The following is a 49,454-nucleotide window of genomic DNA, read 5'->3' on the forward strand; positions in this document are numbered from 1 at the left end:
TCCGCTGCCGCCGCTTCCTCGCGGCTGCGTTCCCGCTCAGCCGCTAGCTGCCGCTCCAGCTCCGCCTGCTGCGCCTCCGCTGCGCGCGCCTGCTCCGCAAGCATCGCCTCCGCTGCGGCTGCTTGCTCCCGAAGCTCGCGTTCCTTCGCTTCGCTCAGCTCCTGCAGCTCGTTATAAAGCGCCACCTGCAGCTCAATCTCCTGCTGCTGACCGGAGAGCTGCTCCTGCAGCCCGTCGAGCTGGTCGCTCAGCTCGGCGTACTGCTGTTCCCGCTCCGCGAGCCGCTTCGCCGTCTCGCCGCGCGTCTGCTCGGTCGCCTGCAGCCGCTGCTCCAGCTCGCTTGCGCGCTTCTCCTGCGCCGTCAGCCGCTCTTGCGTCTGACGCTCCGCTTCCGCCTGCTTGCTCAGCTGTGCTTCCTGCGAAGCGATCTTCGCCCGCAGGCCATCCCGCTCCTTAGCCTGCTCGGCCGATCGGCGCTCAAGCTCCTGCTTCGCTTGCTCCAGCTCACGAATCCGCTGCCCGCGGCGCTCCGCCTCCTGCGCTTCGGCTGCGCAGCGCCCCTCGAACTCGCGTGCCCGTTCCAGCGTCTCGGCCAGCTTGCGTTCCAACTCGCCGCTCAGCTCTAGCTGGCCGTTCAACCGTTCCCGGCTTTCGGCAAGCTCGCTATCGAGCGTGGACAAACGGTCGCGAAGCGGTTCCAGCTCGGCCCGCAGCGCTGCCGCTTCCGACTCGGCGCGTTCCCGCGAAGCCTGCTGCTCTCCGCGCTCTGCTTCGAGCTTAGCCAGCCGTTCACGCTCCGTCTCCATCTCCTGCTGAAGCTGCGCATGGCGCTCGCTTAACCGTTCCAGCTCTTCGCTCGCCTGCTCGAGCTGCCGCTGACGTTCCAATACCGATTCAAAATCCTGACGCATCCGGCTCCATTCGTCCGCCATATTGACGGCCGCGAGCACTGCGATTTTAGGCAAATCAAGCCGCGGGCTGCTCTCCGCGATCTTGTGCATTTGATCGTTCACCAGAGCGGCCACTTGCTTTATATAGGAAGGGCTGGATTTTGAAACCAGCTTGTACTGGGTACCATAAATATCGACGGTCATCCGGACTTTGTCTTCACCGCTCATGCGCCTTGCTCCCCTTTCCGAAACACAAAAAAAAGATTCTCCGTATCCTATAGACTTCGATACGGAGAATCGCTTTTCCTGCTGTCGTTTTCAGACTTTTGCCGGACAAATCACAAGGGAATTATTTCCTGAGCTCGGCGCCGAACCCTTCCTCTAGGGCCGCTACGACACGGCCGTGCAGCTCGCTGACCTCTTCGTCCGTCAACGTCCGCTCCAGCGTGCGGTAGACCAGCGAGATGGCCACGCTCTTCTTATCCGCGCCAAGCCGCTCGCCGGTGTAAATGTCGAACACCTGGATCGATTCGAGCAGGCTGCCCGCGGTTTCCCGCGCCTTGGCGAGCAGATCGCCGACAGGAACGCTGCGGTCCACGACGAGCGCCATATCCCGGCCGATTGCCGGGAATCGAGGCAGCGGACGGTAGGCAAAGCTTTCGTTTGCCAATTGCGCGAGTGTATCCAGCTCGACTTCGAGGACATACGTATCCGCAAGGTCCTTTTGCTGCTGAAGCGCCGGGTGAAGCTGGCCGATCGTTCCGATGGCCCGGCTGCCGCTCGGTGTTTCGACAACGATCTGCGCCGTCCGTCCCGGATGGAAGCCTTCCGGCTGGGCGGCCTCGTACCGAACGCCGTCGATTCCGAGATAGGACACTACCCCTTCGAAAATACCCTTCAAATCATAAAAGTCGACATCGGCCGGCTTGCCGGTCCAATGCAGCTCGCTTCGTTTGCCGGTCATGAGGATGGCAAGCTGCAGCTTTTCTTCCGGTAGATGGCTCAACTGCGCATCTCCGGTAACGAATACGCGGCCGATTTCGAACACGGCGACATCGTCCTGATTCCGGTTCCGGTTATATACCGCCACGTCGAGCAAATGCGGGATCAGGCTCGTACGCAGCACGCTGCGGTCCTCGCTCATCGGCATTGCCAGAGCAATCGGCTTCGCGTCCGGGTAAGCGCCCGCATATTGGCGGATTTGCTCCGGATGCGTGAACGTGTACGTAATCGCCTCGTGCAGGCCGCTGCCCGTCAGCAGCGTCCGAGTCAAGCGGCGGATCGCCTGCTCCCGGGTAAGCGCGCCCGGCGTCGTTACCACGTTCATCAGCGTGGTCGGAATGTTGTCGTAGCCGTGCAGACGGGCCACTTCCTCGATCAGATCGACGGCGCGGGTAATATCGCCGCGGCGGCTTGGCACATGCACCAGCAGTCCGTCCTGCTCCAATGGCTCGACTGTGAAGTTCAACCGTTCGAAGATCGCTTTTACTTCTTCAACCGACAACTCCGTGCCAAGATACCCGTTGATGCGGCTTACGGTCAACTCGATTTGCACCGGTTTGCGCTCTCCTGCCACCGCTTCAACGATGCCGGACGCTACTTGGCCGCCGGCCAGCTCGGCGATGAGAGCCGCTGCGCGGTTCAGCGCAGGAATAACCGCTTCCGGATTCGCTTCCTTCTCGAAGCGCAGCGACGCTTCCGAACGAAGCCCGAGCTGACGCGACGTTTTGCGGACCGAGGAACCGGCAAAGTTGGCCGACTCCAGCAGGATCCGCGTCGTTCCGTCCGATACTTCGGAGTTCGCTCCGCCCATGACGCCCGCGATCGCGACCGGCTTCACCCCGTCGGTGATCAGCAGCATATGCGGCTCCAAGGTCCGCTCCGCATCGTCCAGCGTCACGAGCTTCTCGCCTTCGCGGGCAAGCCGCACGTCGATATGGCCGTTGTTCAGCTGATCCGCATCGAACGCGTGCAGAGGCTGGCCGTATTCGAACATGACGAAGTTGGTCACATCCACGATATTGTTGATCGGACGCACGCCGGCAGCCATCAGGCGGTTTTGCAGCCAAAGCGGCGACGGCCCGATTTTCACGCCTTCGATCAGACGCGCCGCGTAATGCGAGCATTGCTCTTTCGCCGAAATTTCTACGGAAATCCGGTCCGCCGCTTTGACGGCTGCCGCGCTGTCGCTCAAGCCCGCTTCCGCATCCGGCAGCTTCACCCCGCGGCCCAGAATCGCCCCGATCTCATAGGCTGCGCCCAGCATGCTGAGGCAGTCGGAACGGTTCGGCGTCAGGTCGAAGTCCATCACTTCGTCGTCTAACGCAAGAACGTCAAGGATGCTTGCGCCGACCTGCGTATCCTCCGGCAGCACCAGAATGCCTTCTTGAATTTCCTTCGGTAGCAGCTTGTCGTTCAAGCCAAGCTCCTTGGCGGAGCAGATCATGCCTTGCGACTCGACGCCGCGCAGCTTCGCCCGCTTGATGACGAGGCCGTCCGGCAGCTTCGCGCCGACGATGGCGACGGGCACCTTTTGCCCTGCGGCTACGTTTTTGGCCCCGCACACGATTTGGAGATCCTCGCCTTGACCTACGTCGACAATACAGACGCTCAGTTTATCGGCGTCGGGATGCTTTTCGCGCGATTTGACGAAACCGACAAACACCTGCGTTACGCCTTTGTTACGGCTTTCCACGATATCAACTTCAATGCCGCTGCGGGTCAGCTTTTCCGCCAGCTCGGCGGCCGAATAGCCGCTGACATCCACATACTGCGACAACCATTGGTAAGATACTTTCATGATTTAGCCCACGCTCCTCTCGCTTACAAATGCACGAACTGCTTCAAGAAGCGCAGATCGTTCGTATAGAAATGCCGGATATCTTCAATGTCGTACTTCAGCATAGCCACCCGCTCGACGCCAAGGCCGAACGCAAAGCCGCTGTATACTTCCGGATCGTAGCCCGCCATCTCCAGCACGCGCGGATGCACCATGCCGGAGCCAAGAATTTCAAGCCAGCCGGTATGCTTGCACACCCGACAGCCTTCGCCGCCGCACATCGCGCAGGTGACGTCGACCTCGGCACTCGGCTCCGTGAACGGGAAAAAGCTCGGGCGCATCCGGATTTGCGTCTGCTTCCCGAACAGTTCCTGCACGAATTGCAGCAGCGTCCCCTTCAAATCGCTCATGCGGATGCCCTTGTCGATCACGAGACCTTCGATCTGCGTGAACATGTGGGAATGCGTCGCATCGTCGTCGTCGCGGCGATATACGCGTCCCGGACAAATGATTTTGACCGGCACATGGCCTTTCATTTTCTCCATCGTACGGACCTGCACCGGAGACGTGTGCGTGCGCATCAAGATTTCGTCGGTAATATAGAACGAATCCTGCATGTCGCGGGCCGGGTGGTTTTTCGGCAGGTTGAGCGCTTCGAAGTTGTAGTAATCCTGCTCCACCTCTGGACCTTCGGCTACCGTATAGCCCATGCCGATGAAAATGTCTTCGATCTCCTCGATCACTTTGCTGATCGGATGCACCGCGCCGCGCGCCGCCGGACGACCCGGCAGAGTCACGTCGATCCGCTCCGCCGCAAGCCGGGCATTCGTCTCCGCCTCGTTGTATGCCACCTGCTTCGCCTCGATGACTTCCTCAATCGCGCCGCGAACCTCGTTAGCCACCTGACCGATGACCGGACGCTCCTCCGCGCTCAAAGCTCCCATCCCGCGCAAAATTTCCGTCAGCGGGCCTTTTTTGCCCAAATACTTGATCCGAAGGTCGGCAAGCTGCTGCTGGTTTTCCACTTGAGCCAGCTCACGCAGCGCTTCTTCCTTCAGTGTAAGCAATCGTTCTTTCATGCCTGCATTCCCTCCTTGTATGATTTCCGCCTGCGCCGTGTCCGCGAACGCAAAAAAGGCTTTTCCATCCCGGTAAGGGACGAAAAAGCCGTGGTACCACCCTTGTTTCAGAAGACAGGCTAAGCCGCCTGAAGTCTTCTTCCTTCATTGAACGTAACGGTTCGGGAACTTGCGTTCTGGACCGGTTCCTCCTACTTGCCGACGGATCGAATGGACCGCGCGGTTTCAAAGGACTGCTCGGGAGCGAACTTCGGCAGCCTGGTTCTTTGGACACGCTCTCAATCTCCGGCGTCTCCTCCCTGTCAAGAGGCACTGCTTACTTTTCTCCGTCAACGCATTTGGCAGTATTCAGTATATGAGAAGTATTATATGCAAACCGGCGGCCGAATGCAAGCGCAAACGGCGCAGTTCACAGCATGTTCATGTGAGAAGTAAGATGACGGTGAAGTTATGAACGGTCCTCGATGGCGGAGATTTTTCCGTCTTGAAAAGCAAACCGCGAGCTTCCCCGTAATTTGATCGTCTCACCAGCCTTCGGCCCGCCCGGGCGATCGGTACCGAGCGTGCCTTCGTAGTCGATTTCAACGTCAACCTGGTCCTCGTGAAACCGGAAGGTCAGCACCTTTTGGCAGCGGCTCTCGAATATAGCGGCCGATTGCACGGCCAAATTTCTAAACGCTTCGATTCCCGCCGTCTCCGCGGTCACCTCGCCGTTCGATACGTTGCGAAACCGGACCTCCTCGTGCAAAAGCGACACTATACCGTCAACATCAAAGGAATTGTAATACCGGATGTAGGCGCGGATCATCGCTTCTTTTTGCTCGTTGTTCATAGAATATTCCTCCGATTCGATTATGTGTGAATTCGACCACGCAAAAAAGGCTTTTCCATCCCGGTAAGGGACGAAAAAGCCGTGGTACCACCCTTGTTTCGGAAGACCGGCTATGCCGCCTGGAGTCTTCCTCTTCATTGAACGTAACGGTTCGGGAACTTGCGTTCGGACCGGTTCCCCCTACTTGCCGACGGGTCGGATGGACCGCGCGGTTTCAAAGGACTGCTCGGGAGCGAACTTCGGCAGCCTGGTTCCTCGGACACGCTCTCAATCTCCGGCGTCTCCTCCCTGTGAAGAAGCACTGCTTACTTTTCTCCGTCAACGCATTTGGCGTATGGAATTAAAAGGTATTATAAGTCAAACGGCGGGAAAGCTGCAAGCGGAAAATGATCCGGTCACAAAAAAAATTGCTGCATCGTCTTAGGAGTGTAAGCAAGCAGAAAACAAAACCAAAGGAGCGGATTTCCATGAAAGTAAGAATGAATCATTACGAAGTGAACCCGAAAGCGTATGAAACGATGCTCGGCTTGGAGAAATTTGCCGCAAGCGGGCTGGACCACACGCTCTATGAGTTGATCAAAATCCGGGCGTCGCAGATCAACGGCTGCGCTTTTTGCCTGGATATGCATACGGAGGCGCTGCTGAAAGTGAGCGGCAACGAACGCCGGATTCATCTCATTAGCGTTTGGCGGGAATCGCCGTTTTTCACGGAAGCGGAACGGGCAGCTCTTGAGCTGACGGAAGCCGTGACGCTGATCTCGGACGGCGGAGTGCCGCAAAGCTTGTACGAGCGGGTACGCGAGCATTTCGACGAAAAACAGTATGTCGCGCTGATCATGGCTATCGTAACGATCAACAGCTGGAACCGGCTTGCCATCTCCACCGGCATGTTCCCGGGCTGCCTCGACCCCCAGTCGGGCAAGTAAAATAGAACCGCATCAAGTCCGTCAGCGAAAAATATATTTTGACCGATTAGGCGGACGGCCGGTACGTGTATTGGGAATACGAAGGCTCGCTTGACGATATCGCCAGGCGTCTGGCTGACGCCGGAGTTTTGATTTAAAACAACAAAGACACACAAAAGAGCCGCGGTTGCGGCTCTTTTAATCATTACTTAGTCTTTCTGCACATATTCGTTTACTTCATAGGTTAAGACTTTATCGTAAATGATATAATCCTTCCGGCTTACAAAGGGGCCTCTATTATTGTTATGTTTATCAATAGCATACGAAACTGGGCCTGTACCGGACGCTTTTGCTTCATACCAATTAATAAATGCTTGAACTTCAGCCAAGCTTAGATCAAATTCTTTCTCAAGGCCATTATTCATCGTTACAACAAGCAGCGCCCGTTTTGTCTGAGAAGCTTGTGGTGTTGCCGATGCCTCATTTGAAACTCCGCTTTCTCCAATGCTATTAACGGCATAAACAACATAGTAGTAGGTAGTTCCGTTAATAACGTCTTTATCTAAATAAGTATTATTTCCGCTATACACGTTTGTTGCTACTGTCGTATAGGGACCTCCGGGAGTTAAGGACCTTTTAATAGTATAACTTGACGCTCCTTCAGAACTGGTCCAGTTTAAAGAAACGGAAGCGTCCCCGCCGGTTGCCGTAAGATTCAACGGAGCAGAGGGTGCTTCACCATAAACTTCCACACTTCCAACAGCATTATTGGATGAATTAGTACTGCTTCCACCAACTACATAGATTTTTCCATTATAAGTCACAACGCCCAAACCGCTTCTAACATGATTCAATTTAGCTTGTGGTGTCCATGTATTTGTTTTCGGATCATATGCTTCAACGGTATTTGTTTCATAGCCTTGATTATTTCCGCCAATGGCAAATATTTTTCCTGAGAAAACTACGGCATTACCCGCCCCTCTATATCCAGACATATTCAGTTTTGATGTCCATTTATCAGTAGCCGGATTATATTCTTGAAAGCTGTTTAACGAAACGTTGGTCGAATTGTCTATCAATCTTCCGCCTACTAAATAAATTTTATCATTCAATACTACGGCAGCAGAACCATGAATCGCTGTAGGCATATTGGATTTTGAAGTCCAGGTATCGGTGGCCGGGTCATATACATCTACGTTTGTGACTGACCTTATACCTGTAGTCATGCCACCAAAAAGATAAATTTTATTATTGTATACCACAGCAGATCTTAAACCTAGATCTGAAGGCATGCTCGCTTTAGTGGACCAAGTATCCGTCGAAGGATTATACATCTCTACCGTTTTTAACGAAGATCCCCCAGTCCAAGTAAAAAAATTGCCGTTATAACCACCGAATACGTAAATATTACCGTTGTAGACAACCGATGCAGCCGATGAACGGGCGGTCGGCATTTTGGATTTTGTTTCCCAGCTATTCGTGCTTATATCATATACTTGAATGTCTTGATATGAAGCCGATCCGGCTGAGCCTCCGATGGCATAGATTTTCCCATTGACTTCAACAGTCGCTGCTGCAGCTCTCGGATTAGGCATATTCGATTCGATTTTCCATGTTCCTGCGGCATCGGCTAAAGCTATATTGCTGAACAAAAAAATACATGATACCAAAAATAAAAATGAAAAGTATCCTTTTTCAAACTTCATAAGCACTTTCCTCCATATTTTGTATTTGCACTTTCCTCGAATAGGATAATACAAATTTCTACATTTATTGTCTAAACATATATGCCCATATTATTATATTTTTGTATATAATTTTAATTTTGACTTAAATTTGGCTGTTTTTTTGATTAATTACTCTTCAATAACTGAAGTTCGTATACTAAAACTCTTGCTACTTTATCGGGGAAAAGCGATTGCTTCTCCCCTATTCTAAGTCAGCTCGATTGCTGTTATTGCATCTGCAACAGCAGCGTCTTAATCTCGTACGGCTTGATGGCAAAAGCGACCGTGCTCCCATCCTGCCTCTCGCCTGCCGGGCGTTCCATCAGGTCCAGCTCCTGCCAAGCCTCGACCGGCAGATCGCTTGCCAGCTTCACCTCGCCCCGGATTCCGGCGAACTCGTGCAGCCGCACGATGACGGCTTCGCGGTCTTCGGCCTTTTTGACCGCATCGATCATGACATGCCCTGATGCGCCGCCAGACAAGGAAAGCAGCGATAAGGCGCTCCGCTCCGGCTTGCCGTATACGGCGGTCACCGGATTGTTCAGCGACCATGCCTCCTGCACGGTTCGGCCTTGATGCCAGTCTCCTTCGTGCGGCAGCAGCGCGTATGTGAACCGGTGCTCTCCTTGATCGGCACGCGGGTCCGGCACCATCGCCGATTTGATTAGCGACAGGCGCATGACGTTATCCTTAACGTCATAGCCGTATTTGCAGTCGTTCAGCAGGCTGACACCGTAATTGCGCTCGGACAGATCGGCCCACTGATGGCCGACCGTTTCGAAACGCGCATAATCCCAGCTCGTGTTCCAATGCGTCGGACGCTTGACGTTTCCGAATTGAATGTCGTACGTCGCTTCGGTGGCGCGGATCTCAACCGGAAAAGCGACCTTGAGCAGCTTCCGCTGCTCGTGCCAATCGACGTTCGTCACAAAGTCGATCCTGCGGCTGGCTGCATACAAAATCATGTCCTGCGCAACGATCGATTGCCGGTACGTCCATTCGGAATGCACGACCGCCCGGACAGGGCCGGTTTCCGTCACCTCGGCCCGCGTCAGGACGCCGACCGTCTCCATTTTTTCCCGATAAAAAATGTCAATGTCCCAAGCCTCGTGACGTCCCTTCGGCTTATCCTCGAACACTTGCAGCACGTTGCCCGCTTGCCCCTTTGCCAGCACTTCTCGCTCTGCGGCCTTATCGTAAAGACGCGTCAGCTGACCTTGTTCGTTCCATTCGATGTCATAGAACGGCGTGGACAAGCTGCTGGCCCCGATCTGAAAAGGCGAGCTTCCAGTTTCCGGCCCGGCCTCGCCGGCTTCAAACTGCAGGACAGCGTAGCCCATGGACGGCAGACTGTCCGCATTGATGAGCCAATCGCTACCCGATCGCTGAGACGCAAGCGTGCGGCCTTGAACGTTCCGCCAGCAGCCCTGCTCCATGCCGGGACGAGCTGTCAGGCGGACAATATCGACCCGCTCCCAGGACGCTCCGTTAAACAGTGTGGCATGGCAGACGTCCGGCACACCGGATTCATCGGAGACTTGCTTGGCGGATTCCGGGAACGCCGATTCGAAAGACACAGCCGGCGTACCGCTTTCCGCTTCTGCAGGATGTCCGGCCGCCGATGCTCCGTCAGGGATCAATCGTTCGGCCGCCCGTATCCATGCATTGCTGCCGATACCGAACGCTTCGGCGTATTCCTCCCGGCAGTCCTCGTACACTTCGCCAATCGACGAGCCGGGGATGATATCGTGAAACTGGTTGCGCAAAATGATTTTCCAGCCCTCGTATAGACGGTTTTGCGGGTAGCTTGACCAACCTGCCCCGTCCAGCGCGACGAGCACACTCAGCCACTCCGTTTCACGGTACAACAGCTCCAGCTTCCGGTTCGCCCGCTTATTGTAGGCTTGGCTCGTGTAGGTCCCCCGATGAAGCTCCAAGTATAGCTCCCCGTCCCACGTATGGACATACCGATCGGTGGCAGCCATTCGCTCTTGCAGCTGGGCAAAATAGTCGTCTACCCGTCCCGTCGTGACATGCGGCAATCCGGGCATCGACTCCAGCCTGCGGCGCATCTCCAGCATTTCGCGGTTCACGCCGCCTCCGCCATCCCCATAGCCGTAAGACAGCAGCAGGTGCCGATTCAACTCCTTGTCTCGGTAGCCTTCCCAGATCCCCTGCACGGAGTCGGGGGTAACGCTGCCGTTATACGTGTAATAGAAGGCTCCTTCGTCACCACCCGGGTCCGGTGTCGTGATGAAATGGGTCAATACCTCGCTGCCGTCGATCCCCCGCCAACGGAACGTATCGTGCGGCATGCGGTTGTACTGGTTCCAGCTGATTTTCGTCGTCATGAACATGTCGATGCCGGACTTCTTCAATATTTGCGGCAGCGCCCAGCTGTAGCCGAACACGTCCGGCAGCCACAGGTAGCGGCATTCGACACCGAACTGCTCCCGGAAAAAGCGCATGCCGTACAGCAGCTGGCGAACCAGCGACTCGCCCGATGTCAAGTTGCAGTCCGCTTCGAGCCACATCGCGCCGCCCGCTTCCCAGCGCCCTTCGGCGACCCGCTCGCGGATTTGCTCATACAGCGTTGGGTAATCGGTTTGCAAGTACTCGTAAAGCTGCGGCTGCGTTTGCAAAAAGACGTAATCCGGGTACATCTCCATCAAGCGGAGCACGGTGGAGAACGAGCGCGCCGCCTTCTCGCGCGTATGCTTCAGCCTCCACAGCCAGGCGACGTCGATGTGCGTATGCCCGATACAGCGGACCGTAACCGAATGGTGCTTGGGGATATCGTCCAGCTGCTGGCGCAGGAGATTGCGCGCAGCTTCGAGCGAGGCATAGAACGGCTCCGAGCCGGGAGACGACCAGTCGATGAGCAGGAAAGCCCGGTCGAGCGCCGACAGCAGCTCGTGGCGTTCCGGCTGGTGCTCGCCGAGCCGTTCCACAGTTTGAAGCGCCGCACGGGCGGTGTAAAACAAGTCGTCCGCCGCTTCGTCCAGCCAACACAGCTTCGCAAGCCGGAGCCGATTCTCGATCGGAGCGGTCGGTCCGTAGCCGTTCAGTCCGGACCACAGCCGGAAGCGGAAGCACACCGTGGTGCCTGCGGCGTCCGGCGGGAGGAACACTTCGCCGTGGTTCGTATCTACCCCCTGATAAGGCTCCCCGTTCAAAAACAGCAGCGACTCGAAGCCGCTGTTGCCGCCCCCGCCCGTGCGGCCGAAATCGAAGCGGCCGAGTATTTTTTTGCCCGACCAAGCGGCAGGAATCTCCGCTTCGAAGGCAAGCCACATATACAGATCACGCCCCGTCCACCGGTCGCCAATCTGCACAGGCTCCCATTCGCCTTCCTCCGATGGATAGGCGGCGATCCTTCCCTCTGCGTCAAACAGCCGCGACATGGCGGTTACGTCTCTCTCATCGCGGTAGCGGAACAGGTCCAGCTCCCGGATGCGCGCAGCAAGCTTTTCTTCCGTCCATAACATGACGATCATCCCTTCTCAGTGCAAAATGAATGGTTAAAGCATGTTATAACACGTGTTATATTACGACAAAAAAATAATGTATTACAAAGCAGCCGATGCTCTGCGGCCGGCACGGGAGCTACAAGCTTTCCCGCGCCATCAGCTTGGCCGGCAGCCATATGCGGGCTGTATCGGTCCGTTCCCTCCGCTCCTCGATGTATTCGATCAGCCGATTTCCCGCAGCTTCGCCCATTTCCGCATAAGGTACCTCTACGGCGCTTAGCGAGGGCACCAGTCCCGCATTCATCCGTTCCGTATTGTCCGCAGCCATAACGAAAAAATCTTGACCGATGCGCATCCCTGTCTCGAAAGCGGCACGGTACAAAGACACCGCCGCACGCGACCAGTTCGTCAAACAGCAGGGCGCTTCGGGCCCGCCACGCAGCAGCTCCCGCCACCAGCCGCTGTCCTCCGGCCATTCGGCTTGCGGCTTTACCCGAATGCGCGGCTCCATGCCCCGCTCCCGCATCCAATCGGCGTAAGCCTCCGTCCGCTGGCGATCCCCCCAGTTCGGCCGATGCTCGGGACCGTTGTACAGCTCAACATAGGTCAACGGCTTGCCGAGCTTGCTCCACGCATAATCGAGCGCGGTCCGGATGCTTTGGGCATAGTCCATCTGTACGGAAGCTACCTCCGCGGCTTCCGGATACCCCTCCACCGACACGTAGGGAATGCGGTGGCGTTCGACTTGCTGCCGCCATTCGTCGTCCTGAAAACTCGTCGAGTCCTTGGTGACGATACCGTCGATCCGGCGCTGCAGGAACAGCTCCACCAAACCTTGCCGATCCGAGGCAAGCTGGGTGCCGCCGTATAGCAGGACGTGGTACCCTTGCTCGGCGCAAGCCTTTTGCAGCCCTTCCAGCATTTGTGCGAACAGCGGATTGCGCAGATCGCCGCAAGCCGCGATGCAGCGGCTGCGTCCGGTACGCATCCCTTGGGCCTGCGCATCGACGACGTAATTCAGCTCCTCGATCGCCTGCAGCACGGCCCGCCGCTTCTCCTCGCTGACGCCAATCCCCGGCGTACCGTTAAGCACCGCAGAGACGACGCTGCGGGAGACGCCGGCTTTTGCCGCCACGTCAAAGCTTGTTACGCGTTTCAAGATCAATCCCTCCTACGCTTAAAATAACACGTGTTATATTGGTAGTCAATTACATTTTTCAGCTTACCACCTTAGCTCCCCTTTTCAACTTATAGATCTCTGTGCCAAGATACGGCTGTCGCAAATTCGTAACATGAGACGGTTGAAAACAACTGGATTCTGAATTACTGTAAAAAAAGAAACCAATTGGTCTCTTTTTTACCCGTCTAATACAAACGTAAAAAATGCCATAATGTCGGTTAGCGCGGAAAAAGCCGCGTTTTTCAGTAGCCAGTTTCCTGCATCCGGTTGATGCCATGTTGTACCGAAATAGTACCGACTCACCGGACTTTGAAGCAAAAACAAGGGGGATTTAGTAATGATGGACAGTACGCCAGAGGAAGAAAAGAATGATGCCAGAGAGGAGCGGCCAGAAAAGGAAAGTGAATCGATCAGCCGCCGCGAGATGCTCAAGCTGACTGCCATTGCCGGAACCGGCGTTGTGCTGGGCATGAGCGGGATGGCAACCTTAATGTCTCTTAAGCACGCCGATCCGGGCCCGGGCTCCGGCATGTCAGCGACGAAGCCTCAAGAAGGGGCAAGTGACGCGATCCCTTTTTACGGTTCGCAGCAGGCCGGAATCGCCACTCCTCAGCAGCCGTACGTATGCTTCGCCGCATTCGATATTTTACATCAGGATGCCGGGGAATTATTGAAATTATTGCAAGAATGGTCTGCGGCCAGCGCTCTCATGACAGCCGGGAAGCCTTTGAGTGAAGGTGGAAACGTGACGGCACCACCGGCGGATACCGGAGAAACGAAGGGGCTTTCCCCCTCAAATCTGACTCTCACGTTCGGGTTCGGACCTACGTTGTTCCGGAGCGACGGCAAAGACCGCTTCGGCCTCGCCTCCGAGCAGCCGGCCGAGCTATCCGATATTCCGCCCATGCCCGGCGACCAGTTCAACCCGCAATGGTGCGGCGGAGATATCGGGGTGCAAGCATGCGCGGACGATCCGGGCGTCGCTTTCCATGCGATCCGCAACTTGGCCAAAGCCTCCAAGGGAACCGCGGCCATCCGGTGGGTCCAGAACGGCTACATCGGAGCGCCTGACGGGCAGACGCCGAGAAATCTTTTTGGATTCAAGGACGGCACAGCCAACCGCGAGCTTGATTCGGATGCGGCGAGATCGCAGCACGTCTGGGTATCATCGTCCGACGCGCCCGCCTGGATGGCGAACGGCACTTATTTGGTCGCGCGCAAAATTCGCATGTTTCTGGAGCCGTGGGACCGGGCCACGCTGGCCGAGCAGGAGATTACCTTCGGCCGGCTGAAGGAGAGCGGAGCTCCTTTTGGCAAAAAGAACGAATTCGCCCCCGCTCCGCTGAGCCAATTTCCGGCGAGCTCGCATGTGTGGCTGGCCCGCAGCGCGGGAACGAAAATGCTTCGTCGGGCTTATAACTACGTCGAAGGGATCGATGGTGGGACAGGCGAGTGGGATGCCGGCCTCTTTTTTATCAGCTTTCAGCGGAGCGTCAAGCAGCAGTTCATACCTATGCTATCCCTGCTTGCGAAGCTGGATGCGCTCAATAAATTCACTTCGCATGTGTCCAGCGCCGTATTCGCTTGTCCGCCCGGTGCGGGAGAAGGCGGATTTGTCGGCGAGACGCTGTTTCGCTCCGGAAATCGTTAGTTCCGGTTCGAATTCCTCTATCGCAGGAGAAACGCGGCGAGGCCATTTTTATCAGATCGTATTGCGGGTATATAATATACATAACTATACGGGTCGCAGCAAACATCAGCTAGTCCAATTTCCCATGAGAAATAGAGGTGAAGTTTCGTGCTTGTTCAAGCGGTTTTATTGGGGCTGACCCTGCTTCTCGCCCCGGTCGTATCCTACCTGCAACCGGGTTCCTCTTCACAGCCCGTATCCATTGACACGCTGGATAAAGAAGGTACCGGAACGTTATCGCCGGACGAGGCGCGGAAGGTCATTGCCAAGCAAGCAGAATCCGTCATTACAGCACTCAAGCATCAAGATATGAAGCAACTGCAGCGGTACATCCATCCGGAAAAAGGCGTCCGTTTCTCTCCCTATGCTACGATCGATGTGGAGCACGACCTGGTTTTTAAGAGCGAGCAGCTTCCGGGGCTCCCTCAAGACAAAACCGTGTATACCTGGGGAACGTATGACGGCAGCGGCGCTCCGATCCAGCTGACGTTTCAAGATTATTACAAGCGTTTCGTGTACGACCGGGACTATGCGAAGCCGGAAAAAATCGGATACAACGTGCTCGTGAAGCAAGGTAACTCGGTTATTAACATTCGCGAGGCGTATCCGAATTCGATTTTTGTCGAGACCCATTTCAGCCGCGATGCGGACCATAACGAAATGGGCTGGAGCAGCTTGAGGCTCGTTTTCCAACAGCATGCTGAGGCTTGGTATTTGGTCGGCATTGTTCATGATCAATGGACGATTTAGCCATTTTGAAGCAATAATGCCAAAAAGGGCCAATCGACGCATCGTTCGACCGACCGCCGATTAGCCCTCTTTTCACATTCTACTGGCCGTACGCTTCGCAGCATTCCAGCCAGCGTGCCACGATGCCGGGGTTCGAAGCAAAATGCAAATGCGTGTAGCCGGCCACCGTCCGATGGAGCAGGCAGCCGTCTTTTTTCACGCCGCGCAATCCCTTCGTCTCGTAAGCATGAGGCAGTTCCGACTTCGGCTCGTAGACGGAGTAATGGAATTCGTGCCCGCGGGCCGTCTCCCCCGCAGGCAGCAAAAAGTTGCCTTCCGCCCCTGTGACCTCCCGCAGTCCGAGCGCCGCCAGCTTGGTCTGCATCGTCACTTGACCCGGGACGAGGCCCAGCATCGGGTAGCTTCTCCCCTGCGTATCTCCGATCGCTCCGGTCAAATACATAAAGCCGCCGCATTCGGCCAGCGTCGGAAGTCCGCGCTCCACAGCGCTGCGGATCGAGTCTATGACCTGCGCCTGGGCGCTTAGCCGCTCGGCAAACTCCTCGGGGAACCCGCCGCCGATATACAAACCCTGTACGTTTTCTGGCAGCGGTTCGCCCGCCAGTGGCGAGAAATAGACGAGCTCCGCCCCATACAGCTCCAGCAGCTCCAAATTTTCCGGGTAATAAAAATGAAATGCGGCGTCCCGGGCAACCGCCATCCGTACGCGGTAACGGCGGGACGGCTCGGCGAACAAGCGCGGCTCCGGGACGACCGGAGGCTCAGACGCTTGCGCAAGCTCCAGCAGCCGATCCATATCGACCGTCTGATCAATCCGGTCGGCCAGCGCTTCGAACAAGCCGCCGAGCTCCCCGCGCTCGATGGATGGCACCAGCCCCAGATGCCGTTCCGGGACGGAAAGCGAGTCCTCCCGCTTCATGTATCCGATAACGGGAATACCGCATTCCTGCTCGATCGCTTCCTTTACGATCCGGTAATGCCCGTCGCTGCCGACCTTGTTGGCGAATACGGCGGCGATGCGGGCGCGCGGCTCAAGGCACTGGAAGCCTTTCACGATGGCCGCAGCGCTGCGGGCCATGCTCTGGCAGTTGACGACGAGCAGGACGGGACAATCGAGCAGCAGGCTGATTTCCGCCGTACTTCCCGTATTGGACAAAGGGTCTTTGCCATCGTAAAATCCCATCACGCCTTCGATGATCGAAATATCCGCATCCCGGGAAGCCCGGGCGTAAATTTCCTTCACCGTGTCCGGGGTCAGCATCCAGCTGTCCAAATTGCGGGACGGTCTGCCCGTCACCGCCTTATGATAGGTTGGATCGATATAATCCGGGCCGCATTTGAAGCCCTGCACCGTCATTCCCCGGCGGCGGAGCGCCGCCATGAGTCCGAGGGTGACGGTCGTTTTGCCCGCCCCGCTTCCCGTTCCGGCGACGACGAGGCTTCGGTGCGCTCTAGATTCGCTCATGAGGTTCATCGCTCCTTTCCGCTGCAAAGCTGAGATTTCCGTTTTTACTTCTATACAGCAGTCGTGTGCGTGAGCTTACTTCCCAAACGTCAGGAGGCCGACGGAAATCGTTACGTTGCCGCTTTTCTTTTTGGTCAGCACGAGCCGGTCCGAGCCGGTGTACCGTTTGGCCGCGGGCTCGCTGACTCCGTAAGCGCCGGTAAACTTGAACACCGTATCCGACGGCTCTTCCATCGACATCTCGTTCAATTCGCCCGGCGTGTAGCACTCGAGAGGCCATCCGTATTTGGCGCAGACGGCAAGGAGCCCTTCCTCGTCTTTCTTCAGATCGATCGTGCAGACCGCCTTGACGCTGCGGATCGAGAAGCGCAGCTCTTCGAGCGTCTCGCGGATCACCGCTTCGATCTCCTCCGCAGACGTTCCACGGTTGCAGCCGATGCCGAGCGCAATCACCTTCGGCCGGTACAGTACGCCGTTGGCGAGGATCGCATCCTCGTCGGCCTCAAGCAGCCGGTGTGTGACGACCAGCGCCGCCTGCGGCTCGTCCGCCAGTGCGCTCCGCACGTCGCCGTACACCCGGATCGTCTGCGGCAGCGGCGTGTCGTACAGCCACCAGTCCGGCTCGCCGGACTCCTGAACGACCGCGACGCGCTCTTCGTTGACGACGGACGCGCTGACCGGCGTCAGCTTGTCGGCCGACTCCCATGTCCAGCCGAAGCGGCGGCCGAACAGGTCGACGGCGATCGTCTTCTGGACGTCCGACGCGGTCGTCAGCACGGGTCTTGCGCCCAGCGCCGCCGCCACCTCGCGCGTCAGCTCGTTCGCCCCGCCGAGATGGCCGGACAGCACGCTGATGACGTGCTCCCCTTTATCGTCGATGACGACGATGCCTGGGTCTTTCTTTTTGTCCTCCAGCAGCGGCGCGATCATCCGGACTACCGCGCCCAGCGAGATGATGCAAATGATGCCCTTGTACGCCGGGAACAGCGCGGGAAACAGCAGCCGCACGCTGCCCTCGAACAATTGGATGCCTTTGGCCGCCTCGTCGCCTCGCGCGAATTTGGACATGTAATACACGTCCGCATGGGAAAAGGTACTCTGCAAACGGCGCGCCAGCTCCACGCCGTGCTTCGTAATGGCGACGACGGCGTAATCGCCGTTCACGCGGACCGTGGGGATTACGCCTTCTTGCAGAACAATGGGCTGAGCCCCGTCTGCCGCGGCTCCGGGTGCGTTGCTTACCGCTCCTTTCGAAGCTGCGGTCGATACCGTCACCATCCCGTTTCGCTCTCCGTCTCCGCCCTTCGCGCTCATCATTCCTTCACTCCTTTGCGGTAGCCGTGAGTGAACGTTTTATCGTACAGCTTGGAACGGTATTCGTCCTTCTCGTGGATATTCGGGTCAAGCGCCCACCCGGCCAAAATCATCGCATGCGAGCGGATGCCGTTCGTCCGCATATCCTCGTCCAGCTTCTCCAGCGTCGTGCGGACGATCAATTGATCCGGCCACGTCGCCCGCTGCACGACCGCTACCGGCGTATCTAGGCTCCATCCGGCTTCGGTCAGCTCGCGCACGACTTTTTTGGTCAGCGTTGCGCTGAGGAACAGTGCGATCGTACAGTGATGCGACGCCAGCTCCTTCAACTGCTCGCGGTCCGGCACCGGGGTGCGTCCCTCGGCCCGCGTCAAAATTAGCGTCTGCGTTAGATCCGGGATCGTCAGCTCCGCGCCGACCGCGGCTGCGGACGCAAACACCGAGCTGACGCCCGGGATGATCTCGCAGGAGATGCCTTCTTTGGCGAGCAGCGCCTTTTGCTCCATAATCGCCCCGAACACGGCCGGATCGCCGGTATGCACCCGGGCGACGAGCTTGCCCGCTTTGACGCGATCGGTCATGACCGCGACCATGTCCTCCAGGCTCATGCCCGCGCTTTGCAGCACCTCCGCCTCCGGCTTCGCCCGGGCAATCAGCTCTTCATTGACGAGCGAATCCGTATACAGCACGACGTCCGCTTCCTGCAGAATGCGGAGTCCTTTGACGGTGATCAAATCCGGGTCGCCGGGACCCGCTCCAATAATATATATTTTCATCTATTTTCTCACCACCATCAGCGTCAAATATTCCAGCTCCCGTCCGGCCAACTCCTCGATGTTGCGCCAGATCAACTCCTCCGCAGAGGTCACCTTGGTCAAGACGGCCGCCTTTTCGACCAGCCCCAGATCGCGCAGCACGGTCAGCATCAGGTCGATGACCTTCGCTACCTTGATGAACACGACGCAGTCGTGCGTTTCAATCGCCCGGCGCATCGCATCGTAATCGTCGGTCGCCGGCACGACGGCCACCTGCTCGTCTCCGTCCGCGAGCGGCAGACCGAGCCTCGATGCGGCTGCAAGCACGGACGAGATCCCAGGTATGGATACGGCTTCCACCTCGGGATGTCGCTCCTTCATGAGCCGCATCAGGTGAATGTACGTGCTGTACAGCATCGGATCGCCTTCCGTGACGAACGCGACGTTCTTCCCTTGGCTGAGATAGCCCCATACCGTGTCGACCGTCTTGTTCCACTGCTTCTCCAGCGCTTCGCGGTCCTTCGTCATCGGGAAGGTCAGGCCGACCATTTCCTTCTCCCGGGTATCGACGTACAGCTCCGTAATCGCCAAAGCGTAGCTCTTGGCCCCGGATTTTTTGCGGGGGTAGGCGATGACCGGCGACTCCTTCAGCAGACGAAACGCCTTCACCGTAATCAGCTCAGGGTCCCCGGGCCCTACGCCCAATCCGTACAACGTGCCCAGTTTACTCATCCGTTCCGTCCTCTCCTTTTTCCGTACGCTTCCGCGCTGCAATGATGTATACCGGATTCAAGCTTTCAAACCGCGTCATGTCCAAAATCGGCTTGCTGCGGCTCACCTGAGTCAGCGTAATATCCGTCACGAACCCTTCCGCGGCAAAAGCTTGCGCCGCGGCGGACAAATTCTCGATCGTCACCGCGTTCAGCACGATCCGTCCTTCCGGCTTCAGCCGGGCACAGCATACGGAGAGCAGCTCGCGCAGCTCGCCGCCGCTGCCGCCGATAAAGACCGCGTCGGGATCGGGAAACTGCTCCAGCCCTTGCGGCGCTTTGCCGTGCAGAGCGGTAATGTCCGTACGGAATTTGCGGGCGTTCTCATGAAAATTATCCAGGTCGCCCTCGTTCTTCTCGATGGCGTACACCGCGCCTTCACGGCATATTTTCGCCGCTTCGATTGCGACGGAGCCCGTGCAGGTGCCGATATCCCAAACGACGCTGTTCCGCTTCAACTGCAGGGCCGCCAGGCTGAGCACGCGGACTTCCTTTTTCGTGATGAGCCCTTTGTCCGGCTTCCGCTGCGCGAACTCTCCATCCTCGATGCCGAGCGCCCAGCGCGGCGGCTCGGCGTCTTTGCGCATCCGCAGCACGACGACATTGAGCGGCGAAAAGTGCGTCTGCGCCGTATCCGCCAGCTCCTGCAGCCCGAACCAGCCTGTCCGCTCGGCAGGTCCGCCGAGGTTCTCACCGACGAATGCGTCGTATTCGGTCATGCCGTAGTTCAGCAAATAGCGCGCAATCGCCCCCGGCGTATTGTGCTCGTCCGTGAGCAGCGCCACCTTCTTCGCGCCGTCGATCCGCTGCGCCAAGCCTTGCATGCTGCGTCCGTGTGCGCTGACGACTATAGCGTCCTGCCAGCTCTCGCCAATCCGCGCAAAAGCAAGCTGCAGTGAGCTCACTTGCGGGTAAACCTCCACCCGCCCGGGCAGCTTTCCGGCCAAATAGCCTCCGATCCCGTAAAACAACGGATCGCCCGAAGCCAGCACCACCGCGTTCCGGGTTTCCGACCTCAGGCGCTCCGTCAGCTCGGACAGCCCGCTTTTGAGCACAACCTTTTCAGCGCCCGAATCAGCAAAAAAATGAAGCTGCCGCTCCCCGCCGATCAATAGCTCGGCTTGCCGAATCCGGTCGAGATACGCCTGCGGCAAGCCTGCCGCTCCGTCGTCGCCAATCCCGATCACTGCGATTTTCTCTCCCATGCGTGTACCCCTTTCCTTCTCGCCCACCTGCCCGCCGGAGTCCAAGTCCGGCCGATCGTAGTCCTCTATGCAAGCAGACCGTTAAAACTCGTTCGTCATGCTTTTGCGCCCCAACAGCGCGCCCTTCATCGAAATGATCACCGTTTCGACTTCCAGCGGCGTCCGCAGTTTCGCTTCAGGTCCAAGCGCACCCGCTTCCCGCAGCGATTCCCGGCAGCAGTGGCCGGACATCACGTCGAAAAATGCGGTACAGCCCAGCGCCTGCATCTGATCACCGACCTGCGCCGCCGTATTCGCTTCCAAAACTTCCTTGATGACTGCCTCCGGCGCTCCCGCTTCCTCCGCCATGTGCGCCAGAAATCCGAAGTCGACCGAAGCGCTCTTCGAATGAACCATCATGACGCCCTGCGCCACCTTGGAAAACTTACCCATCATACCGACAAGGGTAATTTTGCTGATGCCCTGCCGTGCGCATTGTTGAATCGCAAAGCCGACGAAATCGCCCATTTCGACAAACGCTTCCTCCGGCAGCTCCGGATACAGCTCCATGCCGAACTTCTCGCTGCGCCCGCCGGTCGACAGCACCACGTGGCTGCAGCCGCCCTTGACCGCCACACGGATCGCCTGTGCCACGCTCGCTTTGTACGCGGCTGTCGAGAACGGCACCACAATGCCGCGCGTCCCCAAAATCGAAATGCCGCCGAGGATGCCAAGCCGGGCGTTAAGCGTCTTCTTCGCAATCTCCTCGCCGTCCGGCACGGAGACGACCACGCGCACGCCGCGATGCAGCTCATAGCGGTTCAACACCGCTTCGACGGCTTCGCGGATCATTTTCCGCGGCACCGGATTGATCGCCGCCTGTCCGACCTCGACGGGCAGCCCCGGCTTTGTCACCCGGCCGACTCCGACGCCGCCGTCGATCTCGATCCCCGGCGCTTCGCGCCAGAACACCTCGCTGATGATCCGCGCGCCGTGCGTGGCATCCGGATCGTCGCCGCCGTCTTTGATCACCTCGGCGGACGCCCAATCGGACGCATACGCGCAGGCGACGATTTCGAACGTCACGTCCTGCCCGATCGGCAGGCGAATGGTCGCCTGCGTCTGGGACTCCTGGACAATCAGCGCCTCGAGCGCCGCTTGAGCCGCCGCCGTCGCGCACGCCCCCGTCGTATAGCCATGCCGGAGCGGCTTCGTTTCCTTTTCCCCGCCGTCCGCCATCGCGTTATCCCTGCCGTTCGGCGAGCAGCGACAGCGCGTTAACGGTCGCCACTGCGACCGGGCTGCCGCCCTTCCGCCCGATATTCGTAATAAACGGCACGTCCAGCTTCAGCAGCTCTTCCTTGGACTCGGCCGCCGATACGAAGCCGACCGGTACGCCGACGATCAGTCCCGGACGCGCTTCCCCTTCCTTAACGAGACGGATCAGCTCCAGCAGCGCCGTCGGCGCATTGCCGATCGCATAAATCGCGCCGTCCGCTTCCCGCGCCGCTTTCCGTATGGAAATGATCGCCCGGGTCGTGTTCAGCCGCTTCGCTTCCTCCATCACATCCGCGTCCGAAATGTATACCCGCACGTCGCCGCCGTATTTGGCCAGCCGCGGTTTGCTGATGCCGACCTGCACCATCTGCACGTCCGCCACCACCGGCTTGCCGCTGCGGATCGCTTCGATTCCGGCGCGGATCGCATCGGGATGGAACACCAGGCTGCGTCCGAGCTCGAAATCCGCCGACGCGTGAATGACGCGCTGCACGACCTTGAACTGCTCTTCCGTGTAGTCATGCTCGCCAAGCTCCTCCGTGATCATTTCGAAGCTTTTTTCTTCGATTTCCTGCGGTTGAACGGTAAGCGGTTTAAATTCCGTACGAAAATCCATTAATCGCGCACCTCCTGAAATAATGCGTTTAACGCGTTCGTGACGCCTTCAAAATCCGAATATACTTCGCCATATTCCAGCTGCGGCCGGCCGATAACGATCATATCGATATCCATTTCGAGCGCCGCCGACAGCTTTTCCTCTACCGCGCCGACCTTGCCGCTTTCCTTTGTGACGATGACGTTGACACCGTAATGCTTGTACAGCGCCTGGTTCAGCTCTTTGGAAAAAGGCCCCTGCATCGCGATAATGTTCTTCTGCTCCAGGCCGAGCTGCTCGCATTTCTCCATATTGTCCTTGCGCGGCAGCATGCGTGCCACGAGCGTCGTATCCGGCAGGCCGATCAGCTTCTCGGCAAAAATTTGCAGCGTCTTGCTTCCTGTCGTCAACATGACGACGCCACGCTTCTGCGCCGCCAGTTCGGCCGCTTCTTCGTAGGCGTCGACGAAAAATAGCCGCGGGTGCCCATCGTACGATCCCCGCTCGCGCTCGTAGCGGATGTAAGGCACTCCCGCTTGCTCGGCCGCCGCCATCGCGTTGCGGGACGCTTCCTCCGCGAACGGATGGCTCGCATCGACCACCGCTTGAGCGCTGCGGCTGCGGATCAAATCCGCCAAGCCATGTGCGTCCAACCGGCCCATGCGCACCTCGAGCCCCGCTTCTTCAAGGCTTTTGGCCGCGCTCTCGGTCACGACAGTGGCGACGAGCGGATAGCCCGCCGCACGAATGAGCAGCGCAAGCTCCCGGGCATCGCTCGTTCCGGCCAGTACGACGATCATGATAGCACCTCTTTCGAAGCAGCCGCCTCCGACGATCCCGCGGGCTTCGCGCCGCCGCTTTCCGGCTGATGGTGATCGTGATCGTGTTCGTGCGCGTGATCATGCTGATGATCATGAGAGTGCGCATGATGGTGCTCGTGGTCGTGATGATGATCATGGTCATGATCGTGGTCATGGTCGTGATGATGGTGATGGTGATGATCGTGCCCATGCTCGTGATCGTGGTGGTGATGGTGGTCCATATGCTTCATCGCTTCAAGACGGTACTGGCACATATCGCAGTTCATCCGCGTTTCGCCTTGGAGCGCTTCTTGGGCCCGCTCCAGCAGAATCGTTTGCAGCGTCGGGTGGAAGCCGAAGTATTCCGCCAGTATAAACGACTGGTCCGGATACTTCTCCGCAAAAGCTTCCGTCATTTGCTCCATCCGCTTGATCAGCACGCCGGTGAACAAAAAGTAAGGCAGCAGAACGACCCGCTTCGCCCCGAGCCGGATACAGCGTTCGATACCTTCGTCCACTAGCGGCGCCGTCACGCCGATAAACGCCGTCTCCACCCATTTTACTTTAAGCCGCTCCCAGAGCAGCCGTGAAATTTTGAACAAATCGCTGTTGGCATCCGCATCGCTGCTGCCGCGTCCGATGACCAGAAGCGCCGTATCGTCCGCCCCCACCAAGCCGTCCACGCCCGCTTCCGTCAGCCTGGAGATCAAAATATCCAGCGCCAGTTCGTGTACTCCGATTGGACGTCCATACATAAACTGCACCGACGGATACTTCAGTTTCGCTTCATCGATGGCTGCCGGAATGTGCAGCTTCGCATGACCGGCCGCAAAGAGCGTAATTGGCACCACCGCGATCCTCGTTGCTCCCCTCGCTACGCATGTCGCGATGCCTTTCGAAATCGATGGCGCCTCGAATTCCAGGAAACACGTCTCCACGATCGGCTCCCCTAGACGTCCCTCCACCGAACGGACAAACTCCCGGATCTCCTCATTCCCTTCCGGGTCCCGGCTTCCGTGGCCAACAAACAATACTGCGTTCATGCGCTTCCTCCTCATTTTCATTGTTGCTTATTGCTTTTGAGCAGCTGCTTCAAAAGAGCGCGTTAGCCTTTAATCCCCGCATACCGCGTTCTCGATCTGAAACGCCGGCACCTCCTGATACCGGTAGCCTTCCAGCTCCTTGACGCGCTTATAAAATTTATGAAACCGCTCGTTAGGATGCCCGTCCGCCACATAACGCGCTACAATGCGCTCAATCGTTTCGACCAGACGCTCCGGCTCGATTCCTTCGGCGACCGGCTGCGCCACATGGGCATTGCGTCCGACCGTTTTGCCCCCGAGGAACAAATCGAATTTCTCCCGGCGATACACGATCCCAATATCTTCCTTCACCGCTCCATAGCAGGCCATGCCGCATCCGTTGAAGCCGATTTTGAGCTCCTTCGGTACGCGCATGCCTCCCAAACGACGGTGCAGCTCTTCGGCGTACGGCACCGAATCGGCCTTATCCATATTGCAAAAATCGCAAGCCTTGATCTGCGCGACATCGCCGACTGGAGCGAGCAAAAGTCCTGCAGCTCGAAGCCGCCCAGTTACGCTTTCCGGCTCCGACGTCGCAATGCGCACAAACAACTGATGATGCGGCGTATATTCCATGGTCCCGTGCTCGCCGACGACTTCCGCAAGCAGCATGAGCTGCTGCGCCGTCAGCTTTTTCTCCGCAAGCCCCGGGCTTACGGCAAATTCCAGGATTTGCTCCTGCTTAAACAAGAGGCCGCTCCGCTCGCCTTGAGCCGACTCGGGAACGCCCCGGTGCTCATCGACAAGCCGCAGCGCTTCCAGCGCAAGGGCCAACGGCGACTCACCTTCTGCCCTCGCCCCGTAAGCCGGTCCGCCCAGCGGATCGAGCATCGAATCGACGACATATGGACCTTTCACGGACTCGCCCGACCCGTCTGAACGCGCTTCAGCCGCCAACGCTTTATTTTCCTCGTTCACGCTCTTGGACGCTTCCCCCTGCTGCGCTTCCAGCGACCAAGGCTCCGCTTCCGTCTGCAGCCTTTCGTGCGGCCGGAGCGGCTGCACGTCGGCGTCCAGCGTATACTTGCGCTGGTATCCGCGCGGCGTGATCATCAGCCCGTCGTAAACGACCGTCGTCGAATTGCCAATGATGACCGTCGTCAGCATGCCGATGTCGTGCTCGAGCATTTTGTCAAGCGTCGTTATAACTACGTCTTGGCGCTCGCGGTAGGCGCTTTTTACGATCCCGACCGGCGTGTCCGGCGACCGGTACTGTAGCAGCACGCGCTGTGTCTCGACGATCTGCCGCGTGCGTCTGCCGCTGCGCGGGTTGTACAGCGCAATCACGAAATCAGCAGAAGCCGCCGCTTCCACCCGGCGAATGATGATCTCCCACGGCGTCAAATGGTCGCTCAAGCTGATCGTGCACGCGTCGTGCATGACCGGTGCGCCCAGCAGCGAAGCCACAGAGTTGATCGCCGAGATGCCGGGAATGACCTCCACTTCGACGCCTTCCTCGCGCCGCCAGCCTTTTTCCATCAGCACTTCGTAAATGAGCCCGGCCATCCCGTAAACGCCTGCATCGCCGCTCGAAATGACCGCCACCGCTTTTCCCGCTTCGGCTTGACGTACCGCTTCCTGCGCCCGACTGACCTCCTCCGTCATCCCGGTGCGGACCACCTGCTGCTCATTCAAAAGCCCCCGGATCAGATCCACATACGTGTTGTAGCCGATCACGACGTCGCTTTCCTGGATCGCTTCCCTTGCTCGTTTCGTAATATGATCGAAGCTGCCCGGGCCGAACCCGATGACTGACAATTTTCCCTTCATCATTGCCGCCTCCTGTCAAGTATGCTTCCTCACAGAGTACAAGGCTTCCGAAACCTGTAACTGCTGTACTCCTACCGTCTGTCCATGCGATAAACGTATTCAAAGAACTGGCGACTCATGCCGATTTCTTTTTCCAGAAACTGAGAGAGCAACAAAAAAAGCATCTCCCTTGTCGGAAGATGCTTGTGCGAGCTTAGGTTGCTGAGACGAGTGCAGCCAGCATTGACTTATGCGACGAGCGCCGCTGTGACGCCAGATCGCCAGCCTTGCTGCCTGTCCTGTACCGCTCCCGTACACCTCCCTATCCGCGTAGGTTTTGTGGTGACTTCGTTGCGGCCGTCGTCGAATGAAACAGCCGCAACAGAGCGGGCAGGTCTCCTGACTTGCGTCTCATCGCTTTTTCCGCAGCCTTCCCATCGACTTGGCAACAGTGGCATTCGCGATACGGAAAAAACTCCTCGCTTACAGTGGCGGGACCGTGCCGGACTTTCACCGGCTTCCCTTTTAAGCCGATTCCGTCTTCAACGGATATCGGCACCTGCTCTATATGATATGAAATTATAGAAAACATTTGCTAGGAAACAGTGTAATGATAGCATGTTTCTCACGCGCATGTCTACCTTGCAGTTGAGTTGGGGAAGCGGCTTCGTCATTGTTCTGCCATTGGATAGAAGCAATGTAAAAGCATGTATGTGAGGTGCTATGGGGGGGCTCTTGGTATGGGGCTAGTGGGGAGACGTGATTGGGAATTAGTGATACGGACTTGGACTCATTGTGCAGTCTGGACGAACGCAGTGACGTAAACTTTCAGGAAATCGTCTAAGCAAAAGTACCGTTTAACACCGCTTCGGTTCCACAGTTCGACCTCCTTTTTCTTACAGTTTTCGCCAAACTTGCCTTGATTCTCTCCGAAATCGGCGGTCTGCGCTCAGAGGTCGGTAGCTTACGCTCGGAAATGACCAACATGAAATCCGAGATCCAAAGCATGCGCTCCGAGTTCACTGAAAAATTCCAGAAAGTAGACGACGAATTCCGCAAGGTTCATACCCGCTTCGATCACAATGAACGCATGATCGGTCAATTGATTCATATGGTTGGCGAATAGAACAAAGCAAATAAAGAGATTCGAGCGGAACAAAATACCCTTGAGCATAGCGTCGACATTCTTAATCGCCGCCAGCTTCGTATGGAAGCCGATATTGAATCGTTGAAGAAAAAATAAAGTTCTGTTATAAAATAACCAAGGTACCTCCAACCCGCGTTTTTCCGGTCTGGGGTACCTTTTACCATAGTAAAACAAAAAAATCCCCACCGGCCGAAGCTAGTAGGGATATGTTCCGTCAATTTATTATGCATCCGATTATTGCAAAACCTGCCCGGAAGCTTTCCGAAGCTCATTTGCAAGCCAATGAATATAATCCGCTTGTTCTTGATGAGCGGAAGCCGCATTCGTATCTCCTTGTTGTTCCGCCTCACAGCGTTTTGCCTCCGACTGCTTCCAAGCCGGACTCATCCATGTATCGATAATCGTATTGACCACTCCTGCATCCAGCATCGCTTCAGCCGCCTCCTTATCATACTGTTCAAGCGTATAGCTTGCGATCAAATGGTTTAACTTTTTCGAGTAATCAGGATCGGTGGCATAGCCGCAAACACGCAGCATCTCCGTCTGTTCCTGCGGTGACTGGGCGCTTCGTACACGATCGTACCGACTCCATTGAAAAAGCAAATCTTGATCCCGGAAGCAATCCTCAAGGCAGTCATAGGCTCGCCAATGGGCTTGCACACCGTCTACTCGGACGCCGTCATATACTTCCCACGTCTTGGTGCTAACCGATTTTCCTTTCCAAAACTCATTGGGCCGGCCGCTGCCGACTTTATAACCGACGAGATTGTTCCACTCATGGATTTTGCCGCCGGTTTCGAGCAAAGCCTGAGCGATCCGAACCGAAGGGAAGATCGGAGAACCTCCCCTTCGAAGCTCCACAGCGACAGGTGCAACCGCAGCGATAAATTGCTCTCGTGTCAATGACGTTCCTCCTTCCCTTTAATCGCAGCTATAACGTTGCTCAATGGCCCGAGGGGTACCCCGAGCTTGCCGCCATTCTCAACGATGCTTAGAAACTCAATGACGCTGTACGCGATAACGACGCCGTCGCCAATTACGCCGTTTGAGTTAAGGACCGACAGTTCGATCATGTACACGCAGCCGACAAGAATGATGATATAGGTTTTTCGAAGCAGGCCGTTCGTTCCGGTGCGGCTGCTGAGTTCTTTTCTGACGTATCCCGCCATGAGCCCCGTTGCATAATCTAACAGCATTAATCCCAGCAAAATGGTAAAAGCCAATCCAAGACCGCCGACGACCCATGAGATGAAGCTGCCAATGAAGCCGAAACCCGTTTTGACCATCGCGGATTTTTCCATGTACTCCTCCTTTCAGCCCGAAGAAGGGCATAAAAATAACCCCTAGAGTCGGGGCGATTGAATTTATGAAAACTACGGATCTGCCTCCGTTTTAAAAAAGACGCTCACTTCCAAAAAAGTATGCTACTGCGTGAAGATGGAGTAGGTTTTACTTTCATTGCATTTTTTGCTCCCATAAGTAGTCGAACCATCGCTTGTACTGATCTTTTAGATGACTCCAGTGGCCGTGATATAGCGCTTCGGTACTTCGTTTTTCTCAGCTTGTTTACTGTCTAAAGTGGCAGCTAATGAGGTGGATTCTTGTCACCGTGCTCCGCTTCCTGGCAGGCTGGGAGGAGGCCCATTAGTTTCCGTTGTTGTTAATACGACCTCAACGATAACCTATGGTTATCAAGTAGCAGCGCCTCATTTATGCAACCCCATTGTCTAGTTTTCGGCTAAGAATGAAATGTTATCGAGCGAGACATAGCCGTTACTTCCGATAGCTACGGATACATACCCCATCCAATCTACGTCAACTCGACCGGGTTTGAATTGTCCGCCCTCATCTGTACATGTCGCAATTATTAAGGTGTAGGCAGGCCGGTAACCAGGCGGGAGCCGGAAAACCGCCTTCCCAATGGCACCTGCTCGAATTAGCCCGCGGATATGGACGACGCCTGTGCTGTCCTTATAATAGCCGACTAAACTAAAAGCGTTCTCGTAATTTACCCATCCATTTAGCAACGACGGAGTGATCCAGCGCATTTGTTGACGTAGTGCAAACGCATTTTCAATCGATCCTACACGCGCAGCCATGCCAGAATGCTCTGCCACAAGCGCATCGACCACAGACTTGGCGTTCGCAGGACTATGCGCTGAAGCATGTACAATGCTTGGTGTTAAGGCCCACTTGTCTATCGTCTCGTAAGTGACCGAGTAGACGTTGGCCGGGTCATAAAACAGTGATGGTATGGATGCCCATACTTTTCCATGCGCGTGGTCCGCGTCTAGCTCTTCTCTGATCTGCCAGGATCCGTCTACTAAACCGTTCTTATAGATTTCAAAAAAACGCAACGCGGTCCACCCAAGGCGCGAATCCCCGATGTACGTATTGTTAAAACGATAAACTCCTGGGTCACCGAGCAGTGGTCGGACCCTCTCCCGAGTCAATGCACCCTCTCCGAATAAAATGCGGTTTTGTCCCTCGTGTAATGTTACGCTTCCCTCATAGCGAACTTCTTCATAGGCGGCATTGGCCAACTGGTATATCAGAAGATGCGGACGATATCCCGGTGCTGGTTCGGTTGGTACTGTAAGCTTCGTGTACTCGTTACCGCCAACAGGTGCCCAAGCTGCTCCCGGTGACCATTTTGCATACCAACGCTTATTGTCGTACTTATCAGAACCGTCCCATACGTTGCCCGCCATGTCTCGCAATTGCCAACCGTAAAAATATGCCTTTATCTCTTCCTTAGACGGCTTATATTGGCCGCCCCATCCGCTTATCGAGTCAGCCACGGAAAGGAGAACGGAGTTTCTATTGATGTCGCTTGAATCCAATACAACAAACTGTCCCGCGACGGGCGCTATCCCCTGCTTGCCACGTTCCATTGACCCGCCGTCTGGATCGATCAGATAGCCGGCATCCCTCATCGGGGAGGCGAGGAAATTGTTATCAGTACGTAGCCAGGTGTACCCCGCATATCGTTCCTCGCTTCTCCAGTTCAGATCTCCTGTCAGTGACGTGGTATTGATACGTATATTTTTCCAAAATTTCCCATTTTTGAAATAAAGCGAGTCATATACCGAGCCATCTACGTTAGATGCCAACCTTACACCTCCGAATATGATACGCTCCATCTTATTTTCATCTGTGAATAGAAGCTTCTCGACCCCAACGTTAAGCATTGGGTTCGAGAAAGTAAATTTGCCCGTAACATTGTTCTCCACGCCTACGTTAATTACAATCCGAACAGCGTTCAGCGGCACGGTGAACGTTTTACAAAATATATGGTGCCCATTTGATGGCGCGTACGGCGGCCCATGCAAACTCGGCTGCAATAGCACCCCGTCGATATCATACGGAAGTATTTGATAATACGCACCGACGTTCGGATTACCAGCGATATTCTCGACATCAACATTGACGGAGAATGTGTATACCTCGCCTGGCTTGGTACGAAAACCGAACGATCTGGCTGCGTAACCTGTCACAGGCTTGGTAAACGTAAGTTTGTAGCCATCCGACTGTATGTTACCGACCGTATATCCTACAGAAAGGTTCCATTGCTCGAACGGTGGCAATACGTTCTTGCCGTATTTCTCGACATATGGGCCGTAGAGCGATTTCGCATCATCTACATAAGGCCAGCGGGCAGCAACTTGTTCCGGTGTCATACTGTCGATTTCGTCGAATTCGGCAGAGCTGATTTCGTAAATAGCAATCTCATCCATATATGCCGTCTGCCCCGCTGACGTAGCGCGTGGAGATATTAAGCCTTGTACTCCTGTTACATCAATTGACGGACGAAATTTCTTGTATAGGAAGACCCACTTGCCCTGGATCGACGTTTCCACCCACTGCGCCGTATTTCCATAGTATAACCGTGTATTCGGACAAGTTTCGTTATATACCCACCCTCGCAGTAGATATGACTTGTCTTTTTGTAACTTTATTGCCATGGCGGTCCCCGCCACGGATTCACCTGTTGCATCAGTAGCCGTCACCTTGGCGCTAAAGTATCCAGATATCTTTTTCGTTGAGTCTAACACAACAGTAGCTTTGTACGATGCGATACGCGATGCGACTTCGCAACCGCCATCTCGCCCTAGCAGATTGATCAACATGCGGCCACGAATACGGATATCAGTCAGTGGCGCAATAGTTTTGCTATCGACGATCTGCACACCCGCGTTAAGTACGATTTCCTGTGGCTGAGAACTAGTTAGACATTCTGTGTAAACATCTTTTATTCCCTGCTCAATGCGGTTCAAGTCACTTTCTGTAACAGTCTCATCAAACTGCCAATTCGTTTTTGCATTATAGGCCATCTCTAGGCCTCCTCACTATTTAAGATTCGTTTAACCTGGAGCTTGTCTCTTTTCCGCACTAAGCTATTTAAGTAAACGCTTGTAGATCGAAACTAGCTGTTGATGCTTGTTCTTCATCTTTTCGGTAAAAGTCAGATTTTTTTCTGTAGCTGCAGATTGAATTGAATGGGTACGGACAGAGTTAGGTTCTTCTGAAGTTAGTCCTTCAATCCATAAATTTAACTCTTGTGGCTTTTTGTAAATTCTATTCCTATTCTTACCGCCAATTTCTGGCTTCGATAGTTTGTTATATAGCTCCCATGCATTGAAATCAAATTTAGGCTTATACAATCCTGAAGGAACGGCAATAGCAATAATGTAACCGATTATCTCTGGTGACGATTGTTGTAACTTCTCAGCACTTTCTGTTATCCGATGTGGCTTGAACATAGGAAAAACGCCTATCACGTCATCTGTGACAAGCGTTACATCTGTCAAAAACCCGTCAAGATCAACAACAATTGCTTCTTTCAACTTTCTCCCTCCTTTATTGCTCTGCTAAAAAAGAAATACCATCCAAGGAAATATATTGTTTACAATTAATTGATCCGATTTTTACAGCTCCGTCAGCTTCAATGTGAAGCGAACAAATGCCCGTAGAAGATCCATCAAACGTAAAAATCGCAAGATTAAGTCGGTTTTTGGGGCGATACCGGGCAGGAAGGTAAAATAGAACCGTAAAAGTCGAGGTCACGCCGCTTCGTATCACCCCCGAGAGATGCACAATTCCAAACTGGTCCTTATAGTAACCCGGGTTGGAATAACCACTTCCTTCACTTACCCACCCGTTCAATAACGTCGGTGAAATCCATTGCCCCTGTACTTTTTGGGCTTTCGTATTCTCCAACACGCTAACTCGCGCCAGCAGATCGGCCTGACCGGCTGCCATCGTATCAACGACGGTTTTCACATTACCTGCATATTCACCTTGAATGGCTAGAACATTGCAGGTCAGAGCGTATTGATCAAGAGCAAGATAAGTAACAGTATAAACTGCTAATGGGTCATATCCTCCCTTATCGCCTACGTTCATTAACCAATCTCCGTTTGCTTGTAATCCTGTCATATCGCCCTTCTGAGCAATAATGTAATCATTCGTTATTTTTTCATTTTTATAGAGGGCAAAATATTTCTCTACACGATTTTTTAGCACAGCAGGATAACCCGCCGCATTTATATTGTACTTCCGGCTTCCGCCGTCATAAGCAGGGATCGTTCCCTCGCGAACAATCATCCCGTTACCAACTTCAACTTGATTCAGTCCCTCGTGAAACGTCACCCCACCTTCCACGGCGATTTCTTCGACCACTGGAATGGCAAGTTGGTACTGGAATTTGTAGGACTTGTAACCGTAGTTGCGAGCCATCGTTGTCGGCAAGGTTTGCGATGTATCAATTGACGACCCCGGATTTACCTGTCCTATTTGCACCCAAGCCTTATTTAAATTATCAGACCTGTTGTACGGAATGTTATTTGCTTTTTCCCATTCAAACATACGCCAACCATTAACATATGCCTTTATTTCTTCTTTCGAGGGTTTATACGAATCGCCCCAGCCGCTATCTACATTGGAAACAGATATATAAAAGTTATCAGACTCCCAAGGACGGTAAAGCCACTGGTCCGCTTCAGTTATATTATCGGCTGATGCACCTGTCATAATTTTACCGTCGTATTTTACAGCGACTTTGAAATCGTTAAAGTTATGAGCTGGCACTTTGCAAACGATAAGTTTATATCCAGACACTCCATTTGAAATGTCCCATGTAGACAAATTACCATCTAAATTTATTGTCTTAAGCCTCGCATTCTTCCACATCTTCCCGTCTCTTTGAAATAACGTATCACAGATCGTTCCACCTATATTAGATGCTAATTGGGTGTTGGGGAAGAACAGGTAATCATCTTGGCGAGGCTTGAACGATTTTGATACTGATCCATGGGTAAGCATAGGATATTCTAAGTAACCAGGCTTCGACTTATCATTTGCCTTTATCACATACACTAACTTAGTATGTGGACCAGAGTTGAATGTAAACGAATTATCGGTTGTATACCCACGAATCAAAGTATTGTAGTCTGTTGTGGATATTCCATGATACATATTCATTAGTTTGTCAACCGAAAGGGAATAGTTTGTATTAGGGATACATTGAAACTCACAAGCAGCGAAGTCACCATCGCCACCTGAATAAAAAGTGATTTTATACGAATCAGAAGGCACCGCTTTAGACCCTGCTGTAATTCTAGTCCACTCCGTAAACGGCGGCAGCAGATTTTCCCCATGCTTGATAATATAAGGCGAGTAGATGCTTTTTATATCATCAACGTAAGGCCATCTCGCGGAAATCTGTTCTGACGTCATGCTGTCGATAGCCTTATATTCATCTTCTGTGACCTCGTATAAACGTACCGAATCTACAAATGCCTCCTGTCCCGCAGCGCCTACGATTTGAAGCTCTATTCCAGCGTTCGAAGTGGTAGCTGTAGGCGCGGCTTTAGCATAAACCGTATGGAATCTGTTTTTGTCCGTAACATAAGGAGAAAAAACGGAGGCGGTATTGGCAATCGCTATACGCATACCTCCGGATGAGCTATAGTTTTTTATATCAGCAATTATGATATAAAACTTTCCAGCTACAAATGTTAAACCATATTTGTTTATATTTCCGGTCGTTTGTCCGGTGTTTATCTTTACGGCACATCTGCCGTATCCCGTAGTAGTCGGATAACCGCCTTGCGTCACCGCGGTAACTTGATACTGATTCCACCCTTCAGCATGACTATTCAGGTTTTCAAATCCACCAATTCTCCCCAGCAAATTAACCAGCGTCCGGCCCTTGATGGTGACATTCTCCAACGGCGCGGTTCGCTTCGCATCAACAACTTGCAAGCCGTACCCGAGATGTACCTGCTCGGGCGGTGGACTTGTCATACTATTTTCGTAAGTGTCCTTAAGCCCCTGTTCGACCCGGTTCATGTCCTGCTCGGTCACCGTATCGTCAAGCTGCCAATTCGTTTTGGCCTCGTATGCCATCCCAACCCCTCCTTCAATGCTTAGCCCACAGACGGCCAGGTCAAAAGCTTCATTCACATTAGACTTTGTTTCTTACCATTTTTGAAATGTTCTATTATGAAAGTTTCGTGATTAGAGCAAATAACAAATTCCTTGGTGCATCTTTTAAAAATCGTGCATTAGACAATGTCATGATGCCCAGCCTGATGCAAGAATAAGAAATTTCAATGTATTGTATCAGTTTTTGAACAGCAGCCGACGATATAATGGTTTGTCAACCGGCTTCTTCGATGAACCTTCATCTGGTTCATCGGGTTTAATAATGGTTAAACTTAATTCAGCAGATTCCATCAAATCTTGGTTAGTGACTTTAACGGTCTTCATTCCAGGTTCACTTCCAGTAATGATAAAAGAGTACTTTCCATCTGTTTTTGCAGCTGTGGCAGTCTTGCCACCGATTGATAGGGTAAGGTCCTTATCGTAATCTGCCGGCGATTCATCCCAGTTTTGAAAAGTTACCGTAATCGTTGCAGAATCGATACCGTCGGCTTTAATTTCGGATTTATTCATTGAGAGGATCGGCCTGATTCCACAAAATGTATTTGTTTCTGGATCATACATTGTACCTCGTAGCCTTTCATCCGAATTTTCAATAGGAATGATCATTCCACTTAGCTGACAAACAGTATGAACTTTTCCATTGGAATCTGCTTGAGCGTAATAGTACATGGATACTTCCCTCCAAATTTAATAATATTCTATAACTTCCCATGCTATGGAACGAGTCGGGGTGCTCTCCCGGTTTATCACTTCAATACGAACGGTGGACTCATTAATGAGTCTTGCAGATGTTTCATGTGTGCCAAAAGTATTTCCATGAAAAGTTACATAACTTAAGTTTGCTGAAACGAATGATTTCGACAAATTCACGGGGGTAATGCCTAAATCTACCGTACTGGTACTTACGGTGGTGAAACCGCGTTGTACTTTTTTTACTCCACCCACTGGCTGCCACCCACTTCCATTCCAAAATTCAAGCATTCCGTTGTTTAGCCTTGTCGCTGCCAAAGCTGTACCGCGCAAATAAATTTCACCATCAGCAGACAAGTGACCGGAGGTATACACGTTTTTCCCGTTATATGCCCGAATCCATGTCGGGTCTGTCATATGCCAGCCACCGCCAAAGTCTTGCGAGTACCACCCGCTATGACCCGTTGATCGGAACCAGTTATTTGCAACAATCGTCGTCACATCTGTTGCGCCGTCTGCTCTTCTTTGCATGACAGTGTTTCCATGGGCTTGGTCTGTTGGTTGCATGCCGTCCAGTACGTCAGCATCAAGTCCGCTTCCCGGTCCGTCATTCTCGTTCGTCCAAACCTTCGCCCAAGGTTGCCAAGAGCCATCGGCCCAGAAACTGCGAATTTGCATTTGCGAGCTGCCATGCGAGAGAAAAATTTGCTGCCCGGACGCCCCGTTTTTCGTTACGATCAAGGTGCCATATGGATATGCGTTTGGCGGGAAGTTTGCTGCACTTGCTGCATTCTCTACTCGGTAAAATCCAGTTTGTCTGTAGTCGTTAAAATTTTGACCACCTCCAATAATTCCGTCGATTGCCCGTAAAGCTGCATCTGCCTTTGTTTGAGCGGACTGTGCTGTTGATTGAGCATTTTGCGCCTTCTTTTCTGCTTCTTGGGCCATGTTCAAAGCAGCATCTGTTTCCTGTTTCCTCGCGATATCATTAGCCGCAGCCGGGGCTGCAACTTGAGCGCGCCCATTAGTGTCCCGTTTAATCAGAGTGCTCGCCGTGGAAGTGCTAGTGGCAGAGGCGATGGTTTGCTGTACGTTCTCGATTCCCTGTTCGATCCGGTTCATGTCCTGCTCGGTCACCGTATCGTCAAGCTGCCAGTTCGTCTTGGCCTCGTACGCCATTCCTACACCTCCTTCACGGTCACCGTATGCTTAATCACCGTATCGCTCGTAATCGGCACATACGCCTCATTGGAGCTTACCACTTGCCCTTTGCTGCTTTTGAGCTCAATCAAAGTCACCTCAGCCACCGATCCGGCAGGAATCATATACTCCAGCTCCACGGTGCCTGCTTCCACTTTTTTGATCCGGAACGTATCGATCTCATAGCTCCCGTTCAGGACTACCTTAGCAATTTGCGTATTCGTAAATTGAGCCAGCTCGCTCAAAAACGTCGTAGGAATCATTTCACCTGTACCTCCTTGCCACGATTGGCGAATGGGGTGCTCCCCAGCTTCCACGTCGTAGAAAGCCGGGTCATCCGGGTAAGCGGCGTTTTCCAAATGTGCTCCTCTAGCCCGACGCGGTCAGCCAGTGAAGTCGCTTGGTTGTATACAAGGTTCGCCGGCTTAACGATTTGGACCGTATGCTCAATCTCCTTGAAATACGCCGCATCGGGCACACCCATCGTAATTTTCAAAATAAAATTTTGCCCATCCACTTCCACCTTCGCCACGCCCTGCCCGATGAGGGAATCCAAACGGCTTTGCAGGTAGCGGACGGTAAACGGCGGTCGCGTGGAATAACGGTTAATCAGCCGGTTGCGGCGGAACTCCAGCGTCTCCACTGCCGAATCCGCACGAATGCCGACCATATCCTCCCGCCGTTTGATCACCCATTCTTGCGCCGTCGTGACGAACTGGTTATCCAAAAACTGCCGGACCACTTGGGCTATCGCCTCGATCTCCTCGTCCTCAGTCCGAGTCAGTTCCTTCATTTCCTTAATCTCGTGAAAATGCTCCGGCAAATAATCCATCAGCTTAGGCATGCAGCTTCACCGTCCCCATCTGCGGGATTTTCTCCGTGGACAAAGTAATGTTCGCCGTCTCACCATTCAGGCGGGTACCCTTCACATCGTTCACCCCGGATACGGTCAAAATCCGCGCATCAATCTGGCTGATCCGGACGATCAGCTGCGATTCCTCCGCCCAGGTTTGCCGCAAACCGAGCAAATAGGACGAAATCGCGGCTTCAATCTCCCCCTGTACCTGTCCTACAGTCACGCCGGCACCGAGCGTAATCGTCGTCTCCACGTCGATCTTCACGTTTTGAACGCCGTCAATCGTGACGGTATGGCCCATGGGAGCTAGCCCCCAGCCTTTGCCCTGGTTCACCGTAGGATCGATGGCTGTCTGCACTTCTTCGATCAAAGCAGCGGAGGGCGGATTAAAATCGCTGCCCAACAAAGTACATTTGACCGTCCCTCCTCCCTGCCATGCCGGGAAGATTTTGACGCCGCCAACGCCGGGAATATTGCCGATCTTTTGTTTGTAATCCGCCACGTTGCCTCCGAACGGCTTCTCCTTCTGCCCTTGGAAAAACCGCTTCCGCAGCGCCTCGTCCGTCTCCTCATTCTCTCCCGGGACAAGCACTTCAGCCAATTCAGCGCGGACAAGTCCGGCGATATAATCGATGGGCAGCAGCGCGCCAAAATAATGGTTTCCCGTGACGCCGGCCGTTTCGCATTCCAGCTCGAACACGCCAGCCGCAATGCGGCGAACAACCGCATACCGGAGGTCCCCGGCCCCAAACCGGCTGCCGGCCGGCACATCCGCCGGTACGTCGGCATTCCCGTAAAATAGCCCCTTGCGGCGCGCTTTGCTGGCCTTTTCCCGTTCAACGCCGAATTCGGCCGTACGCCGCTCCAAAAATTCACCGCTCGACGTATCCGCAAGCGAAAGATTCAGATTCGTATCCAGCTGAAAATACATCTCCGTCAGCTCCAAAGCGGCCGGCGCGAGGGCGTCATAAATGATGCTGCCCTCCCGCTTGTCCACGTCTGCCGGCACACGGGAAAGCATCCGGTTCAAAATCGTTTGAAACGTCTGATGTTCATACACCCGCTCCCACTCCTTTCGTCATCTCAAAAGTGCCGTATTGCGATACGACGGTGAACGAAGCCGAAGCTTCGTCCCCCACAACCGTGATCCGCATGTCCTGCACATCCCGAATCCGGTCGTCCTGCATAAGCGCCGCCCGGATGCGCCGGTGGAGCTCCGCCTGCACGAAAGCGGGCTCTCGTCCAAGCAATCCGGCGAACTCGCGGCCATAATTGCCGCTATAGATCAAATGCTCAAAACGCTCCGTCTCCAAAATGAGCTGCGCAGCCTGCTTGACCGCGTCCAATCCGTCGGTCATTCCGACGATCCGGTTCGTCGCATTATCCAACCAGTAAGTCCGGCTGGGAAGCTGCGTAACTTCCACGTTCCGGTTGTTTCCCAGCACACCGCCTTGCGGAATCATGCGGTCACCACCCGATCTACAATGACGTACTGCTCCCCGCCCTGCATGCGAAGCAAAATGACAGTGTTACCCGTTTTCAGGCCTTCCCGGATGACGATCTCCTGTCCCCCCACCGTCACCCGGTAATCCGTCAGCTGTTCCGGAACAACTAAAAAGTCCTCTGTCAGCGTAAACCGTTGGTCAATGGTTACACTCAGAGGACTTTCGCTTGCTATCGTTCCGTACAATACGGACACCGGATTGCCCGCCTCGACGGCATCGAGACCGGCTTGCTTGATCAGATTTAAGAGTCCCATTCCTACCTCTCCCCAATGCGAATGTCGATTAATTCCAAGCTCATCGTATGCTCGACACTGCCGTCAAATTTATGCGTACATTCATTGACCAAAAAGCGTTGGTTCAATCCCAGCTCTTCCATGTTAATGGAAACGTAGCAGCCAGCTCGTACGCGGATATCCCCAAGAGCGTCGATCGAAAATGACCTTTGCTCGCGGTTTTTCAGCTGGATCAGATTGTCCAGCATTTCTTTGACTTTTTCAGCGCTCACCTTTTCGTCGACGGTCTGGTAATGCTGAAGCAGCCCCCATTTGGCAATGGTTCGGCTATCTTGAACAATATATAGCTCGCGCTTTCCGGATTCTTTATTGTCCCGAACGATCTTGATCTTGTTGCTGGTTTTGTCGAGAGAGCGTTTCTGCTTGTAATCGTAAACAAGGCTCGTATCTCCAAGTGAAAAATCCAGCGCCATAGTTTCGGCATCGCGAAGCGTCAACTCCCCGAAATCGTCAAAGAGGACGTAAATTTTTTTCGTGGCGATTAACGTCTTGTCAATCGCTTTGAAAATGATATCAAGCAATTTCGTGTTGTTTTCGCTAAGCCCCGGAATGACGTGTTTCGTATCGTCCAACTTGCCCAGCTTCAGCCCGAAGTCTTTGCCGATGCGTTCCACCACTTGCGTCGCCGTTACATTCGAGAGCACGTAAGAATCATTCGCAAGCAAATAACGCATTTGATCGTAGGCCGTAATCTGTACGGTTTCCTCTCTCCCGCTTTCGATGGAGAAAATATAGCCGTAAAACACATTGCGTCCGTCTTGTCTAACCCGAACAATGTCGCCGAGGTTATACTTGAATTCTTTCGCTTCGTAGAAACCGCCCTTGATCATGGTCATTTCAAAGCTTGAAGCTTGCCCGACCCGGGCGGTTTTAAATGTCGCTTCGGAGACAATCCCCGAAAGGTCCCAAAGGAAGCCGTCCTTGTTATCGATTTCGATCTGGAGCATGACGGTCCCCCTTTACTTTGGCGGCAGTTTCAGTACCGTGCCGTTTCGGATACCTTCCACTTCCGAATCCGAAATCCCATTAAACTCTTGGATTTCGCGGGCACGCGCACTGTCGCCGTAGTACTTTGTAGATATTTTCGTAAGACTGTCCCCGTCTTGGAAGATGTGCGTCTCCGGCATGACCCCTTCGTTCGGGCGGTCAGGCTGCTGCTGAACGAGAACGGTCTCCCCTTTGGCGTTCACAACGGGCTGAACATTTCTGGCAGAGTAAAAGACGTATTCCTTAAGCGACAGCGAATATTCGATATCGCCTGGGGAACCGGCAACTTCCTTCCATTCGAACTTTTCGATCGAGGCCGGAAAGTTAAGGTCTCGATCACTGGCGTTATCCAGTTTTCCATCTTCGCGACCGCGTCGAACGATATACATAAAACGAATGGGATGCTTGGTTTCCATCCATTTGCGGATATCTTTAACGTATTTCATCGGATCATAAATCCCATCGCTAAGTTGCCGATAATTTTCATTGAATTCACGGATTCCCCGTACAATAAACGGATAATTATGCGATTTTGAGGGGAAAAAGCTGCTGAAGCTGACCGTCTTCAGCCTCGGGCTCTGAATGACATTAATTTCGCCCGCACGCGTCTCCTCTGTCCCCCCGCCTTTGCCGACAATGTTATACGTCTTCCCTTGACCTTCTTCCGAAATTTCGATCGATTCCGGGTTAACCGGCAGCCTCCAACCCTCGGCCTGGTTATTAAAGCTCAAATAAATAAAATAATGGTCTTCCATCACGCGTACACCCCTTGAGCGGAATTTGCGATTTCGCGCGACATCACTTCTTCGATGCGCCGGATCATTTCGTTCGCATCGGTCGGCTGGTGAATATCCCCTGTGGTCACCTGTACGGTTGGTGTCAATGTCACAAAGTTTTGGATGCTCTGAATTTCAGCCAAATCTCGCATGACCTCCAAGTCTTCGCTGGAAATATCGACCGTATTGTCGATTTCGCCAATCGAGTTCACGTGGTTAATGTTAGGAAGCTGAGCACCGGGTTGTTTGGCAGCAGGGGCGTTTTTGCCTTTCCAAAGGTTACTCATGTCCTCAACTTTGTCTCCACCGAAATTCATAGCGTTTGCTGCAAAGTTTTGCCCCTCGCTGAAGGCTTGGGTTAGATCCTTTTGTTCCCATCGGAGATTCGATAAATCTACCGTACCTGTCTTTGGTTCCGGCTTAAGGTTATCAACCCATTTGCTTTCGAATTCACCGATAAGAGAAAATTTACTGCCGGTAATTGTATTAATTTTCTCAATTAACCAGTTTAATCCTGTAATAGCCGCATTGATAAAAGTGGTTAAATTTTCAGACACGCTTTTTAGCAAATCGTAAAAAAGTTTCTTAAAAGCATATCCCGGCTCATTCCAAACGTTGGCGAAAAACTCGGCAACGGCAATTATGACATTCCAAAACAAAGCAATTTGGTTATAAATGGCAGCGAAAAGACTGAAAAATAATCCTGCAACAAATCCAACGACTTGGCCGGTGGATACTCCAAATTGATTCAGTATTTCCATAAGTATTACGAGCACTCCGATTATTAAGAACACAGGCCATAGAGCAGAAAACCACTGAATTAACCAAATGCCTGCGAGAACCAAGAGAACGATGCCAAGGGCAAGCAATACATTTTGCACAAGACCAAGATGATCCATAATAAAGCGGGCAAAAACGGCAACCCCTTGAGCGATAGCATTGAGTCCGGCTTGCAAACCGTCGAAGAAGGGCTGAAATTTTCCAGACTCAAAAGCTTCATTAATTATTGTGATCACAGGAAGCAGCGCCGTTAAAGCCGCTTGACCCGTTTCTGTCAGGGCGTTTTTGAAGTTGTTCATCATAGTCCCTACTTGATTCGCGGGATTTTTGGAAATTTTATCATAGGCGGCCTGCCCCATATTGTTCTTTTCAAGGAGTTTGTCCAAGGACGTAATAGCTCCGCCGACATCGCCCTTTTCCAAAAGCTTGTCCAACTTGAGATCTTTCACTTGATTTTTGTCCATCCCAAACCGTTTGGCTATAGAATCCAGCGAAGCCGTATCTCCGCTAAACACGTCTTTTACGGCTTCTCCGTTTGCTTTAAGTCCCTTTTTCTCCGGATCGAATATAGCCAGACGCTGAGCAATGTTGTTCAGTTTGCTGATCTGATCCGAGTTCTGAGCAACAGACATGAATGACAAGGAGTTGGACAAATACTCATTTGCATCTTCCCCGGCAGTCAATGCTTCTTTCTTGAACTTTTCAAACATGGCCGTGCCTACTTTATCATTGCCAGACTTGGCAATGAACATATCTTTTTGGTTTTGCTGTTCCATCGCACTCCCGACGGTCGCTTGAAATATTTTCTCCGGATCAATCATAGAACCAGCCTTGGCTCCGAGTTTAGAAAATGATTCCTTGAATTTCGGCGCCAGCGCTTTGATGCCCTGACCGAGCGCTTTGAAACTTTGACCAAGAGCATGGAGACCACTTCTTATCTTTATTTCTATAAGTCCCGCCACTAATGTAGCTTGAAAGATAGGCTTGCTTGTAATTACACGCAAAAGCCCCTTTTCGAGCGATTTCATAGTCGAGTGCATAATTCCCGGAACCTGCCCAAACGCCCTTGCTACGCTTTGAAATATTCGGAGACCAAAATTCACACCCACTACCTCCTTTCTACAACCTAAAAAGAAGCGCCTCCTAAGAGACGCTCATCATAACCCTTTTTTAGCGCGGGCGCGCTTTTCCTTTTCCACCCGCACGTCGATCATGGCGTAGATCGCGGCCCTTTCGTGCCGCGACATCGCCATGAGATCCTGCGGTAAAATGTGAAGTTCGTGGAGGGCATAGTAGGCGTAATTCGCCTCGCCTGCGCCCTCGTTGATCAGTTTTTTACTTCGTCAACCAGCTCGTTCATATCCTTGTCGAAGCCGTTGAGCTCCTGCACCTTTTGAAGCAGGTTCGCGTACTCCCCGGGGAGCAGCATTTTGCGCAGCAGCGACTCGGCGCCGAGCACGCCATACGATTGCTGCAATTCCGCATCCTTGAGGTTCGGGAAAACGACGCTGTTCACGGCCAGCTTGGCAATATACTCGTTCTGGTCGATTTCGGTCGTGTAGCTGCCGCCTTTGCCTTTGACACGCTTCGTTACGGCTTTGCGTACCGCTTCGTTTTCCTCCTCCGTCATGCTGCGGAGACGCCAAGGCACCGGAACGCCCTCCCGGTCCTTGAACCGTTCGGAAACAACGACTTCCTCAATCGTGCTGGCCTCTGCATTTTGGGCAAAAAATACGCTTAAATCGCTCATGTATCATGTCCTCCTGTTAATGTGATTAGTTTGTGGAAGGGGCTTTGAAACGGTCTTTAATTTCAATACCGTCGAAGGTGAAGGAAATTTCCTCCTCCAACGTATCGCTTCCGGTATCGAGAGACGCCATAATGACGCTGTCCAGGTTGACATTTTTAATAATAACGGTTTGCATTCCAACGGAAGAGGAAGGGTCCTCGTTCGTTACCGTAATATCGAAATAAGTATCCTTGCCGCTTACCATGTACTCGTTCATCATCTCACGGAAAAGCGTGGTAATGTAGTAAATCGTCATGCTGCCGGTGCCCTTCCAGCCTTTTGCCTTGCTTTGCGTTCCCCGGCGGCCGAGCGCCTTGATTTCGGCCTTTTCCTTCTCGACCTTGGCTTCCAGCTTTTTAACGTAGAACATTTCTTCCTTGTTTCCGTTAATCGTTGCGTAAGCACGGCCTTCCTGACCGCTAATCGTATCGCGAGCATGTAACACTTTTTGATCTGCCATGTTACTTCACCGTCACTTTCATGTAGATTTTTTCGATCGAATCCACCGGCTGGACGTGCAGTTCCACATACACGCTGTCCGCGTCCTGGCCTTGAATGACATTCACATCGGTTTGCGAATTGAAATTTTGGATGGCCGCATTTGCCTGCAGCGTTCTCAGGTAAGTGACCACCTCGTTCCACAGCAAATTGCGTCCGTCGTGGTCGTTGCTCACCTTACCGATATAGAACGTCTCGAAAATCCGCTTAATATCGTTGGCAATGCCATCGAGCACGCGGATTACGCGGTTTTTGGAGAACGCTTTGCCCTTGGTCGGCAGGAAGCTTTTGAACGTGTTCAGGTCCTGCTCGATAATGGCACGGCCTTTGTTTTGCACAAAAACGACCTCGCCGCCACGCAGTGCGGATTCGATTTGGGAGTTCGTGTAACGGATGTCCACGTCCACCGCATCGTCGTACGCTTGGTAAGTCAGCGATTGGTTCACCTGCGCCCCGGCTGTAGCCGCAGCTACCCATACCGTCGCTTTCACCGCATCCAGAACGGTGCCGTCCGTCAGCACGACGCCGTTTTTCACGCTAATGATGCCTTCGAAGTCGGCTGCCGGATAGTTTTCCAGCACGGCCTGCACTTTCTTGCCTTCGGTATCTCTAAGCCGCTTCACGAATGCCGTGTAAACGGATTTCAACGTAGCGTCGGCGGATGCGAGCGCCATCGTTTGGAAATCGAACACTTCGATCGCCCCGAGGTAATCGGTATGGTCCTGGTTCGTCACAGTGCCGTCAGCACCGCCAGTGAGCGCAGCGCCCGCCGTTGCCGTCAAGTCGCCCGTGCCGCTAAAGATGACCCAATCGTTCGCCTTCAGTCCGGCGATATTGGCCACCGTCTGAGAATCGACGGCTTGGCCGGCCAGCAGCGTCTTCACGTCGAATTTCGTATTGTCGTCGATATTCGCTTGAACGACGACGGACAAATCGTTGCCGCGCACGCCGCCGTGCTTGGCCGTTACCTTCAGCGCGCCGACCGTTGCGGCGGCCTTCGTCCCTGCATTCAAACGGTACAGCAGCACCGTTTGGGCGCGCTTCAAAGCCTCGCGAACCAGCAGCAGCTGAGGCGCTGCGATGTCGTAGCCGAGCAGCGTTTTCACATCGTCTCCTGCGCTGATGGTCAGCACCTTTTTCGCTTCGCCCCAGCCGAGCGGCAGCGCCATCGTCATAATCCCGCGATCGCCGGCTGCACCGGCCGGTTTTCCTTCACCTACGAAATTGATGTACACCCCTGGGCGTACTTTGTTTTGAGTTGTCCATGTTCCGCCTGCCATCTATTCCACCGCCTTTTTCAAATATTGTTCGATTTGTTGTTTGACCTGATCGGTCGTATACGTTTCCTCATCTTGCAGCAGAGCGCTCAGCAAATCTTTTTGCTGCGCTGTAAACAGCTTCGACTCCAAAAACTGCTGCTTCGTAAAAGCCGGCAAGCTCTCCTGAGCCGCAGTCGTTTCTTCCTTCATGGCTGCCGCTTTCGACGTCCCTTTTTTAATCATGTCGGATATGTTCCTCCTGTACTAAATTTCGCATCGTAGGCACGGCCTCTTTCGGCCGCATCACATGAACCTCGAAGCTCACGTAAAAATGAAGCACGTTGTCCGCCAACGTGTAACGCATGCCTGAGCTGCGGTACGTATGACCTTCCCACGGGATCAGCTCAAGCCGCTCGTACAACGTATCCCGGACCGTCTCGCAATCGCGAATCAACTGCGAACTGCCCGGAACCGGAAAGTAGGCGATGTCGAACGTTCCCGTCCGGATATACCGGCGGTTCATTACGTGCTTCTGCGCACCTTCCGTTTGCCGAACAAAAAAAGCAGGCTTCGTAAAGCCCTGCTCGACTTGTTCCGTATAGACGCTCGCGGCCGGAAACATTTCCTTGAGCCGTTTCGCAATCCCCTGCTTAATTTCTTCCACGTTCACCACCCCGATAGAAGCCGGATAAAGCTTCATGAATTGCCGCAGCTTGCGTTTCCGCCTGGCAGCGGCTCACACCTCAAAGGGTGCTCCGGAAATCGCCTGCTCGAACTGTACCATCCAGTTTGCGCAACCGCTCCATATCCTCCCTCCCCCTGAAGCCTAATCTTGTGCGGCGGAGCGAATGCAAAAAGAGCCGCATCGCTGCGACTCTTTCGTTCGTGTTCCCCTTAGCACAATTATCTTACATTAACATCATAGCACGGGAAAACCGCACTTCGTTACAAAGGTTGTCCATGGTTATTCCGACGCTTTTGCAGCGAAATTCCGATGAAATTCCATCGACCCTTCAGTTCAGCCTTAGGCGCCAGCCTCGATACGTTCTACCTCTGCATACAGCTCCTCCGCGGCATTCCGCACTTCCTCACGCTCCGCATCGCAAAGCCGGCGAATCTCTTCTTTATATAGAAGCAAAATTTGCGCTGTATAGTAAACAAAGCTATAAAATGTCTGATCGGAGACGGGATCGTCCTCCCAACGTTCCTCGTCCTCTTCTTCGTCTTCCGGCCAAAGCTCATTTTCGTGAAGCAAATCGGTGATGGACGTGAACGGTTCCATATCGAAAACATGGCCTAGCGTATCTGCGCACGCAACTGCAATGGGTTGACACATCTTCAGGATCGCGACGACAAGCGCACTCAAACGCTCACGCTCCTGCTCGCTTAATTCCTGCTTCACGGAATCGTTCGCAGCTTCGCCAAGCATCCGCATTGCAAAAATGACGCCGAACGGCGTAGCGTGCCACAGCGTGCTTTGATGCTCAAGCTCCTCGGCCAACCGCCCGGCGGCATTGTCGAGCGCCTCCATATCTCCGTGAGCCATCGCATGAAACCATTGCGGGACCGCCGCTGCCCGTCCGTAGGAGGAGATCAGGCGCTGCCACGGAATGTCTTCCATTTTTACGTTTTTAATAAATGCCAAATCCTGCTGAAGCATCGGTTTCTCCCCATTTCCTCTTTATTGAAAATTAGCTTCATTATAGCACATGCGAATTTTGCCGAACTGGTCAGGCAGACCCATAAACGCAAAAAAGAGCCGCAGACCGCTGCGACCCTAGCTTATCAATATTCCGTATTCCTTCAACGCTTTACGTCTCCATCCATAGAAGGTGGATAGGGAGATGCCCAGATCGCAAGCGATATCATGCGGCTCGTTTCCATCCACATACAATAACTTGAGCACTTGCGCGTATTCGTGTTTAAAATCGTCCAGAGCGTCCATGGCTTGCTCCATCTGCTCTTTTTGCCGTCCCAGCTCCTCCAGCTCACTTACCCGCGCCAAAATCCCCTGATAGCCGTCCGACGTACCCAGCTGCCCTTCCAATAGCGCCTTGATTTTCGCCTCTGTGCTTCGAAGCGCTTCATGGTCTGCGCCGGATGCCGCCAGCTTCCGCCATTGCCGGTGCAGGTCTTGCAGCTGACCGTCCTGGACAATCATGCCGAGCCGCATCCCGCCGCTGACAGGGTACTTCTCAAGCATTTTGATTCGTCCGACAAGCCGTTTATATCCGCGAAGCTGATCTATAGCCATTTTTTCGTAGTTTTGTTCGAGATTAAGCATCATCATTCCGGTTTGTTCCCCTCTCGTCATTCTCTGGAAGCATGTCCGATCGAACTTACAGCTTAAACTTACAGCACCGTTCATCCGAGCTTTTCCGCCGCGTGGAGCAGCTCGGCAAAATATTTCGTCGGAACGTCCGGCAGTCGTTCGGCGCCGTAGTGCCGGAGGAGCACCCGAATTTCACATTGACGTCCGGCTTGAACGAGCCCGGCAAACTTCGTCCGGATCATCTCCAACGTTACCGGTTGACGCGGTTCCCAAGGCCCTGCTTGCCCACTGTAAGCCTGCTCCGCCTTGTTGCTCTTCGCCGTCGGTGTGGCAACCTGCCGCCGCTCCTTTACAAGGTTCGCCGGTTGAGCCGCGTTTGCAGATTCGAGGTTTTGGACGTGATTCGTCATATTCGAGGCGCCTCCATTCGTTAGCCTATCGTTCGTTTTACGAAACTAAGAATAAGCTATTAGCTTCAAAATGACAACCATTCTATTTAATCGTATAGATTAATTATCGCATAAAAACATCCAAAAAACAAACTATTTGCTTAATTTTTCTCCCATTTTCTTCATTTTTAGTTTTCCAAAGCTTGATTATTAAGCTAAAAGCTGATATAATGGAAACAAATGTTCTTCTATTAAAAAGCCAGTTCAGAAAAGGTGAAATGTCTTATGGGGAATCGGGTGCGGGACATTCGAAAAGCAAGGAATATGGCGGGGACCGTTGTCGCCGAACTGTTGAACATTACGCCTCAATATTATTACGAGATCGAAAGGGGAAAAAAACGGCTGAGTGCCGATATGGCCGGCAAGCTCGCCGCCCATTTTCAAGTGACGACGGACTACCTTCTGGGCTTGTCCGACGAGCCTTCACCGAACGTATCGGCCATGGAGGAAAAGCGGGACGCATCTCCCTTGACACCTAAAGAAGAGAAGGACATCGCCCGGGATCTTGAACGAATGCTCAGCGATCTTGAATCTGATGAAGCACTTGCCTTTCACGGCGAAACCTTGGATGAGGAGAGTAAAGAATTGCTGCGAATATCGCTAGAGAACTCCATGCGGCTTGCCAAGCAGTTAGCGAAACAGAAGTTTACCCCGAACAAATATCGAAAATAAAATCGGTACGGGGGTAGATAAGCAGATGCGAAATTCGAAACAAGCAGCCTTGCAACTGATTAAAAAGTACGGAACGAACAACCCTTTCAAAATCGCATCTCAGAAAAACATCCATGTTCTCTTTGAGCCGCTCGGCAACGTTCTCGGCTACTTCAGCACGTACAAACGAATCCGCTTCATCCATATTAACCAAGGCTTGGATAAATCCGGTCAGCGCTTTACGTGCGCGCACGAGCTCGGTCACGTGCTCCTTCACCCCAAGGTGAATACGCCATTCCTTCGCAGGAACACGCTCGTTTCGATCGACCGGATCGAGAGCGAAGCCAATCAGTTCGCCGTCGAGCTACTGATGCCGGACGAACTTATCCTGGGCGGCATGACGATCTACGAAGCGGCGGCTGCCAGCGGCGTACCTCAGGAAGTAGCGCATTTAAAGAGTCTCCCGACGCGGCAGCGCAGTATCTGGAAAAGCGAAGATACATATTTTACCGTCTGACCAGCGTAAGTAAAACACAAAGCCGGTGCTCCTTAGTGTAGG

General features: G+C 53.8%; 46 protein-coding genes and 1 riboswitch. Of the genes, 5 read left to right on the plus strand and 41 right to left on the minus strand.

Annotated features, from left to right (window positions below):
* The 4 genes from zapA to PEL01S_RS27870 all read right to left on the minus strand — a co-directional run.
* Window positions 1-1,118, minus strand: a 1,118-nt coding sequence (gene zapA, locus PEL01S_RS27855) for a cell division protein ZapA (protein ID WP_164824328.1), incomplete at its 3' end; no start/stop codon positions are given.
* Between the two features lie 121 nt (window positions 1,119-1,239).
* The gene (gene pheT / locus PEL01S_RS27860) at window positions 1,240-3,690 is read right to left on the minus strand and encodes a phenylalanine--tRNA ligase subunit beta (RefSeq protein ID WP_063183619.1); all 2,451 of its coding nucleotides are present in this window, start codon (window positions 3,688-3,690) and stop codon (window positions 1,240-1,242) included.
* Window positions 3,691-3,713: 23 nt separating this feature from the next.
* Window positions 3,714-4,748: a phenylalanine--tRNA ligase subunit alpha gene (pheS, locus tag PEL01S_RS27865; protein ID WP_127462581.1), complete on the minus strand. Its 1,035-nt coding sequence runs from the start codon at window positions 4,746-4,748 to the stop codon at window positions 3,714-3,716.
* Between the two features lie 448 nt (window positions 4,749-5,196).
* The gene (locus PEL01S_RS27870) at window positions 5,197-5,580 is read right to left on the minus strand and encodes a nuclear transport factor 2 family protein (RefSeq protein WP_127462582.1); all 384 of its coding nucleotides are present in this window, start codon (window positions 5,578-5,580) and stop codon (window positions 5,197-5,199) included.
* 467 nt (window positions 5,581-6,047) lie between these two features.
* Between PEL01S_RS27870 and PEL01S_RS27875 the strand changes: the two genes are divergently transcribed.
* Complete coding sequence (locus PEL01S_RS27875; RefSeq protein ID WP_127462583.1) at window positions 6,048-6,506, plus strand: carboxymuconolactone decarboxylase family protein; 459 nt, start codon at window positions 6,048-6,050, stop codon at window positions 6,504-6,506.
* A 188-nt stretch (window positions 6,507-6,694) separates the two neighbouring features.
* On the opposite strand, the gene PEL01S_RS27880 is transcribed toward PEL01S_RS27875, so the two are convergent.
* From PEL01S_RS27880 to PEL01S_RS27890, 3 genes are all read right to left on the minus strand, one after another.
* Window positions 6,695-8,191 carry a Kelch repeat-containing protein gene (locus PEL01S_RS27880; protein ID WP_127462584.1) on the minus strand — a complete coding sequence of 499 codons (1,497 nt, stop codon included), beginning with the start codon at window positions 8,189-8,191 and terminating at the stop codon, window positions 6,695-6,697.
* 248 nt (window positions 8,192-8,439) lie between these two features.
* Window positions 8,440-11,700, minus strand: a complete 3,261-nt coding sequence (locus PEL01S_RS27885) for an alpha-mannosidase (protein ID WP_127462585.1) — start codon at window positions 11,698-11,700, stop codon at window positions 8,440-8,442.
* Window positions 11,701-11,818: 118 nt separating this feature from the next.
* On the minus strand, window positions 11,819-12,841 hold the full coding sequence (locus PEL01S_RS27890) for a LacI family DNA-binding transcriptional regulator (protein ID WP_063183626.1): 1,023 nt from the start codon (window positions 12,839-12,841) through the stop codon (window positions 11,819-11,821).
* Window positions 12,842-13,199: 358 nt separating this feature from the next.
* Between PEL01S_RS27890 and efeB the strand changes: the two genes are divergently transcribed.
* Together efeB and PEL01S_RS27900 are read left to right on the plus strand one after the other, a co-directional pair.
* Entirely contained in the window at window positions 13,200-14,513 is a 1,314-nt protein-coding gene (efeB, locus tag PEL01S_RS27895) for an iron uptake transporter deferrochelatase/peroxidase subunit (RefSeq protein WP_063183627.1), read from the plus strand.
* A 147-nt stretch (window positions 14,514-14,660) separates the two neighbouring features.
* On the plus strand, window positions 14,661-15,302 hold the full coding sequence (locus PEL01S_RS27900; RefSeq protein ID WP_063183629.1) for a hypothetical protein: 642 nt from the start codon (window positions 14,661-14,663) through the stop codon (window positions 15,300-15,302).
* Between the two features lie 79 nt (window positions 15,303-15,381).
* Here PEL01S_RS27900 and PEL01S_RS27905 read toward each other — a convergent pair whose 3' ends face one another.
* The 34 genes from PEL01S_RS27905 to PEL01S_RS28070 all read right to left on the minus strand — a co-directional run bounded on the left by PEL01S_RS27905 (window position 15,382) and on the right by PEL01S_RS28070 (window position 48,205).
* On the minus strand, window positions 15,382-16,767 hold the full coding sequence (locus PEL01S_RS27905) for a cobyrinic acid a,c-diamide synthase CobB (RefSeq protein WP_063183631.1): 1,386 nt from the start codon (window positions 16,765-16,767) through the stop codon (window positions 15,382-15,384).
* A 75-nt stretch (window positions 16,768-16,842) separates the two neighbouring features.
* Complete coding sequence (locus PEL01S_RS27910; RefSeq protein ID WP_239551395.1) at window positions 16,843-18,045, minus strand: cobalt-precorrin 5A hydrolase; 1,203 nt, start codon at window positions 18,043-18,045, stop codon at window positions 16,843-16,845.
* Window positions 18,046-18,080: 35 nt separating this feature from the next.
* On the minus strand, window positions 18,081-18,857 hold the full coding sequence (cobM, locus tag PEL01S_RS27915) for a precorrin-4 C(11)-methyltransferase (protein WP_036687652.1): 777 nt from the start codon (window positions 18,855-18,857) through the stop codon (window positions 18,081-18,083).
* Window positions 18,858-19,568, minus strand: a complete 711-nt coding sequence (cobI, locus tag PEL01S_RS27920; protein WP_127462586.1) for a precorrin-2 C(20)-methyltransferase — start codon at window positions 19,566-19,568, stop codon at window positions 18,858-18,860. It lies immediately after the preceding gene.
* Entirely contained in the window at window positions 19,561-20,811 is a 1,251-nt protein-coding gene (cbiE, locus tag PEL01S_RS27925) for a precorrin-6y C5,15-methyltransferase (decarboxylating) subunit CbiE (RefSeq protein WP_164824329.1), read from the minus strand. Before cbiE ends, cobI begins: the two co-directional genes overlap by 8 nt.
* Before the next feature lie 81 nt (window positions 20,812-20,892).
* Entirely contained in the window at window positions 20,893-22,029 is a 1,137-nt protein-coding gene (locus PEL01S_RS27930; protein ID WP_127462587.1) for a cobalt-precorrin-5B (C(1))-methyltransferase, read from the minus strand.
* Window positions 22,030-22,033: 4 nt separating this feature from the next.
* Complete coding sequence (locus PEL01S_RS27935; RefSeq protein ID WP_108534438.1) at window positions 22,034-22,684, minus strand: precorrin-8X methylmutase; 651 nt, start codon at window positions 22,682-22,684, stop codon at window positions 22,034-22,036.
* On the minus strand, window positions 22,684-23,463 hold the full coding sequence (gene cobK, locus PEL01S_RS27940; RefSeq protein ID WP_127462588.1) for a precorrin-6A reductase: 780 nt from the start codon (window positions 23,461-23,463) through the stop codon (window positions 22,684-22,686). The genes PEL01S_RS27935 and cobK overlap by 1 nt, the downstream gene beginning before the upstream one ends.
* Window positions 23,460-24,506, minus strand: a complete 1,047-nt coding sequence (locus PEL01S_RS27945) for a sirohydrochlorin chelatase (protein WP_127462589.1) — start codon at window positions 24,504-24,506, stop codon at window positions 23,460-23,462. Before PEL01S_RS27945 ends, cobK begins: the two co-directional genes overlap by 4 nt.
* A gap of 69 nt (window positions 24,507-24,575) precedes the next feature.
* Entirely contained in the window at window positions 24,576-26,315 is a 1,740-nt protein-coding gene (gene cobJ, locus PEL01S_RS27950; RefSeq protein WP_127462590.1) for a precorrin-3B C(17)-methyltransferase, read from the minus strand.
* Window positions 26,316-26,666: 351 nt separating this feature from the next.
* Window positions 26,667-26,872, minus strand: a riboswitch (cobalamin riboswitch).
* 386 nt (window positions 26,873-27,258) lie between these two features.
* Complete coding sequence (locus PEL01S_RS27955; protein WP_127462591.1) at window positions 27,259-27,570, minus strand: hypothetical protein; 312 nt, start codon at window positions 27,568-27,570, stop codon at window positions 27,259-27,261.
* A gap of 105 nt (window positions 27,571-27,675) precedes the next feature.
* On the minus strand, window positions 27,676-28,344 hold the full coding sequence (locus PEL01S_RS27960; RefSeq protein ID WP_127462592.1) for a glycoside hydrolase family 73 protein: 669 nt from the start codon (window positions 28,342-28,344) through the stop codon (window positions 27,676-27,678).
* Entirely contained in the window at window positions 28,341-28,742 is a 402-nt protein-coding gene (locus PEL01S_RS27965) for a phage holin family protein (RefSeq protein WP_127462593.1), read from the minus strand. The genes PEL01S_RS27960 and PEL01S_RS27965 overlap by 4 nt, the downstream gene beginning before the upstream one ends.
* A gap of 426 nt (window positions 28,743-29,168) precedes the next feature.
* Window positions 29,169-31,775 (minus strand): hypothetical protein, encoded by a 2,607-nt coding sequence (locus PEL01S_RS27970; protein ID WP_127462594.1) that lies wholly within the window; start codon window positions 31,773-31,775, stop codon window positions 29,169-29,171.
* 63 nt (window positions 31,776-31,838) lie between these two features.
* Window positions 31,839-32,288, minus strand: coding sequence for a hypothetical protein (locus PEL01S_RS27975; RefSeq protein ID WP_127462595.1), 450 nt, complete (start codon window positions 32,286-32,288; stop codon window positions 31,839-31,841).
* 13 nt (window positions 32,289-32,301) lie between these two features.
* The gene (locus PEL01S_RS27980; RefSeq protein WP_127462596.1) at window positions 32,302-34,851 is read right to left on the minus strand and encodes a hypothetical protein; all 2,550 of its coding nucleotides are present in this window, start codon (window positions 34,849-34,851) and stop codon (window positions 32,302-32,304) included.
* A gap of 216 nt (window positions 34,852-35,067) precedes the next feature.
* Complete coding sequence (locus PEL01S_RS27985) at window positions 35,068-35,559, minus strand: Ig-like domain-containing protein (protein ID WP_127462597.1); 492 nt, start codon at window positions 35,557-35,559, stop codon at window positions 35,068-35,070.
* A gap of 18 nt (window positions 35,560-35,577) precedes the next feature.
* Window positions 35,578-36,759 (minus strand): shufflon system plasmid conjugative transfer pilus tip adhesin PilV, encoded by a 1,182-nt coding sequence (gene pilV, locus PEL01S_RS27990; protein ID WP_127462598.1) that lies wholly within the window; start codon window positions 36,757-36,759, stop codon window positions 35,578-35,580.
* A gap of 2 nt (window positions 36,760-36,761) precedes the next feature.
* Window positions 36,762-37,043 (minus strand): hypothetical protein, encoded by a 282-nt coding sequence (locus PEL01S_RS27995; RefSeq protein WP_063183656.1) that lies wholly within the window; start codon window positions 37,041-37,043, stop codon window positions 36,762-36,764.
* Window positions 37,040-37,624, minus strand: coding sequence for a putative phage tail protein (locus PEL01S_RS28000; protein WP_127462599.1), 585 nt, complete (start codon window positions 37,622-37,624; stop codon window positions 37,040-37,042). Before PEL01S_RS28000 ends, PEL01S_RS27995 begins: the two co-directional genes overlap by 4 nt.
* Window positions 37,617-38,696: a baseplate J/gp47 family protein gene (locus PEL01S_RS28005; RefSeq protein ID WP_127462600.1), complete on the minus strand. Its 1,080-nt coding sequence runs from the start codon at window positions 38,694-38,696 to the stop codon at window positions 37,617-37,619. The genes PEL01S_RS28000 and PEL01S_RS28005 overlap by 8 nt, the downstream gene beginning before the upstream one ends.
* A complete protein-coding gene (locus PEL01S_RS28010) occupies window positions 38,689-39,099 on the minus strand; it encodes a DUF2634 domain-containing protein (RefSeq protein WP_127462601.1) in 411 nt (136 codons plus the stop codon). Before PEL01S_RS28010 ends, PEL01S_RS28005 begins: the two co-directional genes overlap by 8 nt.
* Window positions 39,096-39,395 carry a DUF2577 domain-containing protein gene (locus PEL01S_RS28015; protein WP_127462602.1) on the minus strand — a complete coding sequence of 100 codons (300 nt, stop codon included), beginning with the start codon at window positions 39,393-39,395 and terminating at the stop codon, window positions 39,096-39,098. The genes PEL01S_RS28010 and PEL01S_RS28015 overlap by 4 nt, the downstream gene beginning before the upstream one ends.
* Before the next feature lie 2 nt (window positions 39,396-39,397).
* On the minus strand, window positions 39,398-40,381 hold the full coding sequence (locus tag PEL01S_RS28020) for an XkdQ/YqbQ family protein (RefSeq protein WP_127462603.1): 984 nt from the start codon (window positions 40,379-40,381) through the stop codon (window positions 39,398-39,400).
* A gap of 12 nt (window positions 40,382-40,393) precedes the next feature.
* Window positions 40,394-41,176 (minus strand): LysM peptidoglycan-binding domain-containing protein, encoded by a 783-nt coding sequence (locus PEL01S_RS28025; protein ID WP_127462604.1) that lies wholly within the window; start codon window positions 41,174-41,176, stop codon window positions 40,394-40,396.
* Window positions 41,176-43,080, minus strand: a complete 1,905-nt coding sequence (locus tag PEL01S_RS28030; protein WP_127462605.1) for a phage tail tape measure protein — start codon at window positions 43,078-43,080, stop codon at window positions 41,176-41,178. The genes PEL01S_RS28025 and PEL01S_RS28030 overlap by 1 nt, the downstream gene beginning before the upstream one ends.
* A gap of 224 nt (window positions 43,081-43,304) precedes the next feature.
* Window positions 43,305-43,727: a phage tail assembly chaperone gene (locus tag PEL01S_RS28035; protein WP_127462606.1), complete on the minus strand. Its 423-nt coding sequence runs from the start codon at window positions 43,725-43,727 to the stop codon at window positions 43,305-43,307.
* A 25-nt stretch (window positions 43,728-43,752) separates the two neighbouring features.
* On the minus strand, window positions 43,753-44,226 hold the full coding sequence (locus PEL01S_RS28040; RefSeq protein WP_127462607.1) for a phage tail tube protein: 474 nt from the start codon (window positions 44,224-44,226) through the stop codon (window positions 43,753-43,755).
* 1 nt (window position 44,227) lies between these two features.
* Window positions 44,228-45,544 (minus strand): phage tail sheath family protein, encoded by a 1,317-nt coding sequence (locus PEL01S_RS28045; RefSeq protein ID WP_127462608.1) that lies wholly within the window; start codon window positions 45,542-45,544, stop codon window positions 44,228-44,230.
* The gene (locus PEL01S_RS28050) at window positions 45,545-45,766 is read right to left on the minus strand and encodes a hypothetical protein (protein WP_239551394.1); all 222 of its coding nucleotides are present in this window, start codon (window positions 45,764-45,766) and stop codon (window positions 45,545-45,547) included.
* Window positions 45,759-46,223 carry a phage tail terminator family protein gene (locus PEL01S_RS28055; protein ID WP_127462609.1) on the minus strand — a complete coding sequence of 155 codons (465 nt, stop codon included), beginning with the start codon at window positions 46,221-46,223 and terminating at the stop codon, window positions 45,759-45,761. Before PEL01S_RS28055 ends, PEL01S_RS28050 begins: the two co-directional genes overlap by 8 nt.
* Before the next feature lie 324 nt (window positions 46,224-46,547).
* Window positions 46,548-47,183, minus strand: coding sequence for a hypothetical protein (locus tag PEL01S_RS28060; RefSeq protein ID WP_127462610.1), 636 nt, complete (start codon window positions 47,181-47,183; stop codon window positions 46,548-46,550).
* Window positions 47,184-47,300: 117 nt separating this feature from the next.
* Window positions 47,301-47,813 carry a DUF1492 domain-containing protein gene (locus PEL01S_RS28065; RefSeq protein WP_163768095.1) on the minus strand — a complete coding sequence of 171 codons (513 nt, stop codon included), beginning with the start codon at window positions 47,811-47,813 and terminating at the stop codon, window positions 47,301-47,303.
* Window positions 47,814-47,887: 74 nt separating this feature from the next.
* On the minus strand, window positions 47,888-48,205 hold the full coding sequence (locus PEL01S_RS28070; RefSeq protein WP_127462612.1) for a hypothetical protein: 318 nt from the start codon (window positions 48,203-48,205) through the stop codon (window positions 47,888-47,890).
* Window positions 48,206-48,469: 264 nt separating this feature from the next.
* Here PEL01S_RS28070 and PEL01S_RS28075 point away from each other — a divergent pair, with 264 nt between their 5' ends.
* Together PEL01S_RS28075 and PEL01S_RS28080 are read left to right on the plus strand one after the other, a co-directional pair.
* Entirely contained in the window at window positions 48,470-48,916 is a 447-nt protein-coding gene (locus PEL01S_RS28075) for a helix-turn-helix domain-containing protein (RefSeq protein WP_054976472.1), read from the plus strand.
* 25 nt (window positions 48,917-48,941) lie between these two features.
* A complete protein-coding gene (locus tag PEL01S_RS28080) occupies window positions 48,942-49,412 on the plus strand; it encodes an ImmA/IrrE family metallo-endopeptidase (protein ID WP_127462613.1) in 471 nt (156 codons plus the stop codon).
* Window positions 49,413-49,454 lie beyond the last annotated feature (42 nt).

Origin of the sequence: Paenibacillus elgii NBRC 100335 (assembly GCF_004000865.1) — a bacterium.
Classification (GTDB): domain Bacteria; phylum Bacillota; class Bacilli; order Paenibacillales; family NBRC-103111; genus Paenibacillus_G; species Paenibacillus_G elgii.

Excerpts from the sequence above, each read along its gene's own strand:
- pheT (WP_063183619.1), bottom strand. The coding sequence starts at position 3,690 with ATGAAAGTATCTTACCAATGGTTGTCGCAGTATGTGGATGTCAGCGGC.
- pheS (WP_127462581.1), bottom strand. The coding sequence starts at position 4,748 with ATGAAAGAACGATTGCTTACACTGAAGGAAGAAGCGCTGCGTGAGCTG.
- PEL01S_RS27870 (WP_127462582.1), bottom strand. The coding sequence starts at position 5,580 with ATGAACAACGAGCAAAAAGAAGCGATGATCCGCGCCTACATCCGGTAT.
- PEL01S_RS27875 (WP_127462583.1), top strand. The coding sequence starts at position 6,048 with ATGAAAGTAAGAATGAATCATTACGAAGTGAACCCGAAAGCGTATGAA.
- PEL01S_RS27880 (WP_127462584.1), bottom strand. The coding sequence starts at position 8,191 with ATGAAGTTTGAAAAAGGATACTTTTCATTTTTATTTTTGGTATCATGT.
- PEL01S_RS27885 (WP_127462585.1), bottom strand. The coding sequence starts at position 11,700 with ATGTTATGGACGGAAGAAAAGCTTGCTGCGCGCATCCGGGAGCTGGAC.
- efeB (WP_063183627.1), top strand. The coding sequence starts at position 13,200 with ATGATGGACAGTACGCCAGAGGAAGAAAAGAATGATGCCAGAGAGGAG.
- PEL01S_RS27905 (WP_063183631.1), bottom strand. The coding sequence starts at position 16,767 with ATGAGCGAATCTAGAGCGCACCGAAGCCTCGTCGTCGCCGGAACGGGA.
- PEL01S_RS27910 (WP_239551395.1), bottom strand. The coding sequence starts at position 18,045 with ATGGTGACGGTATCGACCGCAGCTTCGAAAGGAGCGGTAAGCAACGCA.
- cobM (WP_036687652.1), bottom strand. The coding sequence starts at position 18,857 with ATGAAAATATATATTATTGGAGCGGGTCCCGGCGACCCGGATTTGATC.
- cobI (WP_127462586.1), bottom strand. The coding sequence starts at position 19,568 with ATGAGTAAACTGGGCACGTTGTACGGATTGGGCGTAGGGCCCGGGGAC.
- cbiE (WP_164824329.1), bottom strand. The coding sequence starts at position 20,811 with ATGGGAGAGAAAATCGCAGTGATCGGGATTGGCGACGACGGAGCGGCA.
- PEL01S_RS27930 (WP_127462587.1), bottom strand. The coding sequence starts at position 22,029 with ATGGCGGACGGCGGGGAAAAGGAAACGAAGCCGCTCCGGCATGGCTAT.
- PEL01S_RS27935 (WP_108534438.1), bottom strand. The coding sequence starts at position 22,684 with ATGGATTTTCGTACGGAATTTAAACCGCTTACCGTTCAACCGCAGGAA.
- cobK (WP_127462588.1), bottom strand. The coding sequence starts at position 23,463 with ATGATCGTCGTACTGGCCGGAACGAGCGATGCCCGGGAGCTTGCGCTG.
- PEL01S_RS27945 (WP_127462589.1), bottom strand. The coding sequence starts at position 24,506 with ATGAACGCAGTATTGTTTGTTGGCCACGGAAGCCGGGACCCGGAAGGG.
- cobJ (WP_127462590.1), bottom strand. The coding sequence starts at position 26,315 with ATGAAGGGAAAATTGTCAGTCATCGGGTTCGGCCCGGGCAGCTTCGAT.
- PEL01S_RS27965 (WP_127462593.1), bottom strand. The coding sequence starts at position 28,742 with ATGGAAAAATCCGCGATGGTCAAAACGGGTTTCGGCTTCATTGGCAGC.
- PEL01S_RS27970 (WP_127462594.1), bottom strand. The coding sequence starts at position 31,775 with ATGGCCTATAATGCAAAAACGAATTGGCAGTTTGATGAGACTGTTACA.
- PEL01S_RS27980 (WP_127462596.1), bottom strand. The coding sequence starts at position 34,851 with ATGGCATACGAGGCCAAAACGAATTGGCAGCTTGACGATACGGTGACC.
- PEL01S_RS27985 (WP_127462597.1), bottom strand. The coding sequence starts at position 35,559 with ATGTACTATTACGCTCAAGCAGATTCCAATGGAAAAGTTCATACTGTT.
- pilV (WP_127462598.1), bottom strand. The coding sequence starts at position 36,759 with ATGGCGTACGAGGCCAAGACGAACTGGCAGCTTGACGATACGGTGACC.
- PEL01S_RS27995 (WP_063183656.1), bottom strand. The coding sequence starts at position 37,043 with ATGATTCCTACGACGTTTTTGAGCGAGCTGGCTCAATTTACGAATACG.
- PEL01S_RS28000 (WP_127462599.1), bottom strand. The coding sequence starts at position 37,624 with ATGCCTAAGCTGATGGATTATTTGCCGGAGCATTTTCACGAGATTAAG.
- PEL01S_RS28010 (WP_127462601.1), bottom strand. The coding sequence starts at position 39,099 with ATGATTCCGCAAGGCGGTGTGCTGGGAAACAACCGGAACGTGGAAGTT.
- PEL01S_RS28015 (WP_127462602.1), bottom strand. The coding sequence starts at position 39,395 with ATGGGACTCTTAAATCTGATCAAGCAAGCCGGTCTCGATGCCGTCGAG.
- PEL01S_RS28020 (WP_127462603.1), bottom strand. The coding sequence starts at position 40,381 with ATGCTCCAGATCGAAATCGATAACAAGGACGGCTTCCTTTGGGACCTT.
- PEL01S_RS28025 (WP_127462604.1), bottom strand. The coding sequence starts at position 41,176 with ATGGAAGACCATTATTTTATTTATTTGAGCTTTAATAACCAGGCCGAG.
- PEL01S_RS28035 (WP_127462606.1), bottom strand. The coding sequence starts at position 43,727 with ATGAGCGATTTAAGCGTATTTTTTGCCCAAAATGCAGAGGCCAGCACG.
- PEL01S_RS28040 (WP_127462607.1), bottom strand. The coding sequence starts at position 44,226 with ATGGCAGATCAAAAAGTGTTACATGCTCGCGATACGATTAGCGGTCAG.
- PEL01S_RS28045 (WP_127462608.1), bottom strand. The coding sequence starts at position 45,544 with ATGGCAGGCGGAACATGGACAACTCAAAACAAAGTACGCCCAGGGGTG.
- PEL01S_RS28050 (WP_239551394.1), bottom strand. The coding sequence starts at position 45,766 with ATGATTAAAAAAGGGACGTCGAAAGCGGCAGCCATGAAGGAAGAAACG.
- PEL01S_RS28055 (WP_127462609.1), bottom strand. The coding sequence starts at position 46,223 with ATGAAGCTTTATCCGGCTTCTATCGGGGTGGTGAACGTGGAAGAAATT.
- PEL01S_RS28060 (WP_127462610.1), bottom strand. The coding sequence starts at position 47,183 with ATGCTTCAGCAGGATTTGGCATTTATTAAAAACGTAAAAATGGAAGAC.
- PEL01S_RS28065 (WP_163768095.1), bottom strand. The coding sequence starts at position 47,813 with ATGATGATGCTTAATCTCGAACAAAACTACGAAAAAATGGCTATAGAT.
- PEL01S_RS28070 (WP_127462612.1), bottom strand. The coding sequence starts at position 48,205 with ATGACGAATCACGTCCAAAACCTCGAATCTGCAAACGCGGCTCAACCG.
- PEL01S_RS28075 (WP_054976472.1), top strand. The coding sequence starts at position 48,470 with ATGGGGAATCGGGTGCGGGACATTCGAAAAGCAAGGAATATGGCGGGG.
- PEL01S_RS28080 (WP_127462613.1), top strand. The coding sequence starts at position 48,942 with ATGCGAAATTCGAAACAAGCAGCCTTGCAACTGATTAAAAAGTACGGA.